Raw genomic sequence first — 46,012 nt, 5'->3', positions numbered from 1 at the left:
ATGAAAGCAGAACAAAATGGAGAAGCACGTGAACGCACTTAGAGATAGCCTCTGAGAATGCTGGTATGGCTCGCAAAGACTTCTTCCGTAAAAGACATGAGCCATACAATGTGCGTGAGGGAAAAGCAGAAAATTGCAAAACCAATGGTTATTGCAGCTAATGCTGCTCCAGCAGCATTGCTTAGACTTATCAGGCTTGCAATCACCTCATAGATTTCAGCACTTAAGTTAAGATCGGTGCGGATACGAACAATCGATAAGACGTTGAAAGCAGAGGTAAGGATGATCGTGATAATGAGGGGAGCAAGAGCATAGACAACATTTACGCAAGAGACCCGTTAAATCTAGCCCTTTTTTTGCTTTGCTGGGCTGTGTTTGTCGGTTCTGAAGGCGTTTTTAAACTTTTAAAACAAAAGGTGGTGATGCAGTTTTCACAGAGAACTACAATTGAAAGCACAAGCAATCCTTTTTGCCCGTTTGACAAACCATACAAAATGCCTCTTAAGAGGGGACCGACGATGTAACCAAGATTACGGACTGTTTGGATACTAGGGTTTATACGGTCTAATTGCTGATCAGTCTTTGCAAATTCGGGGACGGCAACGAGGATTGCAGACCAAAAGATTGATCCAGCACAGCCTAGTGCGAAAGAAATGGCAATATAGGACCAGAATTGGTTGACGATTGAAGCTGTGGCTATCAATATCGTTTCAAACAATAAAACAACAGGGACTGTTCGAGCAGTGCTTAAGCGATGCAAAAGGCGCGATGCAATTGGTCCGGCACAAATTACGCCGATAAGGCCCTGCAAAAAGGAGCATTGAAATAGATGCTGTGCTCCCTGCTAATAAGTGTAGAGCAAATGTAACTTGCGCTGTTTCATCGGCAAAGCTGCTAAGAGCCAAAACAAAGAAAAGTCTCATTTGGGTGAGAATAATGGATTTTTTCTTTGTCACAGCGTTCCCCAAGATGCTAAAGCTTTTACAGTTTTTAAAATTTCCTCCTGTGCTGGATCATGTAGTTTATCATTTAATTTCGCTATGTCTATTTTTTCTCCCGATGAAAGTTGAGACAGGAAGCTGTGTAAATGATTATTATATTCAAAACTGGTGCAATGCCCGTTTGCTGCGATGAGCAGTTCTTTTGTTTTAAGCAAGGGACCCATTGAAGGGAGCGGTTGCGCAAAGAGTGATTTCACTCTCAATTTCAGAGATGTTAACAAGAGGGTGACCAACGCATAAACGTGAACTTGTATCATAAATTAATTGAGAAACAAACATATAGCGTTTTAAGGTGCCGTTTGCAATTGCGGTGTTTAGCGCGGAGAGTTGAAAAGCATTATCAGGGTTTAAATTTTCTCTTCCTGATGCACATACGTCATGTCGTGTTTGATCATCAAGATGGAGCAAATGTGTGACATATTCTCTATGATGTTGCGCATCGTTTGCCGTTTCCCAAAAAGCAATATTGACATTTGCGGCAACATTTTTTCCCGTTTCGGCAACATGGAAGGCGTCATAGGGAAAATAGGCAACATGATCTGTACAGTTTTGCAGCGCAATTGCTGTGGATTTATGTTTCTCATCTTCAGGATATTTTATTAGCCCTTGGAGGTTTTTTCGTGTGCTAGGCCATGCAAACATTGTTTTATCATCTGGGAGGGTAAAGCCAAAATTATGCGCGTGATCCACATGGGCCCCAACATGAATAGAAAAATATCGACCGATAAAGTAGTCAATATCCACACGTCCACCGGACCTAAAAACTGAAGAATATGCTAATTGATCTGCCAACTATTTTGCCACATCCCACAAAACAGGAGTCGCGACATATAACCCATAATACATTGACCGCCTATTTTTTTCCTTCAGCATATTGGTTAACGCGGGCAGTATAGCCTTCTATAGTTTTATCCGTATCCAAAACAAGAAAGTTTGCAAGAGGATGTGGCGTGCGTACCCTATTAATCACTGTTATTACTTTGGATTTAGGATTAAGAGCTAAGAGGTTTACAAGGGTGTAGAATGTCTTGTCTTAGAGCATACAAAACATCCCTTTCATGGAAAGGGATGCTTGAAATTGATAACTCAGCTGTTTGCTTAGCCCAAATTTTTTGAGAAAAATCTTCAGAAGATAACTCAAACATGCCAATTAAACACGCTTAACTTTTTTAAATTGGGATTTATAAGCAGATTTTCATCAATCACACATTATTGAGCTTCATGTGAAGCATCCATACCATCCATCATGGTTATTTTACAAACTTGTATGATTTCGCGTTGAGCATATTTAGTGGCAGCTAAAATTGGCACAACTTCATCAGCAGCCAATTCAATAACATTCTCTACATTATTAAGTGAAATACTCATATATCTCCCCCCCTTATAGTTGATAAAAATTAATGATAATCAAAATAAAAAGATCAGCATCCACTGTACTTTAGCATGGATTTTATTTTTATCCAAATACAATGTTGATTGAAAATATCGCTTGCTCTCTTGAGAGGATATAGGATTGGTTTTCTTGAGAAGATTCCTAGAAAGCTTTGAGAATGCCATTAACTTTTGCTATGATAACAACAGAATACGTGTGATTTTTCTGTTAGTTTCTTTGAGAATGCACGGTAGACGGTGTAAAGCCCTATGTGTGCTTGTTAAAAGAAATGGGTTGGATGATCCATAATGTGGGAGATGAGAACCTCTTCCTTTCTATTTTTATCATTATAGATTTTTCTCTTCAAGGATTATTGATTTTCAGGGGAGAGATGGGCGCAATATGCCCTCATCATTCGTTTATTTTGCTTTTAATTTTGAATTGCAAGAGACTTTGTATCGGTATTGTCGGGGTAGATAGGTAAGGTGTTCTCTCAATGCTTACGAGATGGTTTTGTTTTATTTATTTGCGGGTTACAAGGAGAAGTGAGTAAGAAAATAGTAAGGGAGATTAACCTTCATGAGGGTGTTTTGTGAAATGATTGTGTGTCGTTTGGCTTTTCTATAAGTTGCCATTCCATAACTATAAGAGCAAAAACACTGAAAATAATAGCACAAAGCAGGATAAAATGGGTTTCAAAAAAACTTGTAAAAAAAGCTGCACAGAGTGTACAGCTTTTTATCATTTTCATGTTTTTTGCGTTAAAAATTTTAAAGCTTAAAAGAGTCCTTACGGCTTCTGTAACCATAATAGCCAAAAACACTGCAAATAATGGCGCCAAGCAGGCTCCCTAAAAAACCCCACCATCCCATATGTGATGCTTTTGTAACAGCTTTATCGGCAGTATGGCGCATATCTTTTATGGTGTCATCAAGCTTTTTAGAGAGTGTTTCAGTCTGTTCTTCAAGAGCTTTGATGGCTTTTTGAGTTTTTACTTCTGCTGTTTGGTAGAGATAAAGCGCATTGTTGGCAGTTGTTTGTGCATCTGCACGTGTCATGCCATTGTTCATAAGGGCGTTTATGATGTCGCTTTTATCAAACTTTGTCGTAATTGCTTGTGCATGATTAGAAAGACGGTCACTGAGATCTTTCAGATATGTGCGATATTGAGAAGGATCATTCTTAAAAGCTGTTACCGTGGATCCAATATCTTTGAGAGCTGCCTGATAAGATTGTTTTAAGCGGTCAGGATTAAGAGCAGGAATCTCACTTTTATTGAGAAGTGTGTGTAATTCATTCCGCAATTTATCAAAGTCGACACCATGATCTTTTTTCTCATGCAAAAACTTTTCAAAGCTTTCGCCATTTAGTTTTGAAAGAAGAGGGCCGAGATTTGCTTTAAGGTTGTACACGCCTTGTTGAATCATGGAAGTGTTTTCTACAGCAACTTTAGTGCCCAAGCTTGTTGCACTTGAAATTAAGTAGATGGCTTGGATGGTCATAAGAAGTGTTAGCAGAGCCCAGGTTAAAAAGCCATGAAGGATTCCTGATGATTCTGCAAAACGTCCGGCAACAAAACCTCCTAATGCAAGGCTGATAAGTGTAACGATAAGAGAGCCAATTCCAAAAGAGAGGAAAGAACCTTTAAGAGGAATTGAAGAGGTGAGATCCATTTGGTTTAAGCCTAACGCTGCAACCAGAAAAGACAAGCAGATCGAGATGGCGAGAGCTGTCACTAGTCCAGCAAAGATTGCGGACCATGAAATAGGGGGGTGGAAAAAGGGGTATTCTGTCTCTAGGGATGTTTCACCTAGAAAATGGGTATCGAATGGTGTGTCTTCAGGAATGCGGGTTTCCATGTTTTTATCTCCTTGAATGATGCTAGAATGCTGGAGATACAATGCCTCTTTACTCATTATGTTCCAAAATAGACCGATTTGCGTCAAAAATAGACAAAAAACACCGAAAATAGGCGCTGATTGTCATGCTAGCATTACCTATCGAGATTATCATAGTGGAAAATCTTTTTATGGAACTTTAGTCTAGATTCAGTTTACTGAGAATATGAATTTTGGAAAAGATAAATGGTCTATGGAAAATAAGTAAGGAGAAGGGATTTGTACTACAAGGCTGTTTTATGCGATGGTATGTAATGCTTATCTTGTTTACAATTTGTCATGAAGTTTTTTTTCTTCACTAAAATAGGTTATCGGTCATTTTATAAATGTCTTCTTGTTCGACTGTAGGAGAAAATTTAAAGAAATGTGAGGGATTGAAGTACTTTGTGCAGTTTTAAAAATGGTCATGTTTTTCTTATAAGAAATATCATTGTTACTCCTTAAAGACTAGCTTATAGAATGTTTGTCGATAATATCTTTTGTTTTTTTAAGATGAAAAAACAAAAGACTAGAGTTATCTTGTTTAGAGCGGTTGTTTGAATATGCTTTTTCTTATGCACGCAGACACAGTTTCAAGCGGTTACTTTTGCTGACAAGCCAAATATTATGCGGGAGAGTGGCCAATTTGCCAAGACATCTTTGAGACCATTACTTAAAATTATCCAGAAATTGAAGCAGATATTCATAATATTGATGCAGTTGCTTTGTGGATCGCAACGAAGCCAGAGCAGTTTGGTGTAATTGTTGCTGAAAATATATTTGGCGATATTCTCGCTGATCTTGCTGCTGGAGTAATGGGCAGATTGGGCCTTGCGGCTAGTGCGAACGCGAACGTTGGAAGCAAAATTGCTTATTTTGAACCTATTCATGGCAGTGCACCGCGCATTGCTGGACAGAATAAAGCCAATCCTTCTGCTATGCTTTATAGTACAGCTTTTCTCTTAGACCATTTAGGTTTTAAAGATGCAGCGCAACAATTGTCTGAGAGTGTTGATCATGTTATTCGCACTGAAAAAACCGTTACCTATGATTTAGGGGGCGGAGCCTCTACACGTCAAATGGCTGAAGCCGTTCTCAATTCTCTCGCAAACCCTATCTCTGTTTGTCGTGCCGCGATTATTACGGTTGGTGATGAACTTCTTTCAGGACAATATTTAAATACGAATTTACAAGGCTTAAGTCAAAGCTTAGCAAAAAGAAATATCCAAGTCACACGTCATTTTGTTTGCGCTGATCAATTACAGAAAATTAGTGAGACAGTGACTGCTTGTCTTGGGCAAGAAGATCTTATCGTTATCAGTGGGGGATTGGGTCCGACATATGATGATAAAACACGTGAGATGCAATTGCAAAAACCGTTGATTCACCATGAAGCTGTTTGGCAAACGATAAAAGGTCAATGGCAGCGATTAGATATTGTGCCTGATAAAAGCAATGCACGTCAGGCGTTGTTTCCTGAAACAGCAAAAGTGCTCGATAATTTCACGGGCACAGCACCTGGTTTTTATCTCTCCTGTTGTGGGAGTTCCCTTGTTGTTTTGCCTGGGTCCGCCTACGCAAGCTCTTGCGCTTTTAGAAGATTATTTAGAGCATGGTGAGAAAAAGTTTTCTTCTGTATCGCGCACGCAATATGCGTGGACTTTGATTGGAATCGATGAAAGTACTATTGCTCATTGGGTTGATGATCATTTCGCCAATGAACCATTCGAACGACACTTTTTATGGAAAAGCCCTTATGTTCTTGTGCAACTGGTTGGTCAATCATCAACGTCTTTGGCACAGCATTTGATTGAAGAACTTGAAAATTATTTTTGTCCATACTTGGTTGGTGCAGAAATTACCACTGCTTGTAAACAATTAGCAATGCACCTTGAGGTTTATTGGTCTGCTGATGATCCACACCTTTTAAAATATTTTCAAGCAATAGAAAAAGGCACAGAGGATGTTTCACAACTTGAAGCCGAGGTTAGTTTAGCACCTTCTTTGGAGACATTAGAAAAGCAGAAAGAAAGTCTTGGACATGCCACAATGACTGTACGGATGAAAGGCTATGATGATGACCGTATAACTTTTCCCTATACGCGGCTACTTTTAAGCGCAGTCTTACAGGAATGTGCAGCTTGGTTGGTTTTAAAAAGATATTTGCCAACAGAGAGAAGCAAATGATACTCTTTAGGGAGTTAGAAATCCTATAAAAATGATTGTTTTATTATACCATTTGAGTGATATTAGGGAATAGGATTGGGAGCAAAGAGAGATATCTCTTTAAAGAAAGGTTGTGAATGGGCAGCATAATGGCGTGTTATCTTTCTCAAGCAAGGGTTCTATTAAAAAACGCAAAAAATAAAAACAGGAAGTATTGCGGCAATCTTCACTCTTTAAAAGATATTGCTGTGAATGTTTTTGAAAACCGCAAAGCCGAATTTTAAAAGATGCTCAAGATGAATTTTGTTTTTTACCTTTGAAATTTCATGTTTTTCTCAGATGAGACTGTGTTCTTTTATCAAAAATTATCCAAACAGATAGATGCAATATTTTCATGCTAAGTAGGATATAGAAGCTAAGGCAGTTGAAAAAGTACTGAACCGTTTTAATCTTTGTTTTAGGCATGCAGGAGTGTTAGAATAGGTTTTATTTACAAGCAACAGTTAAACTGCATCCTTTTATTGATAAAATAACGCTATAAAACGCAAAACATATCAGATATGAAATTGGAAAGATGTTCCAGCGTTTTATTAAACATGTAGTAAAACAACAGCAATAATACATCTGGTTTGATGCCTGCCGATTCTTATAGGCGTTTGTAAGCGTTCTTTGCGTTTATTCGTGAAAACTATATTGAAGGAAATATCTTGGATAACTCTTTATAAAGGTTTGAAAGGAAGACGGGATAGCATGATAGATTTTTTTTGCGTGCTTGTATTGAGTCTAGCGATACAGGGGAATACTTTTCTCACTGTGTTCTAAAGAGTCTTCCAAGAACGAAAGGGATTGTGTGGGCGATCTCAGGTCAAGAAAAAAGAGAGCTTGCCCCACAGAAGAGAAAAAAACAGCGCATACCTGTCAAGCCTCGTACCAGTGAGCTTGTCGAGTACTTTTGTCGTCTCCGAAAACAATGTTTGATGTGTATTGCTCTTATCCGGTGCAATATCTAATCGCTGCCATTGCCTTTTTATCGCGTAACGGTTTCATCCTGACCGTGGTTTTTTCAAGGAACTGGGTGGTATAGTTTAAAACAACAGTTTTCTTTTAATGCTTTAGATTTTTTACACTAAAGTAATTGGTTTTATCCAATATTAGAATACGGCTAAATGCTTTTGAAAGAGTTCGACTTCTGTTTTTGTACTTGTGGGATATTTGTATGATCCTCTATCCTGATGGTTAAATTTAGTTTTATCAGTTAGGAATATTCTAATCTAAGGGATCTAGAGAAAAAATGCAGATATTGTTGTTTAGATTTTGTACAGCATATTTTTTGAATTAGAGGCTTACATTACCTTCTTTTATAACAAGGATTTATAGAGTTTTTGCTAAAAACTATACGCATATGGGTGTTGTATGTGGCACGAATTATATTGTGAGGGATGAAAAAAATTACCCTTGGAAGTTTATTTTGGTTTAGGTAAAAATTTCCAGCATGTGGATTAAAAGACGAGGGGGAGGTCTCATGGGAGATTCGATGAAAATAACAAGAGAAGCTTCAGTTATATGGGGTATATACAGAAAAATTAGCAAGTTTTGTTGAAAAATATGCCAATGAAGGGTTAATCACAAATTTGCGTTGTTCATGTGATCGTCACTAAATTGACACAAAGTTCTCATAAAATTACCTCTCAGTGGCTTTGTGTTTTTGTAAGGTTGTGCAATCGAAGGAACGATGCCCGGTGTTTTAGTTGGTAAGAGAAAGGGCTGTTTTTTCTTGCAAAGTGTGAATTTGATCTACCGTCTTTCTGTGCTTTTATGTGTTGTTTGACGGACAATTTTTGAGGTATTCGTTTGAGAAAATCGATGATCTTGTGGTGCTTTAATGTTCTCAAAATCACTAAGCTAGTTGTGTGTAGAGGCTTTGCAGTGAACTCTGAGTTTTTGTTATAATTTTGGTGTTTTTGGTTACATAATTTTAAAGGTGGCTATATCTTGATATTGGAATGTCTTTCAAATTTTCAAAAGTAGCTTCAATGTTCATTGTGTGTAAGGCTTGTTGTGATGCGCAATGGTTTGCATAAATGAGATAAAAAGGAAGAATTTCTATGTATCAGATTGATTACAATAGCTATCGTTCTGTCAAAAGTTTTAATCATCGTGTTCGTTTTCTTATAATGCATTACACCTCAATTGATTTTAAGAGTTCGATCACAGCGCTTACAGGGGTAGCGGTGAGTGCTCATTATCTTGTTCCAGATCCATCAGATCAAACGTATATTGAGGCAGGATTTAAGGATATGCGCATCTTTAATCTGGTTGATGAGAACGAGCGTGCATGGCATGCAGGTGTGAGTTCATGGGCTGGACGCACTAATATAAATGATACCTCTATTGGAATTGAAATCGTTAATTTAGCGAGTGGCCATTCTGATTCTTTAGAAAAAACATACACTGAAGCAGCTTTAAAGGATGCGCGTATTTTAAATCCGGAGAATAAAGATGAAGCTGAATTGCAAGCTGGTATTGGTTTATGGACTGAGGGCTGTGAGGTGAGTGGTAAAGCTTTGCAGCTTGAGACAGTTAATTTAGTTACTGATAATAATGAGGGCTTTATATTTCCTCCTTATAATCCAATACAAATTGATGCCGTCAAAGAACTCGCGTTAAATATTCTTCAAAGATATCCAGATATTATGCCAACCGATGTTGTTGGCCACAGTGATATTGCCATTGGAAGAAAGAGTGATCCAGGGGCTGCTTTCCCGTGGAAAGAGCTTTATATGGCGGGCATAGGGGCGTGGTATGATGATGAACTAAAGGATCATTATCAGCAGCAATTTTGTAAGAGTTTTCCATCCAAAGCGGAAGTTTTGGCTAAGCTAAAATGTTATGGATATGATATTTCGGTTGCATGCACTGAAGTTGGATATAAGAATTTGATCCGGGCATTTCAACTTCATTTTCGTCAAGAAAATTATGATGGAATTTTGGATGTTGAAACAGCAGCGATTATCTATGCGTTGGTAGATAAATATTTTTCGTCCAATGCTTAACATGTTTTAATTAAAATACGTGTATCACCATATGTGCATTCTCTTTTGTTAATGGCCTTCTTTGGTTCTTAGTTCATGTATTTTATATGCAAGAAAGTCATTTATGGTGAGAAGAAAATTGCATGTAAAGGCGTGTATGGAAGAAAGCAGAAAAAAGCTCTTTAGCTTGCAGAAGCGATTTAAAGTTCTACTTTTTTATTGTTCCTGTTCTCCTGAAAACAAAGACACGTAAAATTAACGTGTTGTATGCAGTGTGGTAAAAAGAGTAGTGCTTTAAAATTTCGTGAAAAAGAGAGGCGTGATGCTCAATTGCTTATCATAATCATTGGAAGAAAAAAGTACATATTATGGTTTTTCGCTTGTGGTGTGCAGACAGCTTTCAGAAACAATTGAAAGAAGAAAGCAAGTCAGGCGTGCAAATTGCGAAGAAGAGAGGTGTGCTATTTTAAAATCTTTAAAAATTATACATTACTTTTGTTCTTAAGCGCGTTTTTTTAATGTACTATAAAAATACTAAAGTTATAAAATTCCATTATTTATTTTATCACTGTGCATTTTACTAAGAATATTTCTATGATTCTTTGAAGATATATCGAGTGCGTTTTTATTTTTTCCGAGGGTATATTTGCACAGTTTGATGACAAATTTCTTGATGATCAAAGTCAAAATTACTTGAATGATGTGGGAAAACTTTGTGAACTATCCTTATCAACATTCACTTTGTGCATTTTCTTGAGATACTTTTACAAAGTAAGTGGTTCGTTATCAGAGATGACTGAAAAATAGATATCATGTAATATACCATGATCGTCATAAATGACGTTAAAAAATTAGAAACTGACGACATATGCCGCCAGTTTCTAAAAATAGAACTCGGAAAATTAGAATGAGCGCTGAAGACGGATTCTACCTTGAAAAGCACTTTTTCCATTCAGAGCATGTGTGTATGTTGTATTCCCACTTGTGTTTTTGAAAGTGCTATCATCGTTCCAAGAAACATAAGTCAGCTCAGGAGTAATTACGAAGCCTGGAACCAACGTGTATGCAATATTTACAGAAGTTGCAAAGGTCTTTACAGTGCTATAAGAAACCTGAGCGTTTAAATTTGCTTTTGGAGTGAGTTTGTAAGTTGCACCAGCCCAAGCAGCCCATTTTCCTCCCCAGTTTGCATAGATGGTTGTATTTTGCCGCGATAGAGCATTGTTTCCATCTATCGTGTAGTAATCAAGGTTATTTTTATAACCACCCATCATCCATAGGTTTAAATGATCGTTGGCATTGAAATCTAGACGGACTTTACCTGCCCATTTTTTGTAGTAAGAATCATAAGCAGCAACTGTTGAAAAACCACCCCATTGTTGCATAAATTTTACACCAAAAACCAGATTGGGAGTGTAGTTTTTGATTCCTTTACTTGGAAGAATATCGTTAGGGACAAGAGAAATTTTACCATCTTTATCCACATAATAGTATGTCTTTGGGGTAGGGGTAAGAGCGCTAGCATTGCCTAATTCAGCACCGAGAATAGCAGAGAAGCCAGTATCACCATTAAAGGTGTAAGAAATAAAATTGGTGCGTATGTTTCCTGCTGGCGCTATGCTATCATAGTTGATAACATTGCCATAGCCACCAGTCCAACTGTTGAAAATAGTGTCATCAAGACCTACGCGAAAACCACTAAGTTCAATGTAAGCAGCTGAAAGTTCTCCACCTCGAGCAGCTTTACCATTCGCCCATTCTGAGTAGATTCGCGCATATGAACGAAGTGTTCCTAATTCTGTTTCAGAAGCAGTTTGGAAAACAAGGGTTAATCGTGATGTTGCGTCATAGGTTTCTCTTTTGTTCTCTAATTCGGCATTGGTCGTTGCATCGATGTTGTCACCGCCTAGAAAATCAGCACGAAGATTTCCTGAAAGACGTATGCATGTTTCTGTTCCAGGGATATAGAAATATCCTTTACCATATGCATCACAAACACGAACATATTTTCCAGGCTCTGATTTTGCAGTTAGTGTTGAAGCTGCTTGCACTCCAGAAACTGCTAAAAAAACTGCTGTAGAACTTAAAAAGAGGAATTTAATCTTCATAATGGATCTCCCGTAAAAGGTCCTTTTTTCTTATTAGAAAAATTTTTCTAACTCATTACAGTATAAGATACGCAATATTTACGATTTTAGCTATACTGATCTTTTTTAGATATACCAATGTGAAATTGTCTTTTTGAAGGATATTCGCATACTATTCATGGCAATGTGGCAAAAAAAGCACAATTTTTACTTGTTTATTTTTGTCTGATTGGATCAATGAAAAAAATTTAGATATTTTTGAAAAAAATCGAAAATGTCTTGAACTTTCTATTGATACCATTTATGCACTCTTTTGGAGAGGTGGCCGAGTGGTCGAAGGCGCTCCCCTGCTAAGGGAGTAGGGCTCAAAAGGCTCTCGAGAGTTCGAATCTCTTCCTCTCCGCCATTTTCAATAAAAACAGTACATTATATAAAAATTCGGGAATTTTGCTTCCGTTGGTTCTTTTAACTTATTTTTATATTTATCCTGAACCTTTTTGAAGATTTTTGATTGCTTCTATTGCTAGTCGTTTTCTGTATGCTGTTTTGGTATAAAAAGATGTCATTTTATCCTCGGTCCGCCCGAAAAGTGCTTTCATTTGTGAAACTATAGCCCCTGCATTAGCCGCACGTGTTGCAGTTAATTTTCTCAATCCATGCGCTGATTTTTTAGCATTTGCCGCATTACATGCTTCACGAAAAAGGTTGCTAAAACTTTTTTTAATGAGCTTATTTCCGTTTTTCCCGCAAATGAATGTTTCATCTCAAATAGGATCTATTTTAAGAGTTTTTGCTAATTCAGGCAAAATCAGGAGAAAACAGCTGTTTTAAATTAGCTCTTTTCTGTTTTGAGGTGGATAATATTATTTTTGGTATCTTTCCAACCAATGCGAACGGCGTAACCACAGCGCAAGCTTGTGTAAAGAAAAATATCAGTCCAAACACTTTCATGGGTTTCTTATGTTGCAGAGCAACAATATCCTCCCCGAGGATAATTTTTTAGTATGGGTGGTGGATCTTTTGCGGCCTTACAGGTTATAGAGGCTTATTTAAAAGAATTTGGTATTACTTTTGAGCTGACGGATTTTTTTACAGCCCCAGTATTAAAAGATCAATTTAAAATGATGAGTAATTACAAAGAGAGTAAATGTTAAACAAATCAAAAATCGACTTATCGTTAGAGAATAACTTTTTTAAAAGGTACATTTTACCGAAATTATGCCCTAAAATGAAGGCTGTTGATTTTTCAAATAGAGTATCTTCTGTTAATTCAACATTTGCTTCAAGACACATTCAATATTATCTCTGCTAAAAATTTACAAGAAACTATACATGTAGACCAAGCAAAGTCCATAATCGATTCCTTTAATACACAGAAACTACCTTTAGCTTGGTGGGTTGGACCTCATTCGTCTCATTATAATGTCGGTGAAGTTCTTTTATCTATCGGCTTAGAGCATGTTGAAACAGAGGTGGAAATGGCGGCTTTAGCTCAAGATATAGACTCACATGTTACTTTTATGCTGGATAACTTCAAAATCAAGGAAGTTGATCACTTCAAGATTTTATAGATTATGGAAATGTTATGGCGTCAGTATTCGAGCCTTTTGATGAGGAGGCTATAATATTTTATGAAACAATAAGTGGCTGTTATAAAAAAGATCCTAATGTAGATATGTTCTGTTGGTTATATAAACAATAATCCTGTAGCGATATGTTTTTGTATTAAAGCAGATGGAGCTGGTGGAGTGTATGATATTGTCAACAATCCAGATTTTCAGAAAAGAGATGTTGGGACATTAATGACAAAATTGCTATTGAGCATTTAAAAAGAAAGAAATGTCAATGTTATTGGTATGCAAGCATCTAACGAGGGAATTGGCATTTATAAAAAATTGGGTTTTATAAACTTTGGTGAATTTAAAGTTTATTCCAATAAATACATAGTGGTTTAGCTATGAACTCTTTTTTTTGCTAATCTACAAGAGAATCTATTATTTTCAGCAGAACGCAAATATGGTCAACCAATCTATACAATTAAGGAAGTTTGGCTAATCCCCTTTAATACTGATATAGAAAAGCTGAAATCAGTTATTACAAATATAATTGTTTTAATTGACTCGCTAAGATTTTCTTCCTTTTATGATTTTCAGGATAATTGTCTCAAAAAAAGCATCTATCATAGATCCAATTTGGACAAGTGAAAATTTTTTTTGATATGACTGACAATTTACTATTTGTTGCTGGTATTTATGAAGAGCTAGAAAGCAAATATTAAAAACTACAGTTTCATCATAGTTTATTAGATGGTGGGTCTGTTAGTAAATTGATAGAAAAATCTCCACTTTATGCAATAACCAAGCTGTTAAGCCAGTTCTTGAATACATTATATACGAATATACGATAATCCCGCATGCCTCCTTTCAAATAAAAAAAGCATATTGAAACCTACGTTCCTTTTCTTAAGAACAGTCATCAAGATTTTGCATGCGCTGGCTGGATTATTCGTATAAACGAAAAAGAGCTAGCATAATATTATGGAATATGCGTGTTTAAATAAAGCAAGTTTATTCTCTACCTTAATTTATATTGATTCATTCAAGTTTTTTATAATCTAGATGGTATAGATTTTGCTATACCATTTTCCTCAAGAACTACTGGTAATTTAGAAAAAGTAGGAATACTTGTTGATACCCAGTTATTATCATTAAACAAAAAAACTAAATAATATTTCACCATCCGCCGTTCAGAACTTATTATTAGAATTATTAAAAATTCCTAAATCATTAAGCAATTACCATAACACCTCAAGAATTATGTTAAATTTTATTGATCTTGATATCTTGAAGCTCAAATTAAATTGCGATGATTATGCATTGGTTCCTTGTACTATTTTGCCAGATTATTGTCTGTTTGATTTGCATATCGAGTTTCGTAAAGTAAATAATTTTTTAGATATAATGATTTTTTTGGTTATTCATATAATGAGGCGCTATATATAAATCCACAACTCGTGAATGTGCACAGCTTTTTAGTGTATCAACAACAACGACGCGCAATTGGGTCCTTTAAGGGGGCCTCAACCTATAAGCTAGGGAGAGCAGTAAAGTAGAGAAAAAAGAGATCTTGGCATTCACTCCAAAGAAAAATAAGGAGCAAATAAGAACAATTTAGGTAAGATTCTATAAACTATAGAAGGTGGTCTAAAGGGTGGTTTGAAAATAGCAAATTAAAGAAAAATTTATATATTTCAGTATGTTAAAGAAAAAATGGTGCCCAAAAGAGGACTCGAACCTCCACGCCTTGCGGCACAGGTACCTGAAACCTGCGCGTCTACCAATTCCGCCATCTGGGCTATAAAGTTCATCTAAGCTTGTGAAGCATTTCTGTCAATAAAATTATAAAATTTATCCTTTCAGTTTAAAATATTGAATTTAACCATTTGTTTCTAATGTCATTTTGGAAACTTAAGGGGTGATGATTTTCTTTGATGAAATTGTTGAGTCAGAGTTAAATGTATAAATAATAGGAATGCCGGTTGCTATTTCTTGAGATATAATTTCCTCGCCGTTTAGACCTTCAAGTGCCATAATAAGAGCACGAAGAGAGTTGCCATGTGCTGCGACCAAAACAGTTTCAGAGCGCAGAATATGTGGTTGGATATGGTAAATATAATAGGGCCAAACGCGTGCACCGGTATCACGTAGGCTTTCTCCATTAGGGGGAGCAGTGGCGTAGGAGCGGCGCCATATTTGCACTTGTTCTTGCCCCCATTGTTGACGCACTTCATCTTTGTTTAGACCAGAGAGATCTCCATAATCACGTTCATTCAATGCTGGATTTTTGACCAATTGCAAATTCGATTGTCCCATTTGTTCTAAAATGTGCTGTGCTGTTTTTTGCGCGCGCTGTAAGGTAGAAGTATAAGCGATGTCAAATTTTAAACCAGCTGCTTTAAGTTTCTTTCCTGCTGCTATTGCTTCTGCATGACCTTTTTCTGTCAAACCAGGATCTTTCCAACCCGTGAAAAGATTTTTGAGATTCCATTCACTTTGTCCATGACGGATGAGTATAAGTGTGCGTCCCATTATAAAATTCCTGTCTTTATTGACTGTTTAAAATTCATCGTTCAATCCCAAAACATCGAGCATTGAATAAAGACCATTTTTATGATTCTTTGCCCATAAAGCTGCTTTTAATGCACCATGGGCAAAAATAGAACGTTTTTGCGCTACGTGTGAAAGAACGATGCGCTCATTTGGGCCGGCAAAAGTGACACTATGATCGCCAATAACTGTTCCACCTCGTGAACAGGCAAAGCCAATATTGCCTTTTTTACGCTTACCTGTATGACCGTTGCGTCCGCTAATGCTGTTATTTTTGAGTATAATATTGCGACCTTCGGCTGCGGCTTGTCCGAGAAGAAGAGCTGTTCCAGAAGGGGAATCTACTTTGTCCGCGTGATGCATCTCATAAATCTCAATATCAAAATCATCAGGCTCTAATACTTTGGCTGCTTTCTTTACAAGGTTTGCTAAGAGATTTACTCCAAGACTCATATTTCCAGATTTGACAATCGTTGTATATTTCGCAAAATCTGCAATTTTTTCTTCGTCGGTTTTGTTAAATCCCGTTGTGCCAATAATATGCACAAGACCTTTTTGAGCAGCATAGTCGGCGTAAAGAATACTGGCTTGTGGTTGAGAAAAATCTAAAATACCCTCTGTATTAGAAAAAGCGCTTTCGGGATCATCAGTGATGCGAACACCAAGAGAATCTGAACCAATCAATGTGCTGGCATCTTTGTTTACAAACGACGATCTTTCACGCACAAGTGCAGCACAAAGTTCTACGTCTTTCCTCCGCTGAATAGCTGTAATGAGCTCGCGTCCCATTTTTCCATTGGCACCAACAACTGTAAGACGCATATTTTTCTCCTTATGTCACTTTACTTCTTGTAGTATAGGCAAATTCTCTTCTTCTTTCCAACGGTTCTTTTTTCTATAGAGGAAAATTTTGCTTTTTTCGTTATATGAAAGGGGGTGCCAGTTTATAGAAGCGCATGATGAGAAATACCTTTCTTCGCTTTATAGGGTAAACAATGTGCGTGTTACGCAAAAGGTTTTTTATGTCTTGGGTAAAATGTAGAATGATAAGCCGTAGTATCATTCTGTTTTCTGGCTCCCAATATTGCTCAAGTTTATCCATTTAAACGGTTTTTATCCATATGCTCATTCTGCTTATAATGTGCAAGAAAACAACTTTTATGATTCATCATAAGATAGAGTTGAAAGGAGAAAATATTGGTGTATTTGAAGGCAATTTAAGCTGTAAAATGATAAACTATCTTTACAAGTCAAAGCCTTCCTAAATATTTTATAAAAATTTATAAGATTTTATGAGAAGTCTATTTTCTGTGATGTTAAGATTGTTTTAATTTTTCAGGAAAGATGTTTAGAAGTCAAGATCTGTATAATGAGGACTCGCTACAATTCCCCGAATGCGATCTGTTAAAAGAGAGCGAAAAGAAGGCCGTGATTTAATTCGCATATACCAGTCTTTGGCGGCGGGATATTGTTCCCAGTCAATTTCTCCTAGAAAATCAAGTACAGAAATAGAAGCTGCAGCTGCCAGATCTGCATAGGATAATTCAGAGTCGACTAACCAGTCGCGAGATGCGCACAGCCAATTTAAATAGTTCATATGTGGTGGAATATTAGCGCGCGCATTGCGTAAAATTTGTGAATTAGGGGCGCCACCACCAATGGCGAGTGGCATTTCACGTTTATAGATTCGTTCTCGTACGATATGGTGCGTCGCTTCAGTTTCAAATTTATTTAAAAACCAGTCATTGAGACGGCGGACTTCAGCACGGCCTAAAGGGTTTTCCGGAAAGAATTTGTTCTCTTGTCGTAAACTCCCATATGTTTCATCTAAATATTCGTAGATAACAATGGCTCCTGATAATGGAACTTCGTGTTCATCAAGAAGAACAGGGACATGACCAGCGGGATTGAGGGCGAGAAATTCCTGTCTTCTGGCCCATTCATGTTCTTCAATCAGTTGAATGGTTACACCGTATTCTCCAAGAATGAGGCGTATGAAGCGGGAGGCAGAAGATAGAGGAGAGTGAAAAAGTGTCAACATAATCTATGGCATCAAATAGAGTTGATGAAAATTCTTTCAAGTATAGGAATTTTTATAAAGATGCTTTACGAGAAGTACAAGATTATTAGCAGAAGCTCACAATTATGTTTAATAAATATGTTTAATAAACTCTTAATGAGGGGATGTGTTTTATATTGCAATTGTTTGCAAAATGGCAGTACGCAATTCTTCTAAACCGAATGCTTTTTCTGAAGATGTCACAAGAAGTTCAGGATAAGCTGCTGGACGTTTGAGAAGCGTTGTTTTTGTAATTATTAATAATTTTTCAAGGTTGTTGGATTTTATTTTATCACTTTTCGTGAAAACAATTTGATAAGAAACGGCTGCTTTATCAAGGAGATCTAAAACATCTGCATCGTTCTTTTTGATTCCATGACGTGAATCAATCAAAACATAAACGCGTTTTAGTGTTGTGCGACCTCGTAGATAGCTAAAAATCAAATTTGTCCATGCATCAACCAAACTTTTAGGAGCTTCGGCAAAACCATAACCTGGCATATCTACCAGTGCTATAGGAGGCAAATCTCCTAGTTGTCCACTGAAACCATCGGGTACAAAATAATTAAGTTCTTGAGTCCGTCCTGGTGTATTTGAAGTCCGTGCCAAGTTTTTTTGTTGGAGAAGTGCGTTGATCAAAGACGATTTCCCAACATTAGAACGTCCCGCAAAAGCGATTTCCGGTGGCCCTTCGGGTGGAAGAAAGCGTATTGCTGGTACACCACGAATAAAAATCCAATTGCGAAAAAAAATTCTAGAAAGAGAAGAATTTTTTGTCATTTATGCACTTCTTTTTCGGGTGACTTTCGCCACATGGCTTTAAGATTATCGAAAAGCTCAATTTCAACGCCTTGGCATTTCATCATGATACCTTGCTGTATCATTGACAAGATATTGTTCCATGCCCAATAGATGACAAGACCAACAGGGAAGGAAGCTAGCATAAAAGTAAAGACGACCGGCATCCATGTGAAGATCATAGCTTGTGTTTGGTCTTGAGGAGCTGGATTCATACGCATTTGTAAAAACATCGTTACTCCCATGATTAAAGGCCATGCACCAATCATAAGAAACGTTGGAGTTGTATATGGCAAGAGACCAAATAGGTTAAAAACAGAAGTTGGATCAGGCGCAGCTAAGTCTTTAACCCACCCAAAGAAAGCTGCATGCCGCATTTCGATGGTGATATACAGAACTTTATAAAGAGCAAAGAATATTGGAAATTGAACCAACATTGGCCAGCATCCTGCAAGAGGATTAATTTTTTTGGTTTTATACAGTTCTATTATTGCTTGTTGTTGTTTTGTTCGATCATTTGGGTATTTTTCTTTTATTTCCAGCAACAGCGGTTGTATAAGCTTCATGCGCGCCATCGATTTGTAGGACTTATTTGCTAACGGGAAGAGAAGCGTTTTTAACAGCACTGTCACAAGAAGAATGGCGATACCAAAATTGCCTGTTTGCTTATAAAGAATGTCAATGAGAGAAAACATTGGCTTGGTGATAAAATCAAACCAACCCCAATCGATTAAGAGAGCAAACTTCTTAATTTTCAAGCCATTTTGATAGTGGTTAATGATTTCCACTTGTTTTGCACCAGCAAAAAGACGATTTATAATAGTTTTTGTCTCATTTGGGGCAATCATTAAAACCGATCCGAGTAAGTCAGACTGATAATGCGTTTGCAAGCGATCAAAATAAATAAAGCGGCTTGTATATTCTTTATCTTGTGGGGGAATAACTGCTACAGCCCAATATTTATCGGTAATACCAACCCAACCTCCTGTCACTTTAGAGAAAGTCATACTTTTTTGACCATTCTCTGGATTTGGATCAAGTTCCGCTAAGGTTTTATATTTTTCTGTTTTGAGTGAGTCGCCTGCAATAGCTATCATGCCTTCATGAAGCAAATAGGTTGCATTTTCATGTTCTGGTGGAGCTGCACGTGCAACGCGCGCATAGGGGGAGAGATATATTGGTTTATCCCCCTCATTGCTGATAGAATCCTTAATGGTAAACATGTAGTGATCATCAACAGAAACGACACGGCGGAAAATTTGTCCCTGTCCGTTATTATAAATTAAAGTAACGGGTGTTGAAGGGGTCAGGGTTGTATTGTTTCCCTCTATTTGCCATTGTGTGTCAGATTGTGGCAAGGACTCTGCTGGTAATAGTGAACTTGTAAAGCCAAATTCAGCAAGGTAGGTTGTTGTAAATCCTTTAGGGTTTAACAAAGCAATTTCCGGTGATTTTTTATCCACTGTTAGGCGATATTTTTTGAGTAGAAGATCATCAAACTGTGCACCAACAAGGTTAATAGAGCCTTCAAGTTCACCGGTTTTGATGGCAATTCGATTTGTTTTGGACAACACAACTTTTCGAATTTCAGGCGTTATTTTGTGATCAATGATAGGTGCTGATCCGTGTGCTGGTGCAGCATCAGAAAAATTTGTAGCAGAATCAGAAAGTGCTGATCGTTGTTTTGATAACTGCTGTGCGATTATTTGTTTTTTTTGTAACTCAGCTTGTTTGGGTGCAACATGAAGAAATTGCCATGTGATAAGCACTATGAAAGACAATCCAATGGCGATAAAGAAATTGCGGTTATATTCCATTCGTATTACCCTGTTGCCGTTGCTGATGTTGTGTTTTTGGTTTTATTCGTCGGTTTAATTCATTGATCAAAGATGCAAAAGGTGCGTGGAGTGCATCAGGATGTGCTACAATGACATAATCCGTTCCTGCTTCCATGTTATCTGTTAAACCAACCCTTACTGCTTCGCGCAGACGTCTTTTAATACGATTACGTTTGACAGCATTACCATTCTTACGTGTAACAGTGAAGCCTACACGCGCAACACGAGGAGATTTTATTTCTGCTGTTTGTTCATGGGATTTAACTTCGAGCAAAAATAAAGGACCACGTCGCTTTTCTCCTGTACGTACAGCCAAAAAATCCGCTCTCTTGCGAATGCGGCAGGGAGGTTTTTTCTTCATAAAGAACGCTTCGTAACTTTAATAAATGCCTGCAATAGCAGGCATTGGAGGTTCATAACGACAGCTCCACAACGAAGAAATGATGAACAATTTCCAATCGTTGTGAAAGTTTAAATAGTTAAGTTAAACGCTTAAGCGGATAATCGCTTACGTCCACGTGCACGCCTTGCAGCGATAACTTTACGGCCACCAGCTGTTGCCATACGTGCACGAAACCCATGTCGGCGTTTACGAACAAGTTTAGAGGGTTGGTAAGTACGTTTCATTTATCTAAATACCGCGGAGTGCGGCCCTTCTTAATCTATGGGCAATTATACGCTAGATGAACAGTCTTATCCTATCATACGATTGCTGATCCATAAGGAAAAACATAAAAAAAGTCAATCTCAGATTATTTTTGTCTCTTTTAAAAATACTAAAAGCTCTACGGTGAAGGTGCATTTTTTTGTAAAACTTTAAAATTTAAAGAAAATGATATTGCTTAAGGTTTCTTAATTTACAGCTATTTCTTCTGTAATACACGTAAATTTTCAAAGTGTTAAAGGCATCAAGAAAAAAGTGTGGTTTGTTATATGCTATCGTAAGGTGTATTTATTTTAACATATGAAGTTTTCTGAGTTTTAGTTCTTAGAAAGCTCTTTACAGAAAGATTCTTAAAGTGGGTTAATTGCAAACATGTTTAAATAGGATTTTATATTAGGTTTTAGACACGATATTTTTATTTGAGGCTTGTTTAGTGTTTTAAAAGAGATATGGTATAAGATATTGACATTTTATAGTTCTCATAAAGTGGGAAGTTTAAGATGATTAAATTGAAGTATTTTTCGTCCTTATTGCTATATTTTCTAGAATTTTTATAGAGAGGAAAGAGAATGCGTCTTATAACAAGCGAGGCTATCCGCGACGCGTTACATAACCTCAAAGGACCGGATTTTGAAAATGATATTGTATCATTGGGACTTCTTTCAGAAATATTGATTGCACAGGGAAAGGTTTTTTTTTCCATTACAGTTCCTGATGGACGTGTGCAAGAATGGGAATCATTGCGGCGTGCTGCTGAAGAAGTAGTGTGTGCTATGGAGGGAGTTGAATCTGTTGTTGTCACACTTACGGCAGAAAAAAAAACGATGGTATCTTCTCAGATGCATAGTAATATAGCTTTTTCTGCGCCAAAACGCAGAGCAGCGAATAGATTGCCGGTAAAAATGCCAATAGAAGGTGTTCGGCATGTGATTGCGGTTGCTTCTGGAAAGGGGGGGGTTGGTAAGTCTACAATGGCAATAAATATTGCCTTAGCTTTACAGGATTCTGGTTTTAAAACGGGTTTGATGGATGCGGATATTTATGGTCCGTCTTTGCCACGGTTGACAGGACTTGTTAACCAAAAACCACAGCGCCTTGATGTGAAAAAACTTCAACCGCTTGAAAAATTTGGGCTTAAATTGATGTCGATGGGTTTTTTGGTTGAGGAGGAACAGCCGGTGGTATGGCGTGGTCCCATGGTAATGGCCGCGGTGACGCAATTGCTAAGAGATGTTTTATGGGGACCTCTTGATGTTTTGGTTGTGGATATGCCACCAGGTACAGGGGATGCACAATTAACGCTTGCGCAGCAAGTGCAGCTAACGGGTGTGTTGGTTGTTTCCACCCCACAAGATCTTGCTTTGGTGGATGCACGTAAAGCAATAGAAATGTTCATAAAAGTTAATGTTCCTATTTTAGGGCTCATTGAAAATATGAGTTATTTTATTGCTCCTGATACGCGAAAGCGCTACGATATTTTTGGTTATGGTGGTACGCGTGCAGAAGCGAAGCGTCGAGACATACCTTTCTTAGCAGAAATGCCGCTTGATGCAGCTTTACGGTCTTCTTCAGATGATGGTGTGCCAATCTTTGTTGCTAAACCGGATGAGGAGCATGCTAAGCTTTACCGTGCGGTTGTTGATCAAATAAAAAACAACTTTTTTTAAATTACCATTTTTTCCTAAGATTTTTTAGAACATAATAATTTAAAATAGAAAAAACTCTTTGTAGGGGAATTGTCGTATATGAATGTTTATTATTAAATAAATAGGCTCTTTCAGATATAAAATCAGTAAAAAAATTGATCGTGTAGTGGGTGGTTATGTTTTTTATAAAACTATCAGGTGATTTTTATTGCTAGAATGGATTTGTCAGAGGCTTTGATTCAAATCCAAACAGGGATAAAAAAGTATAGTTTCAATATGAAACTGTTGGATATTGGTCATATCGTTGCAAAAGTGGTGGAGAATGTTAAAAAATGAGATGTTGCGGTGCGAACGATTTACGCTTATCTAAAATGATAGAAGGTCGTCGTTGTAGCTGCCAGCGGGTAATTCATGTTTATTGGGGGTGATATTGTGTACCCACTAGTAGGGTGGGTTTGAAAAGAGTGGGTTGTCAAAATAATTTGGAAAATTTAGTGCTTAGCAAAGTGAGGTAAGCATAAGGGAGAGAAATTGCGGCTTCGGCTTTTAAAGCGGGGGGATGTTGAAAATTGTTTGCGTTTGGTGTGAGATTGACTACACGCGGAGTTTATTCTTCTGGAAGTGATGATGATCAAAAATGTGGGATGATACGCATTAAAAGCATGGATGGTTTTAGTAAGCGATCTTGTTGTGATATGAGCAACTTCCGAGTGATTTGGTCCTTTTGTGGTGGCAAAAGGATGGCGGAAATTGATAATACGCGCGGATAAAGATTTTGGTGAGAGCTGATGCAGAGAGGTTCCTTGATTATGAAGAAGGGCATGGGTGAAAAAGCATATTTTATAGGTGCGCATGCTTATTCTGCACCTGTAATAGAACCAGCACTTTATCTTGTGGCAACGCCTATCGGAAATCTTGCAGATATTACTCTTCGTGCTTTGCAAGTCCTTGCAAGTGTTGATATTTTAGCTTGTGAGGATACGCGCGTGACGCGTATTTTATTGGAACGCTATGGTATTGAGAAAAAACCATTTCTTTATCATGAATATAATGCACAAAAGGCAGGTCCTAAATTATTAGCAGCTTTGGCAGAAAATAAAAGCGTGGCGCTTGTCTCAGATGCTGGGACACCACTGATTTCTGATCCTGGATTTCGTCTGGTCGAAGAAGCGCGCAAAGTTGGTCACAAAATTGTTCCGATTCCTGGTGCATCAGCTCTTTTAGCTGCTCTTGTTGCGACAGGGCTTCCCACCGATAGTTTTTTCTTTGCGGGTTTTTTGAGTGCACGCAAGGCACAGCGTCAAAAGCGATTGGAACAGTTAAAAGCTATTCCTGCAACTTTGATTTTTTATGAATCGCCACATCGTCTTGTCGAGACTTTACAGGATATGGTCTCTCTTTTTTCGGCTGACCGTCCTGCTGCAATCTGCCGTGAATTGACAAAAAAGTTTGAAACAGTGGATGTTTCCAATTTGGGCAATTTGCTTGAAAACTATAAGAAACAAGCGCATATTCGTGGGGAAATTGTTGTGCTTATTGGGGAAGCTCTTTCCTCTTTGGAAGTGATGAGTGATCAAGAAATTGATGAAATGTTATTAGAATTGGCGCGTACGCATTCTGCAGCTGAGGCGGCTGCTTTGACGGCAAAGAAAACTGGCTTAAAAAAGCAAGAACTTTTTCGACGGTTGAATTTTTTAAAGGATGCGTGAGCTGATGCAAAAAGAGCGCAGACAAAAGTCTTTTTATCGAGGTGTTCGTGCAGAAAAATGGGCTGCTTGGTGGTTGCGACTCAAAGGATTTCATATTGCTGAAATTCGTTTTAAGACAAAGTGTGGTGAAATTGACTTAATTGCGCGGCGTGGAAACCTTGTTTTAATCGTTGAGGTAAAAGCACGCTCAACATTGGCTGAAGCAATGGCTGCAGTTTCTCGGATGAATGAGAGGCGCATTGAGGCAGCAGCCGATATTTGGCTAGCACGACAAAAAGATCATGCTCTTTTATGTGTACGCTTTGACTTGATTGCAATTTTGCCGTGGCGTTGGCCACAGCATATTCCTGCATTTTTTACATCTGATAAATAGACGTTTCTGTCTCGTTTTAACTATGGTAGATGAAAAAGGTTTTCTTTTTATATTACACATAGGGTAAAAATGCGCAGCAGTTTGTGCGCAGTGAGGAGCAAAATATGGATGATTATGAAAAGTTTGCAACGGGATTGTTGATTGTTTTTGGAGCGTTGATTATTGGTGGTTTAATGGCGATGCATATTGTCCTTATGAATAAACCAGGTTTTTTATTCGCATTAGCGGCTGCCATCGTTGGTTGGCTTTCTGCTTTTGCGATTCTCTTTGATAAGCCTAAAGTCTATTTGGGATTGATTATTCTTGCTGTGTTATGTGTTGCTTCTTCAATTAGTGTTTATGTGAGCTAAAATGTATGTATTGAATTGCTGGTTGAGCTTTCTTTAAAATTATAAGAGCGAGGAGTAAAGATGAAAATTGGCTTTTTGGGAACAGGTAAAATCAGTGCTTCAATGATTGATGGTTTAATGATGAGTACTATTGACGTTTCTTCTATTGTTGTTTCACCACGCAATGCGCAAAGTGCAGAGCGCCTTTCGCAACAGTATGAAAAAGTTCTCATTGCTGAAAATAATCAAGCATTGTTGGATGTTAGTGATTGTGTTTTTCTTTGTTTGCCCAACCAAATTGCAGAAGAGGTTTTGCGTTCTCTTCGTTTTCGTCCCGAACAGCTGGTCGTTTCCGTGCTTGCCATGGCAAAAGCGGGACAAGTTGAAGAGTGGATTAACCACAAGGTTTATCGTGCTATTCCACTTCCTTTTGTGGCAGAATGTAAAAATTTGACACCAATTTATCCTGATCATCCATTTTTACGCAGTTTATTTGATGCTTTGGGTGGTACATTGGTGTTGGATCGGGAAGAAAAGTTTAATCTTTTTATGACTGCTGGTTCACTCATGGGGGTTTATTTCAATTTTATAGAAACAGCACATCAATGGCTTATAACACAGGGGTTAAAAAAACAGCAGTCGGCAGATTTCCTTGCTATGATGTTTGGAAACCTTACGGACGAAATGCGCAAAATTATAACAACTGATAGTTCTGCATCTCTTGATTTTGCACTGCTTGAGAAAGAGTTTTCAACGAAGGGGGGAACAAATGAGTTTTTGTCAAATTGTTTTTTTTACCAAGGGGGAAGAAAGGCTTTAACCAGGGCTCTTGACACGACTTTGCAAAAAATGAATGCTCCGTTTCCAAATTAAAAATACTTGGTCGATTTTTTTCTTTGATCTAAAGAAAAGGTATTAATGCCCGTATTTAGGTCGCTTTCGACACAGAATCTGCAAAACTATTTGCTCTAAACGTTCAAAAGTAGATTGATATTTAAGGTTTTTTCTACAGTAGTCATTTGATTTATGAAGATCATTCATTGTTTACAGCTTGAATGAGAACACTGAGTACAACAAGTTTCTTTTCTTTCAATTTTTCTTATTATGAATCAAAAAAATGTTTTCTTGTCTTTCATAAGAGGGATGAATGTATGAATAAAAATCGTTTAAGAAGGGACAAAATGTACTTCTTATGAAATGACTTGAATGCAAGAGGAGGTCGAAATATTTTGCGCTGGTAAGAAAGAATGGTGGTGCCGGCATGTACTTTCATAAAAGTAAAAGAGAGTCATGCGCAGGGGGCGTTCTGTCTTTCATGGATAGCGCTGTGAGATAGGCTTGTATTGAGTCGAGATGTCTTTTAAAAACAACTAGATGAATGGAATGGTGCAGTGGTATGTTGTGTTTCATAAGGAAAAGAATGAAAAAAGCAAAAGCATAAGACATTGCGCAATTCCCACTCTTGAAAAGATATTGCTGTGGATGTTTTTGAAGATTGTAAAGCCTGAATTAAAAAGGGATAATGACGAGGGAAAGAGTTTACACTTTTACCAGCCAGGATGGTCAAAATATCTTAGTCATTCTTTTGTTATTGATAGGTAAAAATTTTTTAATCACAGAATATTATTTTTCTGATGAAAAAGCGATGCGGTAGTGAGAGTGCTTTATTGTGAGAGGGATGATAGAATAGGTTTTATATTGTGAAAGAACTTGTGCATGAAATGTATCGGGTAGGATTCTGATTTTAGAGGAATGAAGAATGAGTACCTATCGAAATAGAGTGGTTCTTCATTGCTTTGCAGGCAGATTTAATTGATACTTTGGTTGTTTTTTTGATGTCGTAGGTTTTACAATATATACAGTTTGAAGTGCATATAAGATAAGGTTCGTGATCATTTGCTTTAGCGATCCGTAGACACTGGCAAGACAATAGCGTGTGGAAAGTCCTCTATAAATTGCATATTCAGAGTTTTTGTGTTCTAGTGAGGATATTTTTAAATGGCAAAGCTGATTTTTCATGATGTATATGAGAATGCATGAGATATTAGAAAGATAGTTTTTAGTGGAATGAATAATGTTACATATTGAGATAAAGTGGTCCTTCATTGCCTTGCGGACAGGTCCAATTGATATTTTGGTTAGGATCTTTAATATCGCAGGTTTTACAATGTATGCAATTTGAAGCGTTGATAACATAAGTTTTGTGATCATTATGGTCTAGCCATTCGTAAACAGCGGCAGGACAATAGCGTGTGGAAGGTCCTCCATAAATTGCATATTCAGAGTCTTTTTGTTTTTCTAATGAAGCTATTCTTAAATGACATGGTTGGTTTTCTTCATGGTGGGTATTGGAAAGTGCAACACTGGAAAGGCGATCAAAGGTTACAACACCATCTGGTTTTGGATAAGCGATGGGTTGAAAATTTTCTACTGGTTCAAGGCATGCATAATCTGCTTTTCCATGGGAGAGTGTTTTAAATAAGGAAAATCCAAATAGCTGCTGCCACCATATATCAAAGCCGGCAAGCTTAATCCCGTATTTTGTGCCATATCTCGCCCAGAGTGGTTTGGCATTACGCACTGTATAAAGGTCTTTGCCAATGGGACCTTTCCGCCAATGTTCTTCGATTTCTTTGACTTCATCATGGGAACGACCTTGTGCAAGAGCTATAGCGATTTTATCCGCTGCTAATATGCCAGATAAAATGGCATTGTGTGATCCTTTGATACGAGGAACATTGACAAAACCGGCAGAACAGCCAATAAGCGCTCCACCAGGAAAGGTGAGTTTTGGTACAGATTGCCAACCACCTTGGCTGATGACACGTGCGCCATAGGAAAGGCGTCTTGCACCTTTTAAGATTTCATAGAGTTTGGGATGTGTTTTAAAATGTTGAAATTCTTCAAAGGGAGAGAGATAAGGATTTTTGTAATCTAAGTGTACAACAAAACCAACAGAAATTAAATTGTTTTCCTGATGATAAAGAAAACCTCCACCGCCGGTATCATTGTCTAAGGGCCAACCAGTGAAATGCTGAACTAAACCAGGTTTGTGTTTTTGGGGTTTAATTTCCCAGAGCTCTTTAAGACCGAGTCCAAACTTTTGTGGTTCACGGTTTTTGCTAAGATCGAATTTCTGTATCAGCTGTTTTGCAAGGGAGCCACGTGCTCCTTCTGCAATCAGAGTATATTTTGCCAATAAAGCTATACCAGGGATATAATTTTTCCCAGGGGTTCCATCTTTTTTAAGACCCATATCACCTGTAAGAACACCAATGATGGCTCCACTGTCGTTTTGGATGGTTTCCGATATGGCAAAACCAGGGTAGATTTCAACGCCGAGCGCTTCGGCTTTTTGGCTTAGCCAACGGCAAACACTCCCAAGTGAAACGATATAGCATCCGTCATTTGATAAAATTTTGGGGCGAAAAACATTGGGAAATACTGTGGCGTGTTTTGGCTTTAGAAAAAAAAACTGATCACTGGTAACAGGTGTTTTGAAGGGATGGTCGTGTTCATTCCTCCATTCCGGCAAGAGTGTATCAATGCCGATAGGGTCAACAACTGCACCAGAGAGAATATGTGCACCGACTTCAGTGCCTTTTTCAACGATTGTGACAGAAAGTTCCGGGTTAATCTGTTTTAAACGAATTGCAGCGGAAAGTCCTGCGGGACCGGCTCCGACAATTACTATGTCAAATTCCATAGTTTCACGTTGGTGATGCAGGGGTGCATTCATGGTTTATAAAGCTTTCTCCAGCTCTGGAATGATTTGATGAAGGTCACCTATAAGGGCATAATCAGCAATTTGCATAATGGGGGCTTCTTTATCTTTATTAATGGCTACAATAATTTGTGCATCCATTATACCGGCTAAGTGCTGAATTGCACCGGAAATACCAACGGCGATATAGAGTTCAGGGGCAACGACTTTGCCTGTTTGTCCTATTTGCCAATCATTAGGGGCATAGCCAGCATCAACTGCTGCGCGGCTAGCACCTAAAGCTGCTTTTAGCTTGTTTGCGAGGGGAAGAAGGAGTGCCATAAATTGTTCTTGTGAACCAAGACCACGTCCACCTGATATAATAACACGGGCTGAAGTAAGGTCAGGACGATCGCTTGTGTTGGTTTCTGCTTTTATGAAAGAAGAAAGGTTTGGGTTGGGTGCTGGTGTTATTGTTTTAATGGGAGCAGGGTTATTTTGAAAGCGGACTGGTGTGAAAGAAGCTGTACGAACTGTTATAACCTTTTGACGATCATTGGTGCGTACAGTTTCAATTGCATTGCCTGCATAAATTGGTCGTTTGAAGGTATCGGGTGCAAGAACAGCGATAATGTCTGAAATTTGCATAACATCAAGAAGAGCAGCTACGCGTGGCATTATATTTTTACCTATGCTGGTAGATGCAGCCATGATCACATCATAATCATTTGCATATTTAACAATCGTATTTGCTATGGGTTCTGCTAGGTGATGTGCTAAATAATCAGCTTCAGCAACAAGAACCTGTCGGACGCCAGCGTACTTGGCATTTTTTTCAGCAGCCGCTTGAACTTCTGTTCCACAAACTAAAATATCAATATCATCACTGATTGCGCGAGCTGCGGTGAGTGCTTTTGCGGTTTCTTCTATATTATGTTCGGCTAATAAAAGAATTGCCATAAGTTTTTACCCTTTATATACAGTGTTGTTTTTGATCCATTGACTGTTAAATATTAAATACGATTTGTTTGTTTTAGTGCATTGACCAGTTCTGCTACATTGTTCACTTTGACACCGCATTGACGCGGCTTTGGCTCTTCAACACTAAGAATTGTTAAGCGCGCTTGCGTCTCTACACTAAGATCAGCAAGTGCTTTTTGTTCAATGGGCTTCTTTCTTGCTTTCATAATATTAGGAAGAGAAGTATAACGTGGTTCATTTAACCGGAGATCAGCAGTCATAACTATGGGAAGGGGGAGACGAATAGTTTGTGTGCCATTGTCTACCTCACGGGTGACAGTCGCATGATTGTTTTCTATATCTAAGTGCGAAGCAAAAGTCGCTTGTCCCCAACCAAGAAGGGCAGCTAACATTTGTCCGGTTTGATTGCTCTCATCATCAATAGCTTGTTTTCCTAGAAAGACCATATCTGGTTTTTCTTCGTCAACAATGACCTTGAGAACTTTAGCAACTGCTAAAGGTTCGAGGGTCTCCTCAGTTGCAACAAGGAGTGCGCGATCAGCTCCCATTGCAAGTCCTGTTCGCAAGGTTTCTTGTGCTGCTTGTGGTCCAATTGAAACAAGAATAACTTCTGAAATTTTGCCGGCTTCTTTTTGGCGGACTGCTTCTTCTACGGCGATTTCGTCAAAAGGGTTCATAGACATTTTCACATGAGACAGATCAACGCCTGTGTTATCAGCTTTGACGCGTATCTTGATGTTATAATCAACAACACGTTTGACAGCGACAATTATCTTCATGATGCTCCTCTTTAGGTTACACGATCACAAGTTTATAGTAATAACTATAAGAAACCAAATTATTTAGAATGGAATTTCACGTATAATTGGTTTTCTTATTATATAAGCTTTCTTAAGTTTGCTTATATTTTTTTAGCATTGTTGCGCATTTCTCTTTTGTTTTTTGTGTGTTTTCATAATTGCCACTTTCGCTTGAATCAAAAGTAAAAAAAATAATAAGCATTCATTTCCAGTGAATGCGTTTGTTATAGTTTGTAAAACAGTTTTAAAAGATCTTAGAATAAAAGGGATGCAGAATGGTAAATGATATCAGAATAGCAAAATGAATATATCTTTTTTAGTTCTGCATGTATAGTTTATAATGGATCAAGAGCTATCTAATGGAATGGCAAAAAAGTAAAATGGGAAAATGGTTTTTCAATGCAAATTTTGAGAGCAGAAAACTCGAATATTACTCTTTTAAATATTTCTAAATATTTCTGACAAAAATTTTTGAAAGTTTTTAAACCTCTATTTACTAAAATAGAGCACACTTCCCAATTATTTGTACTATTCTTTGCAGAAAATTAATAAAGCGTGGCATTTGTCAATATTATGAGGGGTAGCGTTTTTGAATAGCAAGAGTCATACCACAAAGCATGTTGAGCAAGACAACCCTTCTTTTTTTGTTGTTGAACAAAAAGAGAGGATGGATACGCCTACTGAAGTAACGATGTCGGACATTGCTAAAAAATTACGCTCTGTTTATGCACAAATGCAGAGGAAGCATTCATCTCGTCCTTTGACGTTACAAAGTTCTGTGGAAGAGAGTTTCAAATCTTACTTGGATGATATTAGTCGGGCAATTTTGGTTGAGCACTATATACGCTGCCAAAAAGAAAAAAAGCTTTTTGAGTATTTAGAGCAGATTAAAATGCTTGTTCAGAGTTTACATAGCGAAAAGAAAAGCCTAGAAGAAGCAATGGTAACCCAGCGTATGTCGCGTATGTCTTATTCAAAAACATCAAATTCTGTTGTGCAGAAGCTTGCTTATATGGCATGTGAGAAGAATCAAGAACGCTCGTCGCTCCAAGAGGTGCCAAACTTTTCAGGACAAAGCAGCATAACGTCAAGCCAAAAAAATGTTAAAAACATTTTACAACAAGAGAATAAAAGCGCTTTGTCAAGTGATGCTATGAAATCTTCTTCAAAAAAGGCTGAAGAGTTTGTGGGGTACCATGCAGCAAAAGAAAGATGCTCTGATGTTCAAGAACCTGATCATTGCATTGAGAATGATCACTCTCTTTCTTTAAATGCAAAATCTCAGGAGACTTTCTTTTTTTTACGTTCTTCTGTTAAAAAATTTCTTCGGTATCTTTTAATCATTGTATTTATTGCAATGATAACGTTATGTTTTATGGCTTTTTAAGAGGAGTTCGTTTTTTTTTAATTTTTGATGTGTGCTTAAGTTATAAGAAGTGTGTTGAACATTCGTAACTTTGTAAAAGCATGGGGTGCATCTCAATTTGTCCTTTTAAGCATGTAACAAAGATTATTAAACAAAGAGAATTATGAGACAGAGGTTCTCGAATTATCTGAAAAACTTTAAATTATCTTGAAGGTTCTGTAAGTGAGTATTTATTTGCCAATTGCTGAGATGTCGCTCAACATGCTGATCTTGATTGGTATGGGTGTTGTTGCTGGTTTTTTTTCCGGTCTTTTCGGCATTGGTGGTGGTTTTCTCATTACGCCTTTACTGATTTTCTATAATATTCCTCCTGCTATTGCTGTTGGAACAGGAGCAAATCAGATGATTGCATCATCTGTAACTGGAGCGATTACACATTTTAGAAGACGCACTCTGGATATCAAACTTGGACTTCTTTTAGCGGTTGGAGGGGGGATTGGCTCTTCCATTGGGATTCAGATTTTTTCTGTTCTGAAAAAACTGGGCCAATTAGATTTGATGATTTCGCTTCTGTATGTGATTCTTCTTGGGAGCGTGGGGAGTTTGATGATTATTGAAAGTTGGTGCGATATGATGCGCCAACGCAAGGTACAAAAAGTTAATGTTCGTCTTACTGGTAGGCATAACTGGATCCATCGCTTACCATTTAAAATGCGTTTTCGGACATCAATGATATATGTCAGCATTATTCCAGTTTTAGGGATTGGTCTCATTGTTGGGTTGTTGTCTTCTATTATGGGAATTGGTGGCGGATTCTTTATGATACCAGCACTGATTTATCTTCTGCGTGTCCCAACCAGTGTGGTGATTGGAACTTCACTTTTTCAGATTACATTTGTATCCTCTTTTACCACAATTTTGCAAAGTGTGAGTAATCAATCAGTTGATATTGTTTTGGCTTTTTTGCTAATGCTTGGGGGAAGTATTGGTGCACAGTATGGAACACGGGCTGGGCGAAAGTTAAAGGCTGAACAGTTGCGTATGGCGCTTGCATTTTTGGTGTTAATTGTATGTATGCGTCTTGCTTTTAAATTATTTATACGCCCTGATAATCTTTTCTCCCTAGATATTATGATGAGATAAAAATGGGTAGATTGTTTTCTTTGTGCATCATTACAGGCTGCTTTTATGTCGTTTCTTTTTCTGTGTGGGCACATGTTGGTGCGAAAGCTGCATTGATTGATAAAATTGATCATGAAACTATTCAAATTATCGTAACAACAAGTACAATTACGGTTGATGCACATTTTGATGGTCGTGATCTTTATATTGCTGGTGTTTTAGAAAATATCGATCCGTTATATTCTCAACAGGGGCGTTACGATATTATTGTTAGCTTGGAGGGAGAATCCCGGCCGATGGTTATGCGAGAAAAAAAACGCAGTGCTGGAGTTTGGATTAACGCAGATGCCCTCATTTTTAAAAATGTTCCTCTCTTTTATTCTATGGTCACAACGCGTGAGATTGATGATATTACAAGCGTTGAAGATTATAAACGCTTGGGGTTGGGGTTATCCTATTTGTTGCTGCAGACAGATGAACAAGATCAGGATAAAATACAAACCTTTCGTGATGAACTTATAAAACTGCAAAAAGCCAAAAGTCTTTATAATGAGGAAGTGGGTGGCGTTCGTTTTGGTTCTAGCACACTTTTTACAGCACATTTTCGTTTGCCGGCAAATACGCCTGTTGGGCATTATCAGGCCCGTGCTTATCTTTTTCGCGATGGGCAGTTTATTGATAGTGCGACAAAAACTCTTGAAATCGTTAAAGCACATATTGCTTATACAATCTTTCATGCAGCGCATAAACGTAGCCTCTTATATGGTATTGTTGCGGTGATTGTGGCTGTTAGTACAGGCTTTCTATGTCGTTTGATGTTTCGAAAAGATTAGCAAAACACTGAGAAATTTATTTTTTACCCAAAATGCGTAAAAAAAGAAAAATAGGTACGACAATGATGGCGCCCATCATGGTCATATGGAAGAGATTTGTAAGAGTTATAAATCCTGTTTCCCAGAGAGATTTTAGAAATTCTATTATTGTTTGCACGAGATTTCGAGGTGTCCAACCAAGAAAACGCATCACAATGCCAACAAGAAATGAAAGGATGAGCAACTTTAGAGCAACACGTCCTAATGTCCCTCCAAGAAACGCATGAAAAGAATTGGACATATTTTTCCTTTTTTTCATTTTGGTGTATTTTAAAGTATATTGCGCTTCAATTGCATAATAGAATGATCTTCTTGTTATAAAGAAGAAATCAGGTTTCTTTTGTTATTTTTTCTTACTTCTCTTTCGAGCTTCCCGCCTTGGAATACTGGTGTAACCTCTGTGCTGGTTTCTGAAATACGTTCATGTTCAGTGGGCATTTTTCGAAGTATTTTCATAGTATTCCTTTCATTAATTTGGTGGATAATTTTTAAGTTTTTGGCAGTTTGTGGAGGAATTTTATAAGGTTTCGACGTTCTGTATGATGATAAAAGTTTTTCAACACGTCTAAAGTTCCATAACATATAATATGTTGTGTATAGAGAGTTATGTCAAGACATTCTATTGTAGAGAGACAATTCATTCCGATAAAGATACAAGCGTATGGGGATTAAGATTGGCTATTTCAACCTCAGTGAATTGAAAAAATGATAAATTTATTTGTTTAAAAAACAGCAGAAACAAATGTAGTAGAGCATCTAAGATCATCTATAAAAAATTAATATGTTGTCTATAGAGTATGATTTTAAGACATTCTATATTGAATGCTTTTGAAAAGGCAGAAACATTTAAAATGGATTATTGAAGGAAAGTTTTGTTATATGCATGGAGCTTAGGTTATTACAATGCTCAGGGTCATGCAATCTTTTTTTAAAAGATGATAAGGTGCAGTTGGGGCCTGGTATCGGGGGGTAGAATTATGGAAAAATTGAAATTTTCTCTTAAAGAAGGAATGGGCGTGATCGCTGTAAGTAGATTTACGACTTATGCGGAGTCATTGAAATATCAAATTGTCATTGAGGGTTCTAAAGCGACAGGGGAGTATTTTGACGAAACTTCTAGAAAATCACAGGAAGAAGTTTGCCGATGAAGGGCTATTTATTGAAACAAAGAAGAAGCTTTTTACCTTATATGACCCAAATTATAGGCATTATAACACCATCAACAAGTGAAGTTATTCGTGATATCCTCACCGTAGAGCGGATCGTTTTCCATTGCATAGTTTGATTTGGCTTATAGGGATTCAGGGAGAAGCAAGAGGATAGGAAAGAGCTTCTGCTATGAGAAGTTTTCATGCATTGCCACTTTAGGAGAAAGCGTTCCAAAACTTAGTTTTATTCTTGTTGTATGGGGCATCGATACACTAACCTTTAAAAGAAAAATCTATGAACATGAAAAGAAAAATATTGAAAAGGAGCAGTTCTTTTATTTCTACTCTGATTACACTGTGGGGATGCTTGTGCAACAAGTTTCCGCAAAACGCCAGTCGATACCCTGGTGATGGCTTGGAATCTCGATGCAATAAGTACATTTGATCCTGCGCAAATCAATGCCCCTTATGGTAATGAAGTTTTTGTCAATGTTTGTGATAATTTAGTTGAACCAGCTAAAGATAATGCAGCTAAATTTGTTCCCTCTTTAGCAAAGAGTTGGGATGTTTTCAGTGACGATTAGAGTACGGTAATTACTTTTCATTTGCGTGATGATTTGAAGTTCAATGATGGTCGGCCTGCTAATACCAATGATCTTGTTTGGAGTATGAATCGGGTTGTGACGTTAAAGATGGCCACTGCGGCGACATTTAATGAATATGGTATCACCGAACAAAATGTTGATGATGCTTTTCAAGCACCAGATGAGAAAACGGTAGTGATGAAATTTGATAAACCTTAGCCTGCAACGCTTCTTCTTAGCCATTTTGCCACTAGTCGTACTCTTGCCTTGCTCGATCGTAAGACAATTATGAAACATGAACAAGATGGTGATATGGGAAACCGGTATTTAGCAAGGCATTCTGCTTGTGTTGGTCCTTATCAGTTAAGTAGCTGGCGTTCTGGAGAAGCACTTTTGTTGCGTGCAAGTTCCAATTATTGGGGGAAAGCACCTCAATTGAAGAAGATTTTAATTCGCCATGTTGCGGAGCCAGGAACGCAACGTTTATTGTTGCAAAAGCATGATATTGATGTTGCACGTAATTTGACGCCTGAGGATCTAAAAGATCTCCAAGCAACAACAGATATTAAAGTCAAAAGAGTGTTAGAGCCATCCATGATGTATTGGGGGTTCAATGTGACAAATCCAATTTTTGCTAATGAAAAAGTGTGTTTAGCGATGCGCTATCTTATTGATTATGAAGGACTTAGTAGGACCCTTCTCAAAGATGTTGGTGTTCCACGTGCAAGCTTTATTCCTCTTGGGAATCTTGGAGCTTTAGATGAAAAAGAAGGACAACCCTTTGAACTTGATATTCAAAAAGCGAAGCAGCTTTTAACGGAAGCAGGTTATCCGGAAGGTTTTGAGGCCAGTATTTTTGCAGGAGCATCTCCTTATCCTTTTGCTTTGCCCATTGCTCAGTCTCTCCAAGACAATGCAAAAAAGTGGGGGTGCGCTTTAAAATTGAACGTTTTGTAGGGACGCAGTTGTTTTCAAAACTTTCAGCACGTGCGTTTGATACGATTTTTTTCGGATGGAATAATGACTCTGCGGATCTTCATACTATGGCTTCACGCCTTATTTACATCCCTGATAATCGGTTTGAGGCTAAAAACACAGGTTATCCCAGTTGGTGCCATGGTTATTTGGATCAAGATATGAATCAAAAGGTTCAGGATGCGTTTTTTGAAAAAGATTCACAAAAACGGGCGCAAATGTATGCTGATTTGCAGCGTGAATTTATGCAGAAAGGACCTTATGCTTTTATCTATCAGACATATCACACCATAGCTATGACCCCTGATGTCAAAAAATGGGTTTGGAATAGCGCACCACGTATTTTTTATAGTGTCATTGAAAAATAAGTAGATTTCAGTGTTGTAAAATACAACAAGAGCGTGACCATGATACATTCAACGTTTTGTATATGTTTAAGAACTTTGCAAAACGTTGAAGTTCATCTGTAATAGACTACTCTGTTGTGTATAGAAGGTCATTTAAGATATTCTCTTTTAGAGAGATTCTACCTTATTAGATGTATTCAAGTGGATGTTAAGATTGAATATTTTAACTGCAGTTGATACAATTTTTATAAAAGAGAATAATGACTCTGTGGATCTCTATACAATGGCTTCACGTCTTGTTTATAATTGTAAGAATCGGTTTGAAGCTGAAACTACAACCTATACTAGTTGGTGCTATGGGTGTTTGGATGAAAGTATAACTCAAAAGTTAAATGATGTGTTGTTTCAAAAGGATCCATGGAAACGAGCACAAAGAATTGAAAAATGGCGAATTTGTTTGGTGAAAAGATAAGTACAACGAATGTAGCAGAATTTAGTGTTTCTGAAATAGCAGGAGCTTTAAAGCGGGTTGTTGAAGAGAAGTTTGGTTATGTGCGGGTGCGTGGGGAGATATCAGGTTACCGCGGTGCTCATGCTTCGGGTCATGCTTACTTTGCTTTAAAAGATGATAAGGCACGGTTGGAGGCTGTTATTTGGCGCGGATTCATGGAAAAGCTCAAATTTCCTCCTGAAGAAGGGATGGAAGTGGTTGCTGTCGGTAAACTGACAACTTATCCGGGCTCATCAAAATATCAAATTGTTATTGAAGCGCTTGAACCGACGGGGGTTGGTGCTTTGATGACACTTCTCGAAAATCGTAAGAGAAAACTTGCCGATGAAGGTTTATTTGACGAAGCCAAGAAGAAACCTTTACCCTATATGCCTCGAATTATAGGTGTTGTAACATCACCAACAGGCGCTGTCATTCGTGATATTATTCATCGTATATCAGATCGTTTTCCGTTACATATTTTGGTTTGGCCTGTTCGTGTTCAGGGAGAAACAAGTGGGCGAGAAGTGGCTGCTGCTATTGAAGGTTTTAATGCGCTTCCTTTCGGAGGAATTGTTCCAAAACCTGATCTTATTATTGTTGCAAGGGGAGGAGGCAGTTTAGAAGATTTGTGGGGGTTTAATGATGAAGCCGTTGTTCGTGCTGTCTATGCATCTACCCTTCCAGTTATCTCTGCTGTTGGGCATGAAACGGATTGGACTTTGATGGATTATGTTGCTGATTGGCGTGCTCCAACTCCTACAGGAGCAGCAGAGAAGGCTGTTCCTGTCAAGCTTGATCTCGAAGTGTATGTGGCGTCTCTTAGTGCACGTTTGCACAAGGGACTAGCCCGTTATTTTGATTTTTATCAACAAAAATTGCGCGCTACTTTACGAGGGCTTCCGACTGTCGATCAACTCTTCGCTCTACCACGGCGTAGTTTTGATGAAATTTCAAGTCGATTACAGCGTGCTCTTTATGTTAGCTGCGATAAAAAACGTTCTTATTTTCAGGTGGTTGGTGTCCGTCTTGCGTCGCGTTTGCTGAATACTGAAAAAGCGCGACGCAATACAAAGGAATATACTGCGCGTCTTCATCGTGCCTTTGTGCGCAATGTAGAAAAACGACGCGCTGAGATAGAGGTTGCATTTAGACTTTTAAAAAGTACGTCCTATCAGAGTATTTTAGAGCGTGGTTTTATTTTAGCTTTTGGGCAAGAGAATAAGCCCATTAAACGGTTGGTGCAGTTTCCTAAAACGAGGCAAATAAATTTACGCTTTTTTGATGGTGAAATTCGTGTTTCAGCGCATGATGGTGTTCTCAATAGATCTTCAAACTTGAAACGGTTAAAGTCAAAGCAAGATGATCAAGGAACACTCTTTTAATATGGTAAATGTGATGCTCGGTGAAGGACTTCTCATGGGGGTGGATGGAAAAGTTCGTTGTTCCTGGGCAGGAACTGATCCACTTTATTGTGCTTATCATGATAATGAATGGGGAAAACCTGTTTTTGAAGATCACCGTTTATTTGAAAAAATTTGTCTTGAAGGCTTTCAGGCAGGACTTTCTTGGATCATGATTTTAAGAAAAATCTCATCTTTTCGAAATGCCTTTGATCATTTTGATTTTGAAAAAATTACGCATTATGATGAAGTAAAGGTGCAAATGTTGATGCAGAATAAAGGCATTATTCGTCATCAAGGGAAAATTCGATCGGTGCTTAATAATGCATTGAGAGCAAAGGAGATTATAACAGAATGGGGGAGTTTATTTCACTATTTTTGGTCTTTTCAACCACCACAATCGGAGCGTTATAAAAATGTAGATTTTCAGACGCTGTTGGCTAATCCTATAACACCTGCTTCTCTTCGTTTGTCTAAAGACTTAAAGAAACGGGGTTGGACATTTGTTGGTCCTACTATTTGTTACGCCTTTATGCAGGCCACCGGAATAGTAAATGATCATCTTGAAGGGTGTTCTTTTCGATAAATTAGAAAAACTTTCTCTGATATTTGGTATTATTTTTAAAAATACAAATAAGTAAGAGAGGGGGGCAAAAGAGGATATACTCTTGTTAAAGGGGATTATTAAAAGCTTATTCGTTCTTATAGGCTATAAAGAAGATATTTTTTAGGTGCTTTGAAAGTGTGGGCTTTACATTACAATTTCTGTCGGTAGATCAGGTCATATCAATAAATAATTCCTCGAGAGAGTGGTTTATGAGGATCACTCAATTATAATTTTTCGTATGAAAGTAAAGAATTAAATACATTGTTTGAGACATGTTTACATCATTCAGACAGATCAGAATAGGTTCTCTTAAAACCTTAGTTAATATTATTTAACGACTGATTTTCGGACAAAAAAACAATAAAAACTTTTAGCAGGTTGATTATGATGAATCTAAATAACAGCAAAAAAAGCCATTTTTATAGCAAGGTGATGATAAGGTGCCTTATTATTTAAAAACGGCAATGCTTTTATGAAACGTTTTGTTAGGATTTTTTTTGTGATCGTTTACTTTAAATAATATTGCTGCTTGTATTAGCTGGTAAGTTATTCTTTGAGAAAGCAGTTTTTATATACTAATTCCAATTGTTGTGAGGGGGTAAACTCAAATAGACTCTAATCTGCTGCATCAATAGTGCAGTGTTTCCTGTTGGCAAAAATGTACTTTATCTAAGATGCAATTTATTGTTCGAATTATTGTTCGAAATTTTAGCGGATTTCAAAGTGGCTGTAAATTTAAAAGTGGGAAGAGTTTTTTGTTGGTTATGTCTTAGGAGTTTAATGTAATGTGTTCTCTTTTTGCTAAAGGAAAAAGCAATAGTTTTGCTGTGCGTTTTTTATTAGTTATAGTGGATTAAAAAATTGGTATTTAAAGCTATCTTACATTTCTATTTGATTTTTTTAGATATTTTTGATGCCTCAGCTGAGGAAGAGAAGCCTACTTTAAAGTTTAATATTCAAAAAGCGAAGCAGTCTTTAATTTATCCTTCTTCTTTAAGTGAATTTATGGCAGTCTTTTTTTTAAAAAAAATAGTTTTTTTGTCTCTTAAACGTTGCTCAATTTTTTCAAGGGACTTGTGCAAAAGGAGAATATACACTTTACACACTATACCTTGGAAAATATAAGTTTTTTAGAAAGCTTATAGGTATATTAATAAACCTTTAAAGAAGGATGAAATAATTAATTAGCAGATTTCTCTATGATATTCTCAACTATTTTTATCGTTCCAAACATTCGTTTAAGTTTAAAGAATTTTCTATTCGGGTTTGTGGGAAGGGGGTTGTAAGATCAAGAAGGAATTTTCAGTTTTAGGGATAAAAGATTTTTAAATACTGGTTTAGAGATATGCCAATTTGTAAGTGATTATATGATAATGATTTTATGTTTCAAAATATTAAAGATATAATTATTGTTTTTATAGTCAAAAGTAAGTTTAACAAAGGGGCATGTGTTTTTATAGCTTATTAAACGGTGGGTCAAAGCAGAGAGCAGCAATAATCTTATAAATAGCTGTTTATATTATGTTGTTTTGGTTTTTGTTATCGTCAGGGTAAATGCATCTGATAACGGGATTTATACGATACAATTTTGGAGAGAAGTTTATGAATATGAAGAAAAAAATCTTAAAAGGCAGCACTTCTTTTGTTTCTGCTGTTATTGCACTGGGGATGTTTGTGCAACAAACTTCAGCCAAAACACCTGCCGATACTCTGGTGATGGCTTGGAATCTTGATGCAATAAGTACATTTGATCCTGCGCAAATCAATGATGTTTACGGAGCTGAAGTTATTGACAATGTTTGTGATAATTTGGTCAGTGCTGCTACAGATGATGCTACTAAAATAGTTCCTTCTTTAGCAAAGAGTTGGGATGTTTTCAGTGACGATCAGAGTACGGTAATTACTTTTCATTTGCGCGATGATTTGAAGTTTAATGATGGTCGGCCTGCTAATGCTAATGATGTTGTTTGGGGTATGAAACGGGTTGTTAAACTGAAGATGGCCAATGCGGCATTATTTAATGAATATGGGATCACAGAACAAAATGTTGATGACGCTTTTCAAGCACCGAATGAGAAGACGGTGGTGATGAAATTTGATAAGCCTTATCCAGCAGAGCTTATTCTTAACAATATTGTTGCTAGTCGTGCTACTGCCTTGCTTGATCGTGAGACGATTATGAAACACGAACAAGATGGTGATATGGGAAACCGGTATTTGGCGAGCCATTCTGCTTGTGTTGGTCCTTATCAGATAAGTAGCTGGCGTTCTGGAGAAGCACTTTTGTTGCGTGCAAGTTCCAATTATTGGGGGAAAGCACCTCAATTGAAGAAGATTTTAATTCGCCATGTTGCGGAGCCAGGAACGCAACGTTTATTGTTGCAAAAGCATGATATTGATGTTGCACGTAATTTGACGCCTGAGGATTTAAAAGATCTCCAAGCAACAACAGATATTAAAGTCGAAAGAGTGTTGGAGCCATCCATGATGTATTGGGGGTTCAATATGACAAACCCAATTTTTGCCAATGAAAAAGTGCGTTTGGCGATGCGCTATCTTATTGATTATGAAGGACTTTGGAAGACCCTTCTCAAAGGTGTTGGTATTCCGCGTGCAAGCTTTATTCCTCTTGGGAATCTTGGAGCTTTAGATGAAAAAGAAGGACAACCCTTTAAGCTTGATCTTCAAAAAGCGAAGCAGCTTTTAACGGAGGCAGGTTATCCCGATGGATTTGAGGCAAATTTTTTGGTGGGGACAGCTTCTTATGCTTTGCCCATTGCTCAGACTATCCAAAATAATGCAGAAAAAGTAGGGGTGCGCTTTAAAATTGAACGTTTAGCAGGCACACAGTTATTTTCAAAAGTTTACGCACGTGCTTTTGATACGACTTTTATAGGATGGAATAATGATTCTGCAGATCCCCACACAATGGCTTCACGTCTTATTTACAACCCTGATAATCGGTTTGAGGCTAAAAATACAGCTTATCCGAGTTGGCAACATGGGTATTTGGATAAAAGCATGAATCAAAAGGTAGAGGATGCGTTGTTTCAAAAAGATCCGCGGAAACGGGCACAAATATATGCTGATTTGCAACGTGAACTGATGCAAAAAGGACCTTATGCTTTCATTTTTCAGAAATATGGTGTTGTCGCTGTGACCTCTGATGTCAAAAAATGGGTTTGGAATAGTGCACCACGTATTTTTTATAGTGCAATTGAAAAATAAATGCGTATTTAAGTGCTGAAAATATAATAAAGAGCATGTTCATAACGTAAATTATGGTCATGATGTAAATCATAAAAATATCCACCTGCAAGAGTGGTTTTGAAGCCATTTTGGAGTGTGAGATTGTAGAGGGGGATATTAAAGTGCAGTTAGGTACAGTTTATAGGGAAACAGGGCTGGTAAGCATGGAAAATAATATTTCTGGTGATATTTGTTCACTGTGGTACGGGGGGAACTGTACCTCAATTGGTATTGATATTTGAGGGGCTGTCTTATAGAGATTAGATAGGAAAGTTAGTGTATTGTGCTCCACTGTTGTGAGATAAACGCAAAAGGAAGGAATCAAATGAGGAAAAAAGGAATATTGAAAAACTTTTGTATTTTATTCGGAACAATTGGGTGTTTGAATGTCTCTATACCATTAGCACTGAGTGCATCATCTAAAGATATATTAGTAATGGCGTGGAATATTGATTCAATTAGCAGTTTTGATCCAGCACAATCGGTTGAGGTTGTAACAAGTGAATTATTAACGAATATTTGCAGTGCGTTAGTGCAGTATGATCAGAATGATCCTACGAAAGTTCGTCCTGCTATGGCTCAGTCTTGGGATGTTTTAGATGGTGGAAAAAGAATAGTTTTTCATCTTCGTGATGATTTAAAGTTTAATGATGGACGGAAGGCGACAGCGCAAGATCTCGCGTGGTCAATGCAAAGGATTGTTAAATTAGGCTTGAGCTATGCTCAATTTTTGATGAACTATGGATTTACTAAAAACAACGTCGAAACAAATATTCAGGCCCTTGACGATAAAACTTTACAACTGAAATTGGATAAGCCTTATCCTATCCAACTTATATTGACTGTAATTGGACAGTCCTATGCTTCTGCTTTGCTTGATCGGCAAACACTTGAAGCCAATAGTGTTGATGGAGATATGGGCAATAAATATTTAGCTACGCATTCGGCTTGCGTTGGTCCTTATAAATTGAAGCGCTGGAGTCCAGGGGAAAAAGTTGTATTACAGGCTACACAGCATTATTGGGGGGATATGCCTAAAATTAAGCAGATTGTTGTACAACATGTAGCTGAATCGGCAAGTCAGAGACTGCTTTTGGAAAAAGGTGATGTGGATATAGCACGTGATCTCTCTTCAGAGGATGTTTTGGATATTGAAAAACAAGGGGGGCCAGTCAAAATTAGCCGTGTTTTGCGACCGCAGTCTATCTATTTATCGTTGAATAACAAAAATGTGATTTTTGCTAATGAAAAAGTAAGATTGGCACTTCGTTATTTGATTGATTACGAGAGCCTGGGAAAAACTGTTTTAAAGGGTATTGCAATTCCACGTGCAAGTTATATGCCATTGGGTGTTCCTGGGGCTTTGGATGAAGAAGAGGGATTGCCGTTTAAGTTAAATTTAGAAAAGGCAAAGCAATTAATAAGTGAAGCTGGTTATCCTGATGGTTTTAAGGCTAATCTTTTAGTTGGAAGCCTTACCTATATGTCGTCTGTGGCACAGTCTATTCAAGAAAATGCACGCAAAATTGGTATTGAGCTTACAATTGAAAAGATGGCACAAGCTCAATTGTTGAGTCGCGTTCGTAGTGGAAATTATGATACTGCTATTATGGGGTGGGGGAGTGCTGATCCTGATGGACATCCCGCTTCATTAAATCATGTTTTTAATCCTGATCCAACATTTACAAAAAAGCACAATACGTATTTAGCTTGGCGTGCTGGTTATTATGATGAAAATGTCAATAAAATGGTGATGGATACGTTGTTTGAGCAAGATCAAAATAAACGTATTGCACAGTATCGTGCTTTACAGCATTATGTGCTTGAGCACGGTCCTATGGTTTATTTATTTCAGACGTATTATACCGTTGGAATGGGACCAGAAGTAAAAAAATGGGTTTGGAATAGTTTTAGGCTTTACTACAATGAGACGGAAAAATGAAAGTGAGTATATTACGAAGAAAGATCGTAAGAGCTCTTGATTAGGGTTTCCCGAATTGTATGAAAAAGATATTAGCTTTATGTTTCGTAGGCTATGGAGGGGATTATTTTAATGGGTTTACCATTTTCAGAATCTGAAAGAGCAGTATCACAGAAGAAAAAAAATCTGTTGGGATGGGACTTTTTTTTCAAGGGATTGAAGCTGTTTATTTCAGTTTTTATGACGTTAATTGGTTTGGTGACCATCACTTTTTTTATTGGTCATCTTCTTCCTTTAGATCCCGTTCTTGCTATTCTTGGTGATAACATCAGTCAGGAAGCTTATGACGCAATGTTTTATAAGTTGGGTCTTGATAAACCATTGATTGTCCAGTATTGGAATTATCTCCACAATATATTTTTATTTGATTTTGGAGATGCTTTAACCTCAGGGCGTCCTGTCTTAACCGATATTATGTTTGTATTTCCTGCAACGTTAGAGCTTGCGACAGTTGCTATTGTTATTGGCACGAGTTTTGGTATTCCGTTGGGTGTCTTTGCAGCAATGTACCGCGATTCATTTATTGATTATTTTGTCCGTATTTTTACACTTTTGAGTTATTCAACACCGACTTTTTGGCTTGGGTTAATGGCATTACTGCTATTTTACGCTAAATTGGGTTGGATTGGTGGTCCAGGACGTCTTGATTTTATTTACGAATATTCTTTTGAACCTCGAACAGGATTTTTTCTTTGGGATACTGCTAAACAGGGGCAGTGGGAGGCTTTTGGCAATGTTTTTGGCCATATTATTATGCCAGCTTTAATTTTAGCTTTCGGTGCTATGGCTTATATTAGTCGTATGACTCGCGGGTTTATGATTGAACAATTAAATCAAGAGTATATCATTACTGCACGTGTGAAGGGGTTATCGTGGGCGCGAACGGTTTGGGGGCATGCTTTTCGCAACGCTGTTGTTCAGATTATCACTATTGTCGCGCTTTCTTATGCTTTTTTGTTAGAAGGTGCTGTATTAACAGAGACAGTGTTTGCTTGGCCTGGTTTTGGACGTTACTTAACCAATGCTCTTTTGGCAGGTGATATGAATGCAGTTGTGGGATGCACTTTGCTGGTAGGGTTTCTCTTTGTCACCATTAATTTATTTTCTGATTTGCTTTATCGCATCTTTGATCCAAGGACACGCTGAATATGACAACAATTAATCATAATAAATCGCAATCGTCATTTTCTTTAACTCGTTGGTTAAATGAATCTGTTCCGCGGTCGATAGTGCAAGCAAACATACAAAGAATTTATCACGCATCAATCAAATTTACGCGTAATCTTTCGGCTGTAGTTGGTCTGATTATTATTTTTGTTATTATCTT

General features: G+C 37.6%; 37 protein-coding genes, 2 tRNA genes and 5 pseudogenes (1 of these 44 running past the window's edge). 25 read left to right on the top strand and 19 right to left on the bottom strand.

What is annotated here, in order from left to right:
- Positions 1-95 precede the first annotated feature (95 nt).
- The 5 genes and pseudogenes from HNQ69_RS01950 to HNQ69_RS01935 all read right to left on the bottom strand — a co-directional run.
- Positions 96-956, bottom strand: a pseudogene (locus HNQ69_RS01950) (MFS transporter); the annotation flags it as partial.
- Positions 953-1,165 carry a hypothetical protein gene (locus tag HNQ69_RS07770; RefSeq protein ID WP_246348456.1) on the bottom strand — a complete coding sequence of 71 codons (213 nt, stop codon included), beginning with the start codon at positions 1,163-1,165 and terminating at the stop codon, positions 953-955. The gene HNQ69_RS07770 and the pseudogene HNQ69_RS01950, both read right to left, overlap by 4 nt.
- Positions 1,149-1,793, bottom strand: a complete 645-nt coding sequence (locus HNQ69_RS07765) for a hypothetical protein (protein WP_246348455.1) — start codon at positions 1,791-1,793, stop codon at positions 1,149-1,151. The genes HNQ69_RS07770 and HNQ69_RS07765 overlap by 17 nt, the downstream gene beginning before the upstream one ends.
- A 417-nt stretch (positions 1,794-2,210) precedes the next feature.
- Positions 2,211-2,369, bottom strand: coding sequence for a hypothetical protein (locus tag HNQ69_RS01940; protein WP_183228406.1), 159 nt, complete (start codon positions 2,367-2,369; stop codon positions 2,211-2,213).
- Positions 2,370-3,143: 774 nt separating this feature from the next.
- Positions 3,144-4,232, bottom strand: coding sequence for a YrzE family protein (locus tag HNQ69_RS01935; RefSeq protein WP_183228405.1), 1,089 nt, complete (start codon positions 4,230-4,232; stop codon positions 3,144-3,146).
- Between the two features lie 743 nt (positions 4,233-4,975).
- Between HNQ69_RS01935 and HNQ69_RS08305 the strand changes: the two genes are divergently transcribed.
- The 3 genes from HNQ69_RS08305 (at position 4,976) to HNQ69_RS01925 (ending at position 9,469) form a co-directional block, all read left to right on the top strand.
- Positions 4,976-5,869 (top strand): isocitrate/isopropylmalate family dehydrogenase, encoded by an 894-nt coding sequence (locus tag HNQ69_RS08305; protein ID WP_425486670.1) that lies wholly within the window; start codon positions 4,976-4,978, stop codon positions 5,867-5,869.
- Entirely contained in the window at positions 5,802-6,437 is a 636-nt protein-coding gene (locus HNQ69_RS08300; protein WP_425486669.1) for a hypothetical protein, read from the top strand. The genes HNQ69_RS08305 and HNQ69_RS08300 overlap by 68 nt, the downstream gene beginning before the upstream one ends.
- A 2,084-nt stretch (positions 6,438-8,521) precedes the next feature.
- Positions 8,522-9,469 carry an N-acetylmuramoyl-L-alanine amidase gene (locus HNQ69_RS01925; RefSeq protein WP_183228404.1) on the top strand — a complete coding sequence of 316 codons (948 nt, stop codon included), beginning with the start codon at positions 8,522-8,524 and terminating at the stop codon, positions 9,467-9,469.
- An 881-nt stretch (positions 9,470-10,350) separates the two neighbouring features.
- On the opposite strand, the gene HNQ69_RS01920 is transcribed toward HNQ69_RS01925, so the two are convergent.
- Entirely contained in the window at positions 10,351-11,556 is a 1,206-nt protein-coding gene (locus tag HNQ69_RS01920; RefSeq protein ID WP_183228403.1) for a porin, read from the bottom strand.
- Between the two features lie 294 nt (positions 11,557-11,850).
- Here HNQ69_RS01920 and HNQ69_RS01915 point away from each other — a divergent pair.
- Positions 11,851-11,941, top strand: a tRNA-Ser gene (locus HNQ69_RS01915).
- 76 nt (positions 11,942-12,017) lie between these two features.
- On the opposite strand, the pseudogene HNQ69_RS01910 reads toward HNQ69_RS01915, so the two are convergent.
- Positions 12,018-12,490, bottom strand: a pseudogene (locus HNQ69_RS01910) (tyrosine-type recombinase/integrase); the annotation flags it as partial.
- A gap of 49 nt (positions 12,491-12,539) precedes the next feature.
- Between HNQ69_RS01910 and HNQ69_RS01905 the strand changes: the two are divergent.
- The 3 genes and pseudogenes from HNQ69_RS01905 (at position 12,540) to HNQ69_RS07755 (ending at position 14,709) form a co-directional block, all read left to right on the top strand.
- Complete coding sequence (locus tag HNQ69_RS01905; protein ID WP_183228402.1) at positions 12,540-12,689, top strand: hypothetical protein; 150 nt, start codon at positions 12,540-12,542, stop codon at positions 12,687-12,689.
- Positions 12,690-12,773: 84 nt separating this feature from the next.
- Positions 12,774-13,106, top strand: coding sequence for a hypothetical protein (locus tag HNQ69_RS07760; RefSeq protein ID WP_246348454.1), 333 nt, complete (start codon positions 12,774-12,776; stop codon positions 13,104-13,106).
- Between the two features lie 1,423 nt (positions 13,107-14,529).
- Positions 14,530-14,709 (top strand): annotated as a pseudogene (locus HNQ69_RS07755) (helix-turn-helix transcriptional regulator).
- 96 nt (positions 14,710-14,805) lie between these two features.
- Here HNQ69_RS07755 and HNQ69_RS01895 read toward each other — a convergent pair.
- The 8 genes from HNQ69_RS01895 to rpmH form a co-directional block, all read right to left on the bottom strand.
- Positions 14,806-14,890, bottom strand: a tRNA-Leu gene (locus HNQ69_RS01895).
- 112 nt (positions 14,891-15,002) lie between these two features.
- The gene (locus HNQ69_RS01890; RefSeq protein WP_183228401.1) at positions 15,003-15,623 is read right to left on the bottom strand and encodes a 2,3-bisphosphoglycerate-dependent phosphoglycerate mutase; all 621 of its coding nucleotides are present in this window, start codon (positions 15,621-15,623) and stop codon (positions 15,003-15,005) included.
- A gap of 27 nt (positions 15,624-15,650) precedes the next feature.
- A complete protein-coding gene (gene dapB / locus HNQ69_RS01885) occupies positions 15,651-16,463 on the bottom strand; it encodes a 4-hydroxy-tetrahydrodipicolinate reductase (protein WP_183228400.1) in 813 nt (270 codons plus the stop codon).
- Between the two features lie 526 nt (positions 16,464-16,989).
- Positions 16,990-17,682 (bottom strand): glutathione S-transferase family protein, encoded by a 693-nt coding sequence (locus HNQ69_RS01880; protein WP_183228399.1) that lies wholly within the window; start codon positions 17,680-17,682, stop codon positions 16,990-16,992.
- Between the two features lie 150 nt (positions 17,683-17,832).
- Positions 17,833-18,480 (bottom strand): ribosome biogenesis GTP-binding protein YihA/YsxC, encoded by a 648-nt coding sequence (gene yihA / locus HNQ69_RS01875; protein WP_183228398.1) that lies wholly within the window; start codon positions 18,478-18,480, stop codon positions 17,833-17,835.
- The gene (yidC, locus tag HNQ69_RS01870; RefSeq protein WP_183228397.1) at positions 18,477-20,315 is read right to left on the bottom strand and encodes a membrane protein insertase YidC; all 1,839 of its coding nucleotides are present in this window, start codon (positions 20,313-20,315) and stop codon (positions 18,477-18,479) included. The genes yihA and yidC overlap by 4 nt, the downstream gene beginning before the upstream one ends.
- The gene (gene rnpA / locus HNQ69_RS01865) at positions 20,305-20,697 is read right to left on the bottom strand and encodes a ribonuclease P protein component (protein ID WP_183228396.1); all 393 of its coding nucleotides are present in this window, start codon (positions 20,695-20,697) and stop codon (positions 20,305-20,307) included. Before rnpA ends, yidC begins: the two co-directional genes overlap by 11 nt.
- Positions 20,698-20,828: 131 nt before the next feature.
- Positions 20,829-20,963 carry a 50S ribosomal protein L34 gene (gene rpmH, locus HNQ69_RS01860; protein ID WP_005864709.1) on the bottom strand — a complete coding sequence of 45 codons (135 nt, stop codon included), beginning with the start codon at positions 20,961-20,963 and terminating at the stop codon, positions 20,829-20,831.
- 606 nt (positions 20,964-21,569) lie between these two features.
- On the opposite strand from rpmH, the gene HNQ69_RS01855 reads away from it, so the two are divergent.
- The 6 genes from HNQ69_RS01855 (at position 21,570) to HNQ69_RS01830 (ending at position 25,930) form a co-directional block, all read left to right on the top strand.
- Positions 21,570-22,667: an Mrp/NBP35 family ATP-binding protein gene (locus tag HNQ69_RS01855; protein WP_183228395.1), complete on the top strand. Its 1,098-nt coding sequence runs from the start codon at positions 21,570-21,572 to the stop codon at positions 22,665-22,667.
- Between the two features lie 569 nt (positions 22,668-23,236).
- Positions 23,237-23,416 (top strand): hypothetical protein, encoded by a 180-nt coding sequence (locus tag HNQ69_RS01850; RefSeq protein WP_183228394.1) that lies wholly within the window; start codon positions 23,237-23,239, stop codon positions 23,414-23,416.
- A 51-nt stretch (positions 23,417-23,467) separates the two neighbouring features.
- Positions 23,468-24,355, top strand: coding sequence for a 16S rRNA (cytidine(1402)-2'-O)-methyltransferase (rsmI, locus tag HNQ69_RS01845; RefSeq protein ID WP_183228393.1), 888 nt, complete (start codon positions 23,468-23,470; stop codon positions 24,353-24,355).
- A gap of 4 nt (positions 24,356-24,359) precedes the next feature.
- On the top strand, positions 24,360-24,728 hold the full coding sequence (locus HNQ69_RS01840) for a YraN family protein (RefSeq protein ID WP_183228392.1): 369 nt from the start codon (positions 24,360-24,362) through the stop codon (positions 24,726-24,728).
- A gap of 104 nt (positions 24,729-24,832) precedes the next feature.
- On the top strand, positions 24,833-25,078 hold the full coding sequence (locus HNQ69_RS01835; RefSeq protein WP_183228391.1) for a hypothetical protein: 246 nt from the start codon (positions 24,833-24,835) through the stop codon (positions 25,076-25,078).
- A 60-nt stretch (positions 25,079-25,138) separates the two neighbouring features.
- A complete protein-coding gene (locus tag HNQ69_RS01830) occupies positions 25,139-25,930 on the top strand; it encodes a pyrroline-5-carboxylate reductase (RefSeq protein ID WP_183228390.1) in 792 nt (263 codons plus the stop codon).
- Positions 25,931-27,134: 1,204 nt separating this feature from the next.
- Here the strand turns inward: HNQ69_RS01830 and HNQ69_RS01820 are convergent.
- From HNQ69_RS01820 to HNQ69_RS01810, 3 genes are read right to left on the bottom strand one after another with little or no spacing between them, the layout of a single operon-like run.
- Entirely contained in the window at positions 27,135-28,796 is a 1,662-nt protein-coding gene (locus tag HNQ69_RS01820) for an electron transfer flavoprotein-ubiquinone oxidoreductase (RefSeq protein WP_183228389.1), read from the bottom strand.
- Between the two features lie 3 nt (positions 28,797-28,799).
- Positions 28,800-29,720, bottom strand: coding sequence for an electron transfer flavoprotein subunit alpha/FixB family protein (locus HNQ69_RS01815; RefSeq protein WP_183228388.1), 921 nt, complete (start codon positions 29,718-29,720; stop codon positions 28,800-28,802).
- A gap of 53 nt (positions 29,721-29,773) precedes the next feature.
- Positions 29,774-30,520 (bottom strand): electron transfer flavoprotein subunit beta/FixA family protein, encoded by a 747-nt coding sequence (locus HNQ69_RS01810; RefSeq protein WP_183228387.1) that lies wholly within the window; start codon positions 30,518-30,520, stop codon positions 29,774-29,776.
- Positions 30,521-31,130: 610 nt separating this feature from the next.
- On the opposite strand from HNQ69_RS01810, the gene HNQ69_RS01805 reads away from it, so the two are divergent.
- The 3 genes from HNQ69_RS01805 (at position 31,131) to HNQ69_RS01795 (ending at position 33,862) form a co-directional block, all read left to right on the top strand.
- Positions 31,131-31,928 carry a hypothetical protein gene (locus HNQ69_RS01805; RefSeq protein ID WP_183228386.1) on the top strand — a complete coding sequence of 266 codons (798 nt, stop codon included), beginning with the start codon at positions 31,131-31,133 and terminating at the stop codon, positions 31,926-31,928.
- Positions 31,929-32,129: 201 nt separating this feature from the next.
- Entirely contained in the window at positions 32,130-33,050 is a 921-nt protein-coding gene (locus HNQ69_RS01800; RefSeq protein ID WP_183228385.1) for a TSUP family transporter, read from the top strand.
- Positions 33,051-33,052: 2 nt separating this feature from the next.
- Complete coding sequence (locus tag HNQ69_RS01795) at positions 33,053-33,862, top strand: TIGR02186 family protein (RefSeq protein WP_183228384.1); 810 nt, start codon at positions 33,053-33,055, stop codon at positions 33,860-33,862.
- Between the two features lie 16 nt (positions 33,863-33,878).
- On the opposite strand, the gene HNQ69_RS01790 is transcribed toward HNQ69_RS01795, so the two are convergent.
- On the bottom strand, positions 33,879-34,142 hold the full coding sequence (locus HNQ69_RS01790; protein ID WP_183228383.1) for a DUF6460 domain-containing protein: 264 nt from the start codon (positions 34,140-34,142) through the stop codon (positions 33,879-33,881).
- Positions 34,143-34,878: 736 nt separating this feature from the next.
- On the opposite strand from HNQ69_RS01790, the gene HNQ69_RS01785 reads away from it, so the two are divergent.
- The 9 genes and pseudogenes from HNQ69_RS01785 to HNQ69_RS01750 form a co-directional block, all read left to right on the top strand.
- Entirely contained in the window at positions 34,879-35,049 is a 171-nt protein-coding gene (locus tag HNQ69_RS01785; protein WP_183228382.1) for a hypothetical protein, read from the top strand.
- 295 nt (positions 35,050-35,344) lie between these two features.
- Positions 35,345-36,976, top strand: a pseudogene (locus tag HNQ69_RS01780) (ABC transporter substrate-binding protein).
- A 214-nt stretch (positions 36,977-37,190) separates the two neighbouring features.
- Positions 37,191-37,388 (top strand): annotated as a pseudogene (locus HNQ69_RS08205) (ABC transporter substrate-binding protein); the annotation flags it as partial.
- 11 nt (positions 37,389-37,399) lie between these two features.
- Positions 37,400-38,830, top strand: coding sequence for an exodeoxyribonuclease VII large subunit (xseA, locus tag HNQ69_RS01775; RefSeq protein ID WP_183228381.1), 1,431 nt, complete (start codon positions 37,400-37,402; stop codon positions 38,828-38,830).
- Positions 38,808-39,434 (top strand): DNA-3-methyladenine glycosylase I, encoded by a 627-nt coding sequence (locus HNQ69_RS01770; RefSeq protein WP_183228380.1) that lies wholly within the window; start codon positions 38,808-38,810, stop codon positions 39,432-39,434. The genes xseA and HNQ69_RS01770 overlap by 23 nt, the downstream gene beginning before the upstream one ends.
- Positions 39,435-41,057: 1,623 nt before the next feature.
- Positions 41,058-42,683 carry an ABC transporter substrate-binding protein gene (locus tag HNQ69_RS01765; RefSeq protein WP_183228379.1) on the top strand — a complete coding sequence of 542 codons (1,626 nt, stop codon included), beginning with the start codon at positions 41,058-41,060 and terminating at the stop codon, positions 42,681-42,683.
- Between the two features lie 346 nt (positions 42,684-43,029).
- Positions 43,030-44,646: an ABC transporter substrate-binding protein gene (locus tag HNQ69_RS01760; RefSeq protein ID WP_183228378.1), complete on the top strand. Its 1,617-nt coding sequence runs from the start codon at positions 43,030-43,032 to the stop codon at positions 44,644-44,646.
- Between the two features lie 111 nt (positions 44,647-44,757).
- Positions 44,758-45,831, top strand: coding sequence for an ABC transporter permease (locus HNQ69_RS01755; protein ID WP_183228377.1), 1,074 nt, complete (start codon positions 44,758-44,760; stop codon positions 45,829-45,831).
- A 2-nt stretch (positions 45,832-45,833) separates the two neighbouring features.
- On the top strand, positions 45,834-46,012 hold the beginning of the coding sequence (locus HNQ69_RS01750; RefSeq protein ID WP_183228376.1) for an ABC transporter permease. 751 nt of this gene lie beyond the right edge of the window; the window shows 179 of its 930 coding nt (coding positions 1-179); the start codon lies at positions 45,834-45,836; its stop codon lies off the right edge, out of view.

It is taken from the genome of Bartonella callosciuri, from assembly GCF_014203215.1.
Taxonomy (GTDB): domain Bacteria; phylum Pseudomonadota; class Alphaproteobacteria; order Rhizobiales; family Rhizobiaceae; genus Bartonella; species Bartonella callosciuri.
This window is presented reverse-complemented; position numbering and strand designations above follow the sequence as displayed.

What these genes read in the sequence shown, in the direction of transcription:
- rpmH (WP_005864709.1), bottom strand. Translation starts at nt 20,963, where the DNA reads ATGAAACGTACTTACCAACCCTCTAAACTTGTTCGTAAACGCCGACAT.
- HNQ69_RS01795 (WP_183228384.1), top strand. Translation starts at nt 33,053, where the DNA reads ATGGGTAGATTGTTTTCTTTGTGCATCATTACAGGCTGCTTTTATGTC.
- HNQ69_RS01890 (WP_183228401.1), bottom strand. Translation starts at nt 15,623, where the DNA reads ATGGGACGCACACTTATACTCATCCGTCATGGACAAAGTGAATGGAAT.
- HNQ69_RS01770 (WP_183228380.1), top strand. Translation starts at nt 38,808, where the DNA reads ATGATCAAGGAACACTCTTTTAATATGGTAAATGTGATGCTCGGTGAA.
- HNQ69_RS01835 (WP_183228391.1), top strand. Translation starts at nt 24,833, where the DNA reads ATGGATGATTATGAAAAGTTTGCAACGGGATTGTTGATTGTTTTTGGA.
- HNQ69_RS01765 (WP_183228379.1), top strand. Translation starts at nt 41,058, where the DNA reads ATGAATATGAAGAAAAAAATCTTAAAAGGCAGCACTTCTTTTGTTTCT.
- rnpA (WP_183228396.1), bottom strand. Translation starts at nt 20,697, where the DNA reads ATGAAGAAAAAACCTCCCTGCCGCATTCGCAAGAGAGCGGATTTTTTG.
- HNQ69_RS01790 (WP_183228383.1), bottom strand. Translation starts at nt 34,142, where the DNA reads ATGTCCAATTCTTTTCATGCGTTTCTTGGAGGGACATTAGGACGTGTT.
- rsmI (WP_183228393.1), top strand. Translation starts at nt 23,468, where the DNA reads ATGGGTGAAAAAGCATATTTTATAGGTGCGCATGCTTATTCTGCACCT.
- dapB (WP_183228400.1), bottom strand. Translation starts at nt 16,463, where the DNA reads ATGCGTCTTACAGTTGTTGGTGCCAATGGAAAAATGGGACGCGAGCTC.
- HNQ69_RS01760 (WP_183228378.1), top strand. Translation starts at nt 43,030, where the DNA reads ATGAGGAAAAAAGGAATATTGAAAAACTTTTGTATTTTATTCGGAACA.
- HNQ69_RS01920 (WP_183228403.1), bottom strand. Translation starts at nt 11,556, where the DNA reads ATGAAGATTAAATTCCTCTTTTTAAGTTCTACAGCAGTTTTTTTAGCA.
- HNQ69_RS01755 (WP_183228377.1), top strand. Translation starts at nt 44,758, where the DNA reads ATGGGTTTACCATTTTCAGAATCTGAAAGAGCAGTATCACAGAAGAAA.
- HNQ69_RS01785 (WP_183228382.1), top strand. Translation starts at nt 34,879, where the DNA reads ATGGAAAAATTGAAATTTTCTCTTAAAGAAGGAATGGGCGTGATCGCT.
- HNQ69_RS01830 (WP_183228390.1), top strand. Translation starts at nt 25,139, where the DNA reads ATGAAAATTGGCTTTTTGGGAACAGGTAAAATCAGTGCTTCAATGATT.
- xseA (WP_183228381.1), top strand. Translation starts at nt 37,400, where the DNA reads ATGGCGAATTTGTTTGGTGAAAAGATAAGTACAACGAATGTAGCAGAA.
- HNQ69_RS01810 (WP_183228387.1), bottom strand. Translation starts at nt 30,520, where the DNA reads ATGAAGATAATTGTCGCTGTCAAACGTGTTGTTGATTATAACATCAAG.
- HNQ69_RS01925 (WP_183228404.1), top strand. Translation starts at nt 8,522, where the DNA reads ATGTATCAGATTGATTACAATAGCTATCGTTCTGTCAAAAGTTTTAAT.
- HNQ69_RS01855 (WP_183228395.1), top strand. Translation starts at nt 21,570, where the DNA reads ATGCGTCTTATAACAAGCGAGGCTATCCGCGACGCGTTACATAACCTC.
- yihA (WP_183228398.1), bottom strand. Translation starts at nt 18,480, where the DNA reads ATGACAAAAAATTCTTCTCTTTCTAGAATTTTTTTTCGCAATTGGATT.
- HNQ69_RS01935 (WP_183228405.1), bottom strand. Translation starts at nt 4,232, where the DNA reads ATGGAAACCCGCATTCCTGAAGACACACCATTCGATACCCATTTTCTA.
- HNQ69_RS01880 (WP_183228399.1), bottom strand. Translation starts at nt 17,682, where the DNA reads ATGTTGACACTTTTTCACTCTCCTCTATCTTCTGCCTCCCGCTTCATA.
- HNQ69_RS01840 (WP_183228392.1), top strand. Translation starts at nt 24,360, where the DNA reads ATGCAAAAAGAGCGCAGACAAAAGTCTTTTTATCGAGGTGTTCGTGCA.
- HNQ69_RS01820 (WP_183228389.1), bottom strand. Translation starts at nt 28,796, where the DNA reads ATGAATGCACCCCTGCATCACCAACGTGAAACTATGGAATTTGACATA.
- HNQ69_RS01940 (WP_183228406.1), bottom strand. Translation starts at nt 2,369, where the DNA reads ATGAGTATTTCACTTAATAATGTAGAGAATGTTATTGAATTGGCTGCT.
- yidC (WP_183228397.1), bottom strand. Translation starts at nt 20,315, where the DNA reads ATGGAATATAACCGCAATTTCTTTATCGCCATTGGATTGTCTTTCATA.
- HNQ69_RS01905 (WP_183228402.1), top strand. Translation starts at nt 12,540, where the DNA reads ATGGGTGGTGGATCTTTTGCGGCCTTACAGGTTATAGAGGCTTATTTA.
- HNQ69_RS07770 (WP_246348456.1), bottom strand. Translation starts at nt 1,165, where the DNA reads ATGGGTCCCTTGCTTAAAACAAAAGAACTGCTCATCGCAGCAAACGGG.
- HNQ69_RS01815 (WP_183228388.1), bottom strand. Translation starts at nt 29,720, where the DNA reads ATGGCAATTCTTTTATTAGCCGAACATAATATAGAAGAAACCGCAAAA.